Below are 57,671 nucleotides of genomic sequence, written 5' to 3' on the forward strand. Positions count from 1 at the left end.
TTCATCGTTCTAATTTGCCACAAATTCGTGCCAACCTTGAAGATGAAGAAACTAAGCGTCTCGCGGAAGCATTTGCAGTACCAGTATTGTTGAATGCAAACATCCGTGATGGCTCTTTACGTGAAGCTGCTGTAAATCATGGTGCTCGAGTGCTGCTTTATGAAGCTGGTGAAGCGTTACGTTTTGACGAACTTTCGATTCAGACCGGCGTTAAAGGCGTTTTGAGAGTGCTCAAAGCACTTGGCATGATTCGTAAGCGTGTTTCTAAAGCGAAAACTGAACCGTTTATAGCTAACCGCAGTGATTGGACTCGTGCAGACGCGAGTGGATTTGTTAAAGAGTACGTACAACTTGGTTCTATGGTTGAGAAAGGCGAAACATTGGCAGATATCAATGGCCCGCTAGGAAATAATATCAGCCAAGTAAAATCAAACCGTACGGGTATCATCATTGGTAAGCAGAACATTCCTTTAGTACAGGAAGGTGAGGCTATGTATCACATTGCGTATTTTGGAGACAGCGCAGAAGAGGTATTTGAACATATCGAAATCATGCAAGAGTCGATTGTTCCTGTAGAACCGAGCATGTAACACTATGCCAAACACATATAATGACAGAATGATAATTGGTAACTTGGAAGTGTGCAGTCTTCCTGAGTTGGGAATCTTCGATCTCGAAGTTCGTATTGATACTGGGGCTAAAACCTCATCTCTTCATGTGGACAACCTTGAACGCTTCAAACGTGACGGGCGCATGTACGTTCAATACGATCTTCATCCAGATATCTATCATTTGGAAGAAATCGTACACTGTGAGTCACTTATCCACGACTCAAGGCGCATCAAATCATCCAACGGTGACTCAGAGCAACGTTGTGTGATTCAAACGCTATTCCGATTGGGGGATAGAGAGTGGCCAATTGAAATTACATTAAGTAATCGTCAGGATATGTCGTATATGATGTTATTAGGACGTGAAGCGATGGCCGACAAAGTCTATGTAGACCCAAGCAGAGCGTTTCTGATTGACTAATTAAACCGCCTTCGGGCGGTTTTTTGTGATTCGGTTAGGAAGAATATACGAGCTTTTTCTGGGCAAAAAAAAGTAGAGCACTTGGCTCTACTTTGCGTTTAGGAGGAAAGATCACAATACTTATGCTGGCTCTAGAACGTCATCGTTATCCATATCATAATCATAGTCTTTCGAAGCTTCGTGATACTTCGATTTACTATTTAAAGTGTGGAACGCTCGTCTTCCGCGTGCTAAGCGAACGTATTTAAGCCAAGTATGTTCCAGTTTAGATTTCGCCTTACTCGGGTTAACGATCACTTTAGTGAAGTGTTTCTCTTCAGCGTTCTCTGGTGAAATATCACCGCGCTCAAGCGCAAGCATAGTTTCACCATAAGTTACTAAGATGTCCTCTTCCAAAAGTGTAAAATCTCCCGATTTAGCGAATCCGCGTGGAAACTTTACTGCATCATAAAAACGTTTCTTGCCGTGGCGAAATTGAGTTTCAGTCATAGAGACCTCAAAGCAAATAGGTAGTAAAGCAAGGTAATTCAGGTGGCTCCGCAACAATCCAAAGAAAAGTCGACTAAACCGTTGAATCCCGTGTTGGTTCGATGCTGAAAATAGTGTGAAAACGGAAAGAAAGGAAACGAATTGTTTTTGTCGAAATCACAAAATTTCTTTATGCTTAATACAGCATAACTGTGTAAGAATACTGAGCTAACTTTTTCGTTAGCTCAACTACTTAGAATCTGTTTAAGAGTCATTTTTATGGACGTAAAAGTATTTCAAACTTTCCTCGAAGTCGCGAAGGAAAAGCACTTTGGCCGCGCATCAGAAAATCTCTATATAACTCAGGCCGCTGTGAGTGCTCGCATTAAACAACTAGAGGAATACTTTGATACTCGACTGTTTACAAGACACAGAAACAACATCCAACTAACGTCGGCTGGCCAAAGGCTAATAGGGTACGCAGAAGTAATGGTATCGACGCTCAAGCAAGCGACGTTTGACTTATCACTAGAGAGCAACAAAGCGTTGCAATTGACGATTGGTGGTACACCTAACATTTGGGATGCCTATCTGCAAAACTGTTTAAGTGTCGTCACTGACTCATTAACCGGCTATGGCTTTGTTGCTGAGTCTTTGGGTCGTGAGCAGCTAAATAGGAAACTACTTGAGCGCACATTAGATCTTGCATTCTCTTTCGACCCATTTAAAGTCGAGGAATTTAAAAGCCATCAGATTGCTGAATTGACACTAGTACTGGTTTCAACAGAGCAACGTGTGCTTGATGATGCTTTTAAAGATAAATATGTATACGTGGATTGGGGTACACAATTTGCTTTTGAGCATGCGGACAGACACCCAAATATTCCAGCACCATATCTACGTACTTCAACAGGTCGAATTGCGTTGGACTTTATTCTTGAGAAGGGTGGTTGCGCGTATTTGCCATCTTCACTTGTTGAGCCTTTCTTAGACTCTGGACAGCTCTATCAAGTCGACGGGTCTGAGGTTTGGTCTCGTCCTTTATTTATCAGTTACCGCAAAAACAGCACGTCTATAGAGGCAATACTCCAAGTAGAAAAACTGATTAATACTATTGAACCAACGACAAGTTATTTGATGCAGCAGGCTGGGGAAAATACGGATTAAGTAACAACTTTACGTACTCTAGTAACATATAGCAAAAGGCTTCACCTAAATAAGTGAAGCCTTTTTGATTTTACAGATTACTAAGCACTAACCACAGTTAAATTATTCATCCAATAGCGTTTTAAATAACGATGGAAACACAAAGCAAACTTAACTACTTCTTCAAAAAGCATACAGGCATAGACAACCTGAAATTCAAGTCCGAATACAAACGCTGCGGTTGCGGTTAGCGGAAGTCCCACAGTCCACATTGCGATGAAGTCCATTCTTAAACAAAACTCATTATCTCCTCCGGCTCGTAGAATACCGTTGATGATAATAAGGTTCAGCATGCGTAACCATATCGCACAACACAGAATGAACATCGCGGGTGCAGCAAGCGGATAAAGTTCTTCGGTGGTTAAGTTCAGCCACTCAAGAATGACTTCACGACCAAGTAGTAGAATCGCTCCTGTGACGATTCCAAACAAGAATACCGCTTTAATAAAGAATTTAGACATGCTGAATGCCTGTTCAAATTCGTCTCTGCCTAAGGATTGACCAAGTAGAACAGAGCAGGCTACCGAAATACCAAAAAACAGCGAATAACACAGCGACTCAAATGGTCCCATCATGCTGAAAACAGCGAGCTCGGTAGTGCCCATATGACCAAATATCACTTGGTACATAAGTGTACCCATTGCCCATAAAATAGCGTTAAGCGTGGTCGGCACCGCGAGTTTTTTATAAGAACCCCAGAGTCGTTCGGTATTCTCAAGTTTCGCTTCTGTAAGAAGCCAATGGTTACGATAGTTGAGATATACCCAGATAAAAACCACTTGAAGTAATCTTGATATGGTTGTCGCTAATGCAGCGCCGGCTACGCCCATTGGAGGGACACCCATACCGCCTTTAATTAACCAGAAGTTGAGGGCAATGTTGATAAAGATTGTCATAGCCCCGAGAATTAAAGGTGTGACAGCGTCACCGGATGAGCGCATTGCTGATTCCGCTACAATCACTACGTGAGTCAATATAAGTACCGGAAACGCATACCATAAATAGGTAGCACCAAGCTCAATAACGGTAGCGTCGTTGGTTTGCAACATCATAATAAAACTGGAGAAGAGCGTGATACCTAATGTCACGGGTACTAACAGCTTTGCACCGAACTCCATTGAAAGCTGGGTGATAGTTTTGGCGCTACGTTTGTCGTTACGTCCCCAATACTGAGCAACGAGTACACCGTTGGCTGAAGCCATTCCGGCCATGATCATAATAGCGACAAAGTGCCATTTAGAGGCAATGCCCACTGCAGCAGTTGCTTCCTTACCAAAATCACTAACCATCAGTACGTCCGCCAGTGCCAAAATTGCAACAAGTGCACTTTGAATTGCGACGGGGAAACCAAGCTTTACCACAGAAGAGAGAAGATGGTTTTGAGAAGCCTTGTTAGATGACTTAAGATAGGTTTTAGTTGTCATAGCTGCCCTCCTGAAAGTGTGATTTGAATCATATAAACGGTGGTAATATAAGAAAATTGGGACATCAAAACCATGTTCAAAAATAGACAAAACCTGTGCAAATCCGTCATTGATGAATTTGACATCAAGTCTGAGTGGATAGATGAAGTCTTTTTATCGGAGGCATGTGAAGAACGCTTTCTTTCGTCTAATGATATCCCCGAGTTCATTCCTGAAGATATCTTCATGGCTGGAATGGCAAACTTGATTGAAGGCTACCATGTGGAGCGTAAGGGCATTGATGTACACACAGTCTTATTTACAATCGAAGGTGGTGGCGTGTTGATGACGGAGGATTTTGTTGCTCCTATCGAGCCGTACTCGATAGTCGTATTACCTGCACACACACCATATCGATTTGAGATCAACCCTCAATATAAACATTGGCGCATGATCTGGTTTCTACCTAAAGACCGACCACGTTGGCAAGCGTTATCTGATTTAGGACAGAAAGTACTGCCATTTCATGGTTGTGAACGGATTTGGGCCTTAATGACACTCCTGTATTTGGAAATTGGTGGCAGAGCAAGTTATCGAAAACTGCTAGTAGGGGAAGTGTGCCGTATTATTACTGGATTTGAGTCGCAACCTACTGACTCGACCGTTCGAGTACAAGCTTTGTTCAGTCAAATTGAAGGTCAGCTTCATCTACCATGGACTGTTAAGACGATGGCGAATAGAACATTTTTAAGCGAAGAGCAGCTCGCACGAATATGTAAGCGGCTTTACAACGTGTCACCACGAGCAAGACTCATTAATCTACGTATGGAAAAAGCGTGTGATTTGCTAAGAAATAACGATTGGTCAATTGCCATGATTGCGGAGCGATTAGGATATCGTGATCCGTTCAATTTTACCCATAGGTTCACAAAACATATGGGTAGTTCGCCAAGTGCATATCGTAAACAAGTAATGCAATCGAATGAAGAAAGATAGAGCGCTCCTGCGCTCTATGGTGGTTATTTTGCAATAGCTTGCTCTAACCATTGGTCGAATTGACCTTTTGGCAGGGCACCATTGATTACGTCTACGCGCTGACCATTTTTAAACACCATAATGGTCGGAATACTTCTGATTTGAAATTGAGCTGCCAGTTGTTGCTGTTGCTCAGTATCAATTTTCACGAATCGTACTTGTCCTTTGCGCTCTTCGGCTGTTTGTTGGAACACGGGCGCAAAACCAACACAAGGATTGCACCACGTGGCCCAAAAATCGACAACAACAGGTTGGCTACTATTCAAAAGCGCGGAGAAGTTGTCTACCGTCCCTTCAACTGGTTGGCCATCAAGAAGCGGTGCTTTACAACGACCACAATTAGGTGACTCGGTGATTCTTTCTGCGGGTAAACGATTAAGTCCATTGCATGATGGGCAACGGGTATTGATAGTTGACATGGTCTCTCCCAACCGTGAATTGAATTTATGAAATTAGGCTTCTGTGAGCCTTAGATTATGAGTATACTCGAAGCTCTTAGAGTCGGGATAGACAAGTCATTATTGAGGCTTATCATAGTGAGCTGATTGATATTATTTGTCTATCTCGATTGACGAAAACTATAAAAAAATAGGTACAGAATGACAACATTTTACGCCGAAATCACTGGTTGGGGTAAGTGCCTTCCACCAGCGATCTTATCTAACCACGATCTTAGCACTGTAATGGAAACATCCGATGAGTGGATTAGAACCCGTACTGGTATAGAAAATCGTCGCATTAGCCATGTGAACACCTCTGAAATGGCAACCGTTGCTGCTAAACATGCAATGGCATGTGCTGGAATCACAGCAGATGAAGTTGATTTGATTATCGTTGCCACGTGTTCTCCAGATTCTTTGATCCCCAATACAGCATCACGAGTTCAGCAAAACTTAGGTGTTCCAGCAGCCGCTGCGTTTGACTTAAATGCGGCTTGTACAGGTTTTGTGTATGGCCTTGAAACGGCCACAAAACTGATTCAGTCAGGTAACTATCGTAACGCCATCGTTATTGGTGCTGAGCGACTTTCGTTCTTTATTGACTGGAGTGAGCGTGATACCGCCGTACTATTTGGTGACGGGGCAGGTGCTGCAGTGCTCTCTCGTACTGAAAGTAAAGTCGGTCTTCAAGATGCACAAATTGGTTGTGATGCAAAAGGTCGCGATATTCTCGCTGTGCCAAAATTTGGCACTTCTATGGAGAGATTCGCAGCAGATAACGGTTACTTTGAGTTCAACTTCATTGGTAAAGAGATCTTCAAACGAGCGGTAAAAGGAATGGGGGCGGCAGCGAATACTGTTTTGACTCGTTCTAACCTTACTAAAGAAGATATTGATGTTGTGATTCCGCATCAGGCTAATATCCGTATCATTCAAACCTTGTGTGATTTGTCTGGAATCGACCAAGATAAAGCATTCGTCAATATTCAAAAATATGGCAACACTTCCGCTGCGACTGTGCCAATCGCACTTTGTGAAGCAATGGAGCAAGGAAGAATTAAGCCAGGAGATAACATGTTGCTAGCCGCATTTGGTGCGGGTCTGACGTGGGGCGCTAGCTACATCAAATGGGGCGAAAGAGTCGAGCCAATTGGTAGTAGCGATGCTGCATTACCACCATGTGACAAGTCTGCGCTAGAGTTGATGAAAACGGCGATTGAGCATTGTCACAATAAACCCGCTAAATAAGGTTTTTGTGAACTAAAAGAGCCAGAGTTTCTCTGGCTCTTTTGTTTTATTCACTCTTAAACAATCGTGTGTATATAGAATAAGTGTTTAGTCCTCTGGTGTATTAACTTCTTTAAGGTTGAGTTTGTTTGCCAACACTTCAATCGCCCCACCTTGTACGAACACAGAAATGACAACAATAAAGAACACCATATGAACCATAGTAACCGCGTTTTCAACTCCTGCAGCCGCAGGAATTAGTGCAAATACAATAGGTGTTGCTCCTTTCAATCCGATAGAAGATATGAATAAACGCTTTTGCCAACTGGCTTTTCTGAAAGGTAGGTAACATAACTGTACTGCTATCGGTCTTGCTACAAGAATCAACAAGAAAGCAGGCAGCAAGGATTGCCAGAACACCTTGAAGAGTTCTTGAGGGAAGATCTGTAACCCTAAAGCAACAAACAGTATGGCTTGAGCTAACCACGAAAGACTATTAAAAAAGTGGCGACTGACTTCCATACCACGTTTTACGCCGTTGCCAATGACCACTCCAACGACATAGGAAGCGAGTAGAATATTGCCACCGAGCAAATCACTTCCATACATTGCTAGTACTGCGGAAGCTAAAATGAAAACCGGGATTAGCCCATATTCTTCAAGTTTGATGCTGTTTAACAGGTGAGTACATAGCTTACCGATAGAAATGGCTATAGCTAGCGCGACAAAGATCTGCAGTAATAACTCGATTCCGATACTTGTAACTGAAGGAACCGTATCGGGAGTAAGGGCAAGACTGGTCAGCAATACGACTAGTATCAAAGCGACAGGGTCATTAGTTGCTGATTCGAATTCTAAGATAGTGTCAGTGTCTTCTTTGAGTTTTAGTTTCTTGGATTCAAGGATAGAGAAGACCGCAGCTGCATCTGTTGAGGAAACTATTGCCCCAAATAGTAAACAATGCACCGGCGGTAGGCCAAAGAGAACATAGATAATACCCGCGAAGACAACAGTGGAAAATACAACTCCAAGAGAGGAAAGTACGCCACCTTCTTTGTAAGCAACTTTGATGCTTTGTGTCGAAGTACTCAAACCTCCGACAAAGACAATAATATTTAATGCAATCGCCCCGATTGCAGAAGTAAGTGTAAAGTTGTCATAGACGAAACCAAATTCACCGTTACCTATGACCAGACCTACCGCCATAAAGATCAAAAGAGAAGGTAAGCCAAGAGTACGAGAAGGGTGATGTAACAGAATGCCTACGCAAATTAACGCCGCAAAACCTACGAGTCCAAACTCAAAGTTCATGTATGTCCTATTATCGTTGTTGTTTCAAATGACATAAATCAGAAACCAAAATGGAAAATGATTCGTAAACTCTATGTTTCTATTTGTTTAGATTATAGTATCTTATTAACGATAGAGCTTTAACTTACAAGCAAAAATTTTGTAAGTATTTTAGTTGGTTACATAACTAGAGTGAAATAGATAAATGGGATTGAATAGAGGAAATATCTTTGGTGAAATTCCAAAAGATTTAACCAATGAAGTATTTGAAGACATCATTGCTTCTGAGGGAGTGAGAATTGAACGTATCGTTTCAGATGGCCACTTTACACCAATTGGTGATTGGTATGATCAAACCGAAAATGAATGGGTGACTGTTTTGAAAGGAGAAGGTGTTATTGAGTACTATGACGGTACTTTTGTGACCTTAGGTGTTGGTGATTACATTGATATACCAGCACACGTCAAGCATCGAGTGAAGTCCACCTCAGAGTCCTCATTGACAATTTGGTTGGCTGTGTTCTATCCGAAAGATGAGAGTGAGTAGAAATTCCGAACTTAAACCCTAGAGAAGTGTTTGACCTTGAGGTCTGCGATTCGCTGCTTAGTTTTTAACTATTGTCTTCTTCCTCTTTGTTTATATTGCTATTTGGTTGAACATCTTTAAGATTACTCACCATAAAAGAACCTGATTAGTCCCAAGAATAAAATGTTAGATAAAGAAAATTTAGTAAAGCTCGCTAGGGTTCAAATGCCGTTCGGTAAGTATGCGGGCAGGGTATTGATCGATTTACCTGAAGAGTACTTATTGTGGTTTGACAAAAAAGGTTGGCCTAATGGTGAGTTGGGGGAGTTACTTAAGCTGTGCTTGGCACTGAAAATTGAAGGGCTAGATAGTGTTGTAAAACCATTAAAGCGAATGTAGTAAAAAGCGACGTTTTTTTGCGTCGCTTATTTGTATTCGTTAACCCGATAAAGACTCCCATTGAGTTGGGTTAAGAGCCTGAGGTTTTATCTGTACCCGACCATCTCTAGCCCTGCAAATACCCTGATTTACATCCCATGCTCCTTCGCGAATGTACTTGTGTATGCCTTGCGTACCCTGTTTATAGTACGAATCTAGTTTTCCTCTATAACCGTAGTAAGTACATTTGTCATAACCCCAGCCATACATGTAATCCGCCAGTGCTTGTGCGAAACTGCGTTTTCCGTTGAGCCACGAGCCACTATTGCAGTTATAGCACTTTATCTTTCCTCTAAAAGATTTGGGCAAACCGTTTTCTCTAAGTCTATCAACAACAAATCGGTGGCCTAGTTCCTTACCACCTTTCGAGGTTTTAATATACTCGCTACCAGGTTCGCCGTGTCCTCTAATATAGATTTGGTCATCGTTAGAAATGGTTTTTAATTCGTTTATAACGGTTTTTGGTTCATACCAAATCTGGATAGCCTCTTTATTCTTGGTGTTTAGCAGGTATTCAATCCATTGATGGTTTTTTCGGTGACCAGCGAATGTAGATAAACCGCCGCTATCGGTGGGCTGATCACCATATTCTATGTATGACAATAAGTCTGTTGTTGGTGTTGGCATATACAATATTATTTTCGCCATGAAAATTCCTTTTTATCCATTTAAAACATGTGGTTAAAAGGTGATTTGACCACAAACATATCCTAGTAAATGACAGCAAATGTTCTGATCTTAGATTAAGAAATGCGACCTTGTACCCAAATCCTGATGTCAATATTGCAACGAATAAGCACTAATGCTGTTTAAAAACTGAGAACTGAATGCATTTTTAGCAACATTTCAAGCAGCGGTCTCAAGAAATACTAATCTTAATGAATAAGTTAGTGTGGTTTGGGGTTTGAGTATGGTACCAGTTCTTTACATGCAGCTAGGCGATGTTGTGTGGAAAGTATTTGCCGATGGATCGTGGGAACGCGTATCGAATGACGAAGTATTGTTAAAAGGGGTCCAGTTTGTAAAGCAAGAAGTTCAAGAACTCGGCGAAGATGTTCAATTGTCTGAGACACAAATTGCTGATACGGAGCGCGTGTTATCTCAGACGATAAATAACCTATCTAATAACATTACAAATGCAAATGGGACTGTTGATGAGACCAATTCAGGCTCTAGCGACAGTGCAGGGTTTGTCATTGCCTTAAAAGCAACTTTGGATGAAACGATCGCCCAAGCAGGATTTGATACCAGGCCAGGAATATTTGACTCTCAAGAAACTCGACCAGAGTTATTAGCACTCGATATCCTCTCAGAGCAAGCTCAAATCACGGTAGATATTTTAGATGGTGGGGATGGTTACGAGAACCAGTTCGAGGTACCAAATGTCACAATTGTCGGAACAACAACCGACGTTCGTGACGGCCGAATAGTTCAGATAACGATTTCCGATCAACAAGGTAATATTGTAGAAGCTCAAGCAATCACTCAGGACAATGCATACTCTGTCACTGGAGTTGTTCTAACAGAACTAATGGAAGGACCGTTGAGTGTTAATGCCGCTGTTTCTGACGACTTTGGTAATAGCATTTCTGCTAATGACGAAACGATAAAAGATACACTGGCGAACATTACCGTTGAAGCAGATGGTTTTGGTGACGACTACCTTAATGCCATAGAGGTTAGTACAAGTGCTTATTTGGGTAGCGTCGCAAATGTTGAATCTGGACAGCCTATCAATTGGGTAATTACCGATGAACAAGGTAACTCGATTACAGGCTCATCTACGGTTGATGAAGTCGGAGTGTGGAATGTCAATACTCTGGATGTAACGACTCTAGAAGATGGAGTCTTGACCATTGAAGCTTCCACCATCGATATTGCAGGTAATCCTGCAAACTCCACCGATACCATTATTAAAGATACTCAAGCCCTTATTACGGTATCGATCGATGACATGGATGGGGTCATCAATGAAAACGAGATAACTAACTCAACGATCTCAGGAACTGTGACTGATGTTGAAGACGGTCAGATCGTTGAGATTGTTATTACAGGCCAAAACGGATCGCCGCTTAATCTAAGTGCAACGGTAACGAATAGTGCTTGGAGCGTATCTGGTGTTGATCTATCTTCGTTTAGTAATGGACCACTAAATGTGGTTGCTTCCACCGTTGACGTAGCCGGAAACCCAGCGTCAGCGGCTGATACGTCTACGATTGATGTCGTAAAGCCAACTATTGATATTGATACTCTGCAAGGGTTCAATATCCTTTCGTTTCGTGCTGGCAACCTGACTACTCTGCAAGGAACGACAGGACTCGTAGAAGAAGGGTTACCTGTTACAGTCATTGTGAGTGATGGCGTAACGACATTGGAGTTTCAGGGTAATGTCGATAACTCTGGCAACTGGATGGTCAATGGTATAGACATTGGTTTACTCGATAAGGGTGTTGAGTGGACACTAGACGCAAAAGTTTCAAACGCGGTCGGGAACACTGCTATCGACGACATGCCGACCATTATATTACCGGAATCGCTGGCATTTTCTGACACCGTAGTGGGGATCTTTGGTTCCCAAGATAAAGAATCGGATATACGCATTCAAAATGCAGACTTTAAATTTTATGAAGAACAAGACTTAATTGATCAGCTCACGTCCAATGGTTTGAGCATAACGGTAACGGTGACAAACCGAGTCATAACTGGCGTTCGTAGTGACGGTGAAACGGTATTTATTGCTACATTAGCCGGTGATTCGGTGAACATCGCTTTTAAAGAAGTGATCGATCAAGATGCGCCATTAAACTCCATTCAAACGGCTCTTTTAGTACAAGGAACTCAAACTGACGCAGACGGCACCACGGAAGTGGTTATTGGGCATTTACCGATAAACATCGTTGATATCGCTCCGGTATTGTTTAATGATTTCTCTTTTGTTACCGAGGGAGAGGTTCGATCAGGTAACGTTCTGAATAATGATATCGATCTCGATGGCGCATTAACCATAAACAAAATAATCGTTGATAATGTGGAGTACGCGGTCAGCGGCAGTACTCCAACGGTGGTAACTTTATCTGAAGGGCAGCTCAGTGTGTTTGCCAACGGACACTACAACTTCGCTGCGAACCGAAATCAAGACGCTTCGACTAATCCTAAAATTCAATTCGATTATTTTGCTAGTGACCAAGAAAATGATTTTGGTCAGGCTACTGCGACCATCTTTATTCGTGACGGTGATGCCGGTGAGGTGTTAGAAGGTTCTACGTCTTTTATTGAAGCTGATGCCGATTTGCGTCCCCAAACCATCAATGCCCAGTTCTCAGTTGCTCCAGGTTCAGATAATCCAGATCCGAACAGTCTGTTTTTTGAAGCTTCGACTATCAACTTGCTAGATAACCTTGCCCTGACCAGTGGTGCCAATCTAATGGCCCTGAGTTATAGCCTAAATAACGATTCGACAGTCATTACTGCCACGTCGGGCAGTCAAACAGTCTTTACCATTACCTTATCAGGCGCAGTATCTTCCGGTGACTCTACGTATGTAACGGGTAATGTGAAGATAATCCTTGAGCGCCCTTTAAACCATCCGAATAAAAACGATCTGCTGAAACTACCTTTGCTTATAGGAGGGAAAGACACAGATGGCACCGATTTAGAATCTGGTGAGTTTACTTTGTTAATTGAGGATGGTTCGGATCCCGTATTAACGTCAATTAGTGATGCTTCCGTATCAGAAAGCGATGTCAGTACTGATTCTGCGTCGGGGGCTGGTCAATTTGATGTTGCACTCGGTGCTGATGATCTTGATACAAACATCTCCAATAATGCCTCAGTATACTTTGAGATTGGCGAACAGCCCTTAGTGTATAGCAATGGAGAAGAAGTGCTTTACACCTTAAGCCCCACAGGTTCAATTTTGACAGGGTACATTGGTGATATTTCGAATGTGGTTTTTATTATTTCCTTTACTTCACCGGATGCAAGTACAGGAGGTTTGGTTGATTACACGTTCGAACTAAAGCAGCAAATAGATAATACCTCTGATCCGATGCAGCTTCCCTTTATTGTTACCGCAAGAGATTCTGACAAAGATGTCACCAAATTAACGTTGAATGTTACCGTTAATGATTCGGGCGAAGCATCTTTAGGTACAACTGCGCTTGAAGTCACTGAATTACCAAAAGGCACAGCGCCTGATGAAATAACAACGAGCGATAGCAGCGCAATATTTATTACCGCGTCGGAAGACAATATCGTCGAAGTGGATCTGGGTATTACAAGCGGTAATGCGGTTGTTGATTCGTTAGGAAACCCAATTACCACTAATGGGCTAAACATTGTTTGGCGCGACAACGGTGACAAAACGTTTGATGGTGTTGATGAAAACGGCGTAGTTGTGTTTCGAGTGGGCTTGCCAAATGATTACGAGGTCGAATCTGGACTCACATCGAGTTTCCAATTGTCGTTTCGAGTATTTAAAGAGGTAGACCATGGCAATGATGGTAGTTTAAATGAGTTGTCTATTAACTTACCCGTAGTGGCAAGAGATGTTGACGGGACTGAAACAACGGCAGTATCGACAGTAAAAATCTATGATGGTGGTGACCCCTCTTTAGTTACTCATGACCTTGCGATTGATGAAGCGCTTCTCGCTGATTCTCCTGAAGTGGATATTGTTCTATCAAATGCGCTTGAATTTGTGCGAGGTTCCGATGCGATAGTGGCAATAGATATCGACTTATCGACCTTTAACGCTGCTGGTTATTCCAGTGGCGGCGACAATATCATGCTCACAGCGAGTAACATTGATGATTGGTATATTGCTAGTCAGGCGATATCTGGTGAAGAGGTTTTTCGAATTCGATTGAACCTTGATGGATCTGCAGAGTTTGTTCTTACAAAGCCGCTCGATCACCCTCTAGGTAATGGAACCAATACATTGGATATCGATTTCCCTGTTTATGCGACGGATGCTGATGGGGACATATCGGTAGTAACAAACCTGACGGTAGTCGTAACAGACGATGTGCCCTCAGTGACTAGTGAAACTTTAGAATTGACAGAAGGTGAAACCTTTTCAGGCAACTTACTCAGTACATCTGCTATGGGCGTAGATGGCGCCACGATTACATCGTTTAAATACGAGTCAACAGAATATGATTTCTTAACGAATGACCCTGAAGTCATTACGCTTACTAACCAAAATAATGCTAACTCGAGTTATGGCACACTTACATTGCATTCTGATGGTAGATATACCATTGCAACTGATACAAATGTAGATGCAAGCCCAGCGTTGGTTGACGATATTGAATTCACCGTCACTGACTTTGATGGCGATACGGTGACAAGTACCGCTTCATTGATTCTAGATGACTCAACAGGAGTCATACGAGTTACCAACACTGAGATTCGAGAGGATGAAACGGCCACATTAGATATCAAAGTCTATGTGGGTGATTTCGACCAAAATGAAAATGTCAGCGCAATAACGTTGAGTGACCTTCAAGGCGGGACGCTCTATCTTGATAGTGTGGCTTTAGTTCCCGATGGAAGCGGTGTGGTTACCTTGACAGACGCACAGATCTCTAGAGGTGCAGGAGACTATTTTGTTCCTGATGGTGTGTTGACTTATGTCCCTAAGCAGAATGAATCGAATACCACCCTCACTGGGAATGTCGTTGCTTTAGTTATTGGGGCAACGATAACTAGGACTGGTGTGGCGGACGAAGATGTTAATAGTGAAAATCTAGATATTTCTGTGTTGCCAGTGGCAGACGCTCCTGACTGGGCAAGCTCGCAGTTTGAATATGCCTTGACGGAAGATATCGACAGAACATTCCCACTAAATATTGATGCCCAGTTAGCCGACACTGATACCTCAGAAAAACTCTCCTATCAGATCTCTAATATTCCTAACGGTATAACGATTAAGCTTGATGGCAGTAAGATCGTCGAAGGTAAAAGCTATACTCAGAGTCAGTTGGACCAGATGACGATCACGGTACATAAAGATCTAGCAGGTGAGTTTAGTTTCGATATCAAAGCTATCGCGACAGAAAAAGGCAACAGTTTTTCGAGCCCTGACGATAAGACTGAAGAAATAGCCAATGTCGTGGTGATTAAAGTCTCTCCCGATGCAGATCAGCCTGAGCTTACGGTTAAAGATATCAGAGGGCTAGAAGATCAAACGATAGACCTAAAAGCAGCCATTTTCGGTAATTTAACGGACACTGACGGTTCAGAGACTCTTAAATATGACATTGTAGTTCAAGATGGTTGGTCATTTACAGGTAGTGGTTATCAATTAATTTCAGCAAATACGTATCGTGTGGACTCTGAGGCGATATTGAACTCACAAGCGTTACTAGTCCCAAAACAGGATATCAGCTCGGTAACTGAATCCCTATCGATTCAAGTGACTGCGGTAGCAATCGAGTCGACCATCGACGGTTTAGCACCGGTGAATGATGAAGCCTACAGTGATTCAAAGACTATCAATATTCATCTTAAAGGTGTTGTAGATCCGCCCATCGCACAAGATGGAGGTAATGGTAATTGGGACTTCGATAGCAATACCAATACAATTCAATCGATAGGGAGCTTTCTTGAAGATGGCCTCGTGCCATTAGACTTTGAGTTCATCACAAGTGATGATGATGTGTCTGAAACGCTGAATATTTTGATCACTAATATACCGGATGATATTTCTCTGGTAGATAGCGCTGGTAATCCAGTAGCACTTACCATCGCAGAAATTGACCCTATTACAGGTAATATCTACCAGGTCAGTAATAGTGAACTTGCTGCTCTTTATATAAAACCGCTCGAAGATTTCAGTGGACGAATGACCTTTGATGCAACGGTCGTGTCGACAGAGCCAGACGGCGATTCAGGTTCCTTTGACTATACAGTACAGATCGATTTGTTACCGGTCGTTGACCAGAGCGATGGGTTGTCTGTAGTGACCACAGGTGTAGAAGATGCACAGATATCATTGAACCTAGAGCCAAGAATTAGTGGTGACAACGATAAAAGTGAAACTTTGACAGGTTACATTATCGATTCAGTGCCTTCGGATCTTACGCTCTACTTTGATGGTACAGTTATCAGCGTTCCGTCTTCAGGTTTGGATCTGGAAACACTACTCGACGCTACAACACCGACATTAGATAGCTTGCTAAATAGTGGGCGTCTTAGTGTCGTACCTAAGGAAGATCTCAGTGATACGTTTAGCATACCAATCCGTTATGAAGTAACTGATACGTCTGGATTAGGAGATACGAGTGAAAAAACGATAATTGGTGAACTGACTATTGCTGTCGCTGCTAAAGTTGAAATAGATACTCGTTTAGAAACATCCATTGATTTGTTTGTTAGCGATGACGGCTCGCCTGTTGATGTCTCTTCAGCGGTTAAGTTTATCGATGAGGACATAGATGGCTCAGAGTATCTTGATTATATCATTTTAGAGATTCCCACTGGCTATGAACTTTTTGTGACTAGCTCAGGCAATGAGCCTCAGCAAACACCAGATGGTAATTGGTTGATATCAGCGCAAGGATTAACGAGTGACTCGATCCAAGAGTTGGGTAAATTGATTCTCGATGGCATTTCAATTGAGAGTAAAACAGACACGCCTATTTTAGATATTGTTGTAAAAGCGCGAGTCGTTGACGGAGATGACGCTCGTTATATTGATGGTGTCTTTCAAATTCAAGTAACGGGACACAGTGGTGGAGGTCAACCCTGTGATCCGATCGGACCGCCAGAGCCTATCGAAACTGGCGATGATATAGAATTCGATGAAGGGACAGAGGTCCTAGACTTATCAGGGTTGCTTGATCCTGATATTGCCAGTGATCCAGACAATGAGATTTCGTTTTATGTTCCTACCTCGTCTCTACCGGACGGTGTAGAGCTTCAAGGGAATGGCGTGATTCCTGTTTACGATAATGATGGCGAACTCATTGGGTATTCGATCAGTCAAACAGGACTGAGTAATTTGCAGATTACAGGGTTAGATGAAGACTTCGCTGGCTGCTTATCTTTTTCAATAGAAACGACGGAAACTTCAAGCTGTGATGGCTCTTCACTGACGACAACCCAAACCATTAACATTGACATTAAACCCGTGGTGGATGAGATCATTTTATCGACAGCGTTTACCGATATCGATGAAGACGTCACTACTGATCTAGACCTAACGTTAGTGTTGGGTGATTCAATTGAATTAGGACAAACCGTCATCGGCGAAGGTGACTCTGCAACCGGAAAGGAAACGGTCAATTCCTTCACTATCGCAGTTTCTGGTGGTGCTCAGCTCTCTGCAGATGGGGATCCTAGCTGGTTGGTTGATAATGGTGACGGTTCTTGGACATTAACTGATGTGACTAAACTACCGGAAGTAAAACTCGTCCCTCCAGAGAATTTCAGTGGTGATTTATCGTTAACAGCAACCGTTTCAATTACCGATAAGACAGATTGTCTTGCTGAGACAGATACTCAAATTAAAACCGTCACCAAAATCGTCACTATTAATCCTATTGTTGACCCTGCAGATCTAGTAACAACTGATATTTTGGGCGATGAGGATAGCTACATTTCACTTGCGACGCTAAGTGCGGACCTGATCGATAAAGATGGCTCTGAAAATATGTCTCTCAGTCTGTCAGGGGTTCCCGAAGGTGCGGTCGTTGTGATTAAGTCGGGGTCTAGTTATCAATTAGTACCTAATAATGGCCCAGATGGCGGGACGTTTAATGGTTCACCTACCTATGAATGGCAGTTGGATGTCGCCACGCTGAATGACACCTTTATTCTGCCACCTCTGGACTTCAGTGGTGATATTCCACTTGAGTTAAGAGCCATTACCCAAGAACTTGCCACAGGTGATACTCGAATTACTGAATCCAACTTTACTCTTGGGGTAAAACCTATCGGTGATGACATCGAGTTTTTTGGATTGCCAGATTCGGTATCGGGGGATGAAGATGCAGTGATTGATATCCCCGTTGAGATTACCAGTTTAGAAACGAATAGCGATGAGTCTCTAACGATAGTCGTCACGGTTAAAGGGACTGACGACCCTAATGCTATTGATGGTATAGAAAGTATCAGGATCGACGGCAAAACAGCGAAATTTGTTCAAGTGGGTAATATTGCAACCGCCATTATTATTGTGAGCGCTAGTTCCATTAATAGTATTGAACTTTTTGCAGGTAATGCGTTTGGTGAAATAGATATGACTATCACTGCCGATACTCTGGATCAGAATACAGTGCTTGGCAATCGAGTTTATGATGCAGGTCCATTCAAACAAAGTACGGTTCACCTTTCTATAACGCCGGAGCCAGACGAGCCAATTCTTACCCTTGAATATGATGCCATATACTCGATTGCAGAAGGAAATATACCGTTAGGGCTCGAACTGTCATTAGTGAATCCTGCGGATAGCGAGACGGGAAAGCTGACCATTATTGGATTGCCATCAGATATCACGTTATCCAAAGGACAAGCAAGTGGGAGCGATTGGGTTGTGGACTTAGCTGATGTTGCCGATCTGGCTATAACAGGATATCCAGTCATCCCTGATGATAGTCCATTGGAATTTACTTTAACCTTAGAACCAAGTGCTGAAATCAATGGCAATAGCGCCGATGGGCTCAGCACTGAGCTTCAAATAACGCTCTACGATACGGATACCGCGATTGATGACAGTGCAACTTCGGCATTCGAAGACGACCGCTTTTTGGGTACCAGTAAATCCGATACATTTGACGGTAGAGGTGGTGATGATTTTATCGATGGTGGTAACGGCAGTGACACTTTAACTGGAGGGGCTGGGGCTGACACGTTTTATTTTGGTGCTGATGAGCTAGGGCTTATCACTCATACCGACACCATCAGTGATTACGATACGGGTGCTAACACTGACTCTATTGATTTGAGTGACATCCTAGCGGGCGTGTCGACGGCTGCTGAGGCAGATCAACAAATGGATCTGGTCCAAGAAGGATCGAACGTCAGGATTGACCTTAAACCTGATGGAACAACGGTTAAGCATCACATAGTTTTAGAAAACACAACACTGGAACAGTTATACGGAGGGAACAGCACCAGTGGAGTGGCTGAAGTTGACATTATTCAAAAAATGATCGACGACCAAAACCTAATTTTGTCTTAAACCAATCTAAGTAGTAGGGAAACGCAGTGGATAAAACAGACAAGGATTATTGGTTACAGGCTATACAGTGGTTATGTAGGCACTTTGAAGTGCGTTGTCATCCAGTCAAAATAAAATCTGGACTTCCTTTAGATGAAGGAAAACTGTCCGAGGGGATATTTTCTAGAGCTTTGGAACGGCTTGGTATCGATATTATGGAGTTGTCGATTGCAGATATCACGAAAGCAGCATTACCATTGGTCGTTGTTGAGTCGGTGACACGTAATCCATTGATTGTGATAGGAGTGGATGGACAACAGATTACATACCTTAATGTTGAACAAGAGTTTAAACAAAGTACGGTCGATATTTCTGAATTTAGAGCACAAATAGACACCGCGTTATGGCAAATCAATGCCAACAGCATAATAGATGAGAGAGTCGATGACCTAAAACAGCATACTCCAGCGCATTGGCTATTAATGGCAATCAAGGAAGTACGCCCTTGGTACCGTGACTTGCTGGTGGCCTCGTTTGTAATAAACGTGCTCGCACTCGTTGTCCCTTTATTTACTATGAATGTTTATGACCGAGTGGTGCCCAATCAAGCCTTTAACACACTGTGGGTTCTGTCGATTGGTGTGGCTATAGTGATTGTATTTGACTGGATACTCAAAGAGTCACGAAGTTCGGTTACGGATATGGCCAGCCGCTACGTTGACAGCAAACTCTCATCACAGCTGTTTAGTAAAACAATGGGGATGAGGTTAGAAAACCGACCTCAATCTGTTGGTGCATTTTCAAGACAGCTGCAAGACTTCGATTCGGTCAAAGAGTTTTTGACCTCTGTAACGTTAGTCACACTTGTGGATCTGCCTTTTACGTTTCTATTTTTGGTGTTAATAGGCTGGTTAGGTGGGGCGATGATGCTAATTCCTATGGGCGTCATGCTACTTTTAGTAGTCATCAGTGTTGCTATGAAAAGGAAAGTAGAAGGGACGTTAGAGGAAACCTCCCGTCTTTCTACTCAACGCCAGGCGCAGCTCATTGAAAGCCTCAACGCACTGTCTGAAATCAAACAGAACAATGCTCAAGGTTTACTACAAAAACGTTGGGAACAGGTCGTCTCATCTCTTTCTACGTGGCAAAGCCGTTCACGAACCTACACAAATATTGTTTCGCATTGCATTCAATCTAGCCAACAGATAGTGACAGTGTCACTCATTGTCTTCGGCGTTTATCAGATCGCAGAAGGTCTGCTCACTATGGGAGGCTTAATAGCGATAGTGATGCTAAGTGGACGTGCTGGAAGCTCGATTAATCAGCTGTCGATGCTAATGCTGAGATACCAACAATCAAAAACAGCAATGGAAGGGCTAAATCAAATCATGAGCTTGCCTCAAGAAGATACCAACCATCAGGTGTTGGAACGAGGTAGCTTTAATGGTCATATCAAACTCGATAATGTAGGTTTTGTCTATCCCGAGATGCACGCTGAAGTGTTATCAGGAATCGATATCGAGATTAAAGCAGGCGAAAGGATTGGCATTGTAGGGGCCGCTGGGGCCGGTAAGTCTACGTTAATGTCTTTGCTGTTGAAGCAATATGAGCCAAGTAGTGGTCAAGTCTATTTTGAAGGTTTGGATTCAAAATTATGGCCTCACAGTGTGTTGCGTGAAAACACGGGTTGGGTTGCTCAGCATAGTGTGCTGTTTTTCGGTTCTGTTTTCGAAAATATTACCTTTGGTGATACTCAGTTTGATGAACAAAGATTGGCGTACGCAATTCAATACTCTGGGTTGAACGATTATATGCCTCGCCTAGTCAATGGGTTAGAAACTCAAGTTGGAGAAGGTGGGCGAAATTTATCTGGAGGGCAACGACAAGCTGTGGCGTTAGCGCGAGCGTTGTATCGTCAACCAAAGCTACTTGCATTAGATGAGCCAACCAGTGCTTTAGATAGTCAAGCTGAACAGCGTTTCTATCATGCTCTATTAAGAATGCCTAAAAATATCACCATGGTCATTAGTTCTCATAGGCAGTCATTCCTGGCTTTATGCGACCGTGTAATAGTCCTTGAACGGGGGAAAATTGCGCTAGAAGGATCACCCAAGGATATTTTCGAACGTCGATCTAGTAAACACAAAGTCAAAAATATCTCCGTCATAAAAGGAGGTAGCCATGAGCACTAGTCACATCGAATGGAACAATCGTCAATTGGCTTATCGCTCCAGAAAGCTAATTTGGATTGTTGCAGCTTTAGTCACGGTTATTATTGGTTGGGCATCATGGGCTACTCTTGATGAAGTTGTCGTCGGAGAGGGGTCAGTCGTTCCAAGTCAGTCTGTGCAAACCATTCAGTCTCTAGAGGGCGGGTTGATAGAGAACATACTAGTGAGACAAGGTGACTCGGTCATAAAAGGCCAGCCATTAGCGATTTTGGATGACACACGATTTAGAGCGTCATTCCAAGAGTCGGGTAAGCAGTTTGATAGCCTTGCCGCCCAAAGAGTCCGCTTAGAGGCGGAGCTGGCATCAGTTAAAGTCGACAACCAACAAAGTGATTGGCAAAAACAGGTGACAGTGACGCCTTTCGATATTGTTACCAACGATACCTCTAGCGCGGCGCTATTTAATGCAAAGGCTAACTATTATGAACGGCTAGAGCAAGTCATCTCAGAGCTAGAAGAATCAAAACTTAGAATCGAGCAACAAGCACAAGCGGTTAGTGATACTCAATCTAGCATTCGAACTCTGCAAAGTAGTTTAGCGATAGTTAAGAAAGAACGTGATTTACTCAAATCTGTCGTTGAAAGTGGTGCGGTGGCTGAAGTGGAGTTACTTAAACTGAATCGCGATGTCATCAGACTGGAAGGCGATTTATCGAGTGCAAAGGTTTCGGCTCAAAAACAGCGAGCCGCTTACGCTGAAGCAATAGCTGATCACAGAGGCATTGCGCTCAATTATCGAACTAAGGCTCAAGGTCAACTCAATGAAATCTCCGCGACGATAGCGCAATTGAAAGAGAGCCGACAAGCCATTGCCGACCAACTACGCCGAACTCAGATTGAGTCACCAGTAGACGCCACCGTTAAAGAAGTGTTCGTTCGAACCATTGGCGGTGTCGTTCGACCTGGTGAACCGATTATGGAGTTGGTACCCAAAAATTCGGGTTTGATCGTAGAAGCGAAGATTGCTCCTAAAGATATTGCTTTTATTTCAGTGGGTTTGGAGGCAACAGTTAAATTTTCGGCCTATGATTTTGTTATATATGGTGGACAAAAAGGCAAGGTGACGTATGTCAGTGCCGATGCGTTGCAAACTGAGGATGGTGCGGCTTACTATCGAGCTCACATTGAACTGGATCAGCAAGCACTCGAAGAAAAATCCTTTACAGTCATTCCTGGAATGCAGGCAGCAGTGGACATTTTAACTGGGGAAAAAACAGTTTTGAGTTATTGGTTAAAACCAATACTGAGAGCGAAACAGAACTCTTTACGAGAACGATAATAACGACAAGGAAAAAGTATGCGTTGTTCAAAGCTCATGCTGTCTATGTGTGTGGCGTTTGCATCTCAAGCTCACGCGATCTCACTAGAAGAGTCAGTAGCATTTGCAATCGATTATAGTCCAGAAGTTCTTGCGCAGTATTCTAGATATCAATCGGTAGTTAGAGATGGTGATGCCGCGGGTGGTTATCGCTTACCGCAAGTAAATTTGTATGCTGCGGCAGGCGTAGAAGAAACTCGCTATAACAACGGCAATTATATTGACCCTGATGATAGACGATTAAACCGAACCGAATTAGGCGTTCGTGTATCACAGCTCTTATTTGATGGATTCGGTACTAGTGCGAATGTAAAACGCCTAGGCTATGAAGCAGAAGCTGAGCGTCTAACCCTGATTTCAAGGGCAGAAAATGTATCGCTTGATGTTGTCAGAATATATTTAGAGCTATTAGAAGCAGAAACGTTACTGCAATTGGCCAATAGGAATGTACTCGAGCACCAAGAAATCTATCAAGACGTTTTAGACAAAAAACAGAAAGGGTTGGCAAGTAACTCAGATCTAGCACAGATCTCAGCACGTGTTGCGACCGCTCAGTCATCTCAAATATCGGCCCAAAACAACCTCTATGATTTGAAAACACAGTTTTTGCGCTTAGTGGGCAAGCCTGGCAGCGAATTGGTCTTTCCAAAATTCGACAGCGGATTGCTCCCGAGTACCCTTGATACGGCAGTTCAACAAGCGGTTGATAACCATCCTGAGATTCAAGCTGCAATGATTGATATGGACGCCGCAAGGCAAGAGATTAGACGTGAAAAAGGCGATTATTATCCGGAAGTTAAATTGGAGTTGCACGCAAACAAAAATCGTAACGTAGGTAACGTAGTGGGCCCAGACGAAGATATGCGCGCCATGGTGACGCTGGATTACGATATTTTCAGTGGCTTTTCAACCAATGCACGAGTGGAGTCTTCGGCGTGGCGTTTGGAGGAGGCACGTGCCATAAGAGTACGAACTGAACGTGAAGTAAGGGAGGGTACTGAACTTGCGTGGAATGCGTACTCAATGTTGGAACAACAAATTCGATTGCTCCAACAAAATGTCGATGCCGCAAAAATTGCTGAACTCGGTTACATCCAGCAATTCAATGTAGGACGACGCAGTCTGCTTGATGTCTTGGATGCTAAGGTCGAGGTCTTTCTTGCTAGACAAAACTATATCCGAAGTAAATACGACCGTACCTTCGCTGCATATCGACTGCTAAACGCGATGGGCGTGCTGACGTATGCATTACGTGTTGAACATCCAGACGAGTGGCAAAAAGAAGGAGAGTCGTCATGAAGCGATTATTTATCATGGGGCTCCTTCCTTTTGTACTTCTTGGCTGCGCTGAATCTCCTAACGTTAAAACCAATAGACATCAAATTGATGATTTACGTGATCAAGACCAAGATGGAGTTATTAATCAAAGAGATCGATGCCTTGATACCCCCAAGCATGTTGCGGTCGACAATACTGGCTGCGCAGATTGGCAAATTTCTGACAAACCAGTGGTTGTAAGTGTTGATTTTGATTTCGATAAATCCAAATTACGTTTCGACCAAACGTCTAAAGTAAAGCGACTTGTCGATATGTTGGAGCAATACCCCAACTCAAATGTGGTTCTAATAGGGGATACTAGCTCAGAAGGAACCGACACTTACAACAAAGCGCTGGCTAAGCGCCGTACTGGTGCAATCCGTAATGAGCTTGAGCGAATGGGTATTGAATCAGAACGCATTTCGGAGCAGGAGTTCACGCAAACAACGTATTACACAGAACAGCTTCATAAACGTAAGCGTCGAACGATAGCGGTTTTTTATCGGCCTGAAATGAAAGTAACCGAGGAGTGGGATATCTTTACTTCGGAAAAAAACTTAAGCAGTGCGACTAAGGTGGAGGCTCCCAGTGAATAAACTGAGTACGGTAATTATCGGTAGCATGGCAGTTTCTCCGCTCGCCCTAGCAGACCAGCAAATGACACCGCCTTCTATTGTTGCGGTTGAGCACAACTTAGTCCCGTTAATGCAGGCATTGGTTGATGCAAAGCAATTAGATATCACTGTTAAAAGCAGTACTGATGTTCCTTATAGCATCACTAACAACAAACTTGCCATGGGAATTAGCTCTCGTAAATGGAAAGACAGGGAAGTGGCAAAATTTGTTCAAGTACATGGTTATAAGCCAACGGAGTTGTTCTTTACGGCTGATGTGATAGCAATTGTCGCCAATAAAAGTAATCAAACCCAATCTATTTCTGTGGCGGAGCTAAAACGAGTCTTTGGCTGCCATTCACAACCAGATGTGGTGAGGTGGGCGGACGGTAATGGACAGAGCACTATTCCTATGGTTCCTTTTGCTATCGACAATCAATTAGTAATGCACAAGGAGTTTTCAAGTTGGGTTACATGTAAAGATGACGAATACGCTGCGACGCACTTTGTGTCTGACAAACCAACATTTTTAAATGAAATTTCCGGTGAGGAAGGGGCGCTCGGTTATACCGTGTATAGTGATGAGCTGAAAGATACCAATATTTTAAAAGTCACCAACCGTTTTGGTGAGTCTTATGATGTGAATAAAGAAACGATATTGTCTGGACGTTATCCTCTGGCTAGCGTTTACTACATGTATCTAAATCTACCTCCGAATCGAGAGTATTTTAATGAGCAAGAAGAGTTCTTTATTGGCTTAACGTTGTCAGAAGAGCAGAAACCAGTGCTCAATCGATATGGATTCATCAGTTTGCCGCCAGAGGCTATTCAACGTAATCGAATTAGACTAAGGCTAGATGAACCCATGATAGAAGGGGGATATAAATGAGTTCTTAAGCATTCTAGCCTAAGAACTCTTGATTGATTGGCTCTAGCTGTTAGTTTCCAAAATAGGCGATGACGACTTTGTCGTCGCCTAATTCTCTTGAAAATACGTAAGCGTTATCATTCGGCAATACCGTATGTTTTCCTGCACCGATGGCTGGGTGTCGATCTCTAAATTGTCCAACTGTTTCCCAGTGCTTCAACAGCTTTTGCTTATCATTTGAAAGCTCCCAAATCATGTCCGAGCGAGTACCTTGATGGAAGTCATCTGCATAAGGACCGATGTTTCTTCCCACCTCATCGCCGTAGTAGACTTGAATCGCACCAGGGCTTAGTAGCAGGGCGTTGGCCGCATTTCGTTGCATGTCATAGTCTTTAAAGCGGCTAAAAAACAGTTCTGTGTCATGAGAAGACATGTAGCTTACGGGATTAAAATCAGGTGAACTTTGAATGGTGTCAGCGTAATGCTGATAAGTGTCTGCCATTTGGCTAAAGCATGCAGCGCCTTTGTCGAGCTTCTTTTGCATATCAAAGTTAATTAAAGCATCAAACCCATCATCAAAGTAGGGGCTTCTGTAGGCGCTGTGCCCCCAAACTTCACCCATCATCCAGAAAGGCTGTCCTTCAACGTTATTTTCTGAACGCCACAACTCAAGACTAGACGTCGCTTCAGCTTTGAGTCTTTTCCAGACCTCGCCTTCAACGTGCTTGACGGTATCAACTCGATATCCATCTATACCAAAGCGTTTAACCCAATCAGTTTGCCATTCGATTAAGTAGTCGGCGACGGTATAATTGTGTCTTGCGACTACTCGTGTGCCTGGGTTATTTAGTAGAAACTCTGGTGGTTGAACGGTTTTATTTGATTCTGTTTTGAAATCTGGCAGACCTGCAAGGGACAAAGTTGTATCACTAGAGCCTGGCTTATCATAGCCAGGTAGCCCAGTTCTTACCCAATCAGGTCCCCACCAATCAGCCCAATTGTGTGAGTTGTAATTTATATTGATGTGATAACTGTGCCAATTTTCACCTTTCTTAGGTGCCCAGTGTGCCCAGGTCTTTGGAAGTATATTGGTAGTTTTGGCAACATCAATGTGGTCGAATTGTAGGTCGGCAAGTGTTGAATAGCCGGGATGATTAATGACTGCGTCCAACAAGACCTTTATCCCTCGCTTATGGGCTTCAGAAACAAGCTGCATCAAATCATTGTCATTACCAAAGCTCTGGTCAATTTTGGTGAAGTCACGAGCCCAGTAACCATGATAGGCATAAAATGGAAACGATCCACTATCGCCACCCCCAACAAAACCATGTACCTGCTCTACGATAGGAGAAAGCCAGATCACGTTGGTACCAAGCGCTTTAATATAATCTAGCTTCTCTGTGACGCCTTTTAAGTCGCCACCATGAAATGTCCCGACCTCATCTTTACCATCTTTTTGACGTCCGTAAGGTTGTATTGCCTCCGGGTTAGAATCTTTAAAACGATCGACCATGACGAAATAGATGTTGGCGTTTCTATAGTCGAACTTGGTGTTCGATTGGACTGATTTAACTGGCTCTAACAAGGTTAGACCGCCACTCGATGCGTTTGGTTGTAGTGAGACTTGACCATTATGAACAGTGACTACTGAACCTGAAAACACATCTTTCAATTGTGTCCCATCGGGGTAAGAGCTTCCTAGATCAATAGTCTGGAGCTGGTTAGGGAGCCTTTCGCACTTAACATCTGGTATTGGACGTTTAAACTCAGTTTTAGCCACTTTTTTAGGCTGTCGTTTAAAGGTTAATGTGTGAAGTTTTTCATCGTAGCTAAAGGCGTAGTCTCCGGTGAACCTAATATTCAAAGGCAAAGTAGATGTTTTACCGCACAGGAGAGGAACTGGAGTGTTGAACTTGACCTTATTGGGCAACTCATTATTGCAGAGCGTATCTGTAGCGCTGATCTCGAGCTGATACTTATCTTTATTAAGAGTGACGACTAATGGCGTTGTAGGGTCGAGTGGATAGTCTCTGCTCGTTGTAGAGGTAGAGATGGTTAAGTAGGGTGATGCAAATAGCGATGGCGAAGCCAACAGCATATAAGCAAGTAGGGTCTTATGTTTCATGCTCATTCCGTTGTTCTAATAATCCGAGGTTACTATAAGTTGCCACAAACGGTCTCACATCATTCTCATGCTCTACGCCTCAAAGTCAGAGTAAGCTCACATAACAGATTCTTAAGGATGAGTTAGAGGGGGATGAGTTCGTAGAAAGAAATAAAAGGTACTATAGAGAGATGAAATTAAGAATACTGTTGCTATCACTTCTGATTCCCTCTATCTCCTTTGCTATGACTACATGGCCATCTCGTTATGTGATGGGAGAGTTGCCGTTAAGTACCTTAAATCAGGTTAGGTCTCTGTCTGATGTATATGACTGTGGTGCAATAGAACATCAGCGTTTTTGTGGTTTTGATACAACATACCGTGGCATTCCAATGGTGGCTGAGATCGATGTTGTGAATCAGTCAGTAGCGCGAGTGTCTTTTTTCATACCAATGACGGTTACAAATTACACAAGGCTTCAGACGTTACTGCGTTCTGACGGCTATCAATTAAAAAGCGTTAAAATAGCGGGTAAGGAATTGATTGTTGAAGATTTAATCAATCAGGATTTACCTCATATAGCCGATAAGAAACTCATAGAATTTTTGAACTTATATCCCATTTCTGAGTCCAAACTATTTACCTGGATCCGTAAAAATGAGATTCAGAATACGTTAGCAACAGAAACGCTTTTAATGACAAGTGACAAAGAGCAAATCATGCTCACTTGGGACTTTCCCCAGCTTTCTAACACTGTCACACAATAGTCTTACGACTGTCATTTCAATGTTACATTCAAAAAGTAACTTGAATTGCGTAAAGTATAGAAGGAGTTAACCATGAAAAAGATGAGACGTGCACAGCTTCATCGTTGTCGTATTCAATACTGGAAAGAAACAAACCAGAAAACAACGGATAAAGTAAAAGCGTAATCAAGATTTACAAACCAAGACGTGAAACCAGCATAAAAAGAAAGTGCTGGTTTTTTCGTTTTTAGCTCACAAAAAAGATAGACAACCTCAAATTTGAGGCATACAATCCGCTCGTTTTGGGGAGTAGTCACCCGTTTATTTGTCGTCATCTCGTTAAGTCTAGAGCTTATCCGGCAAATAAGAGCGCAGACAGCGCTTTGACGAGACCAACGCAATCAAATGCTCAGTATTTTGTTACTGAGTGAAGTATTTGTTTGTGGAAGGTCGACACCCATACTCTTCGTCCTTCCGCCTGGAGGACTTATGAGCCCATCTATTTATGTTTCTTTCTTTGTACTAACGCTAGCTCTGGTTGCGTTGGACATATATCAAACTCGCGGTGGTCAAATCTCTATTCGCAAAGCAGCGATATGGAGTGTATTTTGGTTTCTACTAGCGTTTGCTTTTTCTGCAACGATTTACTTATTCTGGGACTTTTACGCTCCAGCAAGTGATTACACTGCGGAAAAGGCGACGGTGTCTTTCTTAACAGGCTACCTATTAGAGAAATCGCTGAGCGTGGATAACTTGTTTGTGTTTGCAATTATCTTCCACCAGTACGCAGTACCTGAACATTTGCGACCAAGAGCTCTGCTTTGGGGTGTTATAGGTGCATTGGTTTTAAGAGCAATCATGATCAGTGTTGGAGCTCAGTTACTTGCTGAGTTCCATTGGGTAATGTACTTGTTCGCGGCGTTCTTGATCTGGACAGGTATTAAGCTTGCTAAAGACTCAGGTGAGGATGAAGTAAACCCATTACCTGAACGTGTAATTAGAAAGCTAGTGCCCGTTACAGATGATTTTCATGGTAACAAGTTATCTATTATCGAAAACGGCAAACGTGTATTTACGCCAATGTTAGTCGTAATCGGTGTGATTGCGTTTATGGATATTATGTTTGCTCTAGACTCAATTCCTGCGATTTTTGCAGTTACTAGAGAACCGTTCTTAGTACTAGCGGCTAACGTATTTGCTCTGCTTGGGTTACGTTCTTTGTACTTTGTACTAGAGGGGATGATGAATCGTTTTGTTTACTTAAAACCAGCGTTGTCATTCATTATGATTTTCATCGGTGTGAAAATGGCATTAGTAGGTTCAGCTTGGGAAATTCCAACCTGGGTGTCGTTAAGTGTGATTCTTGTGACTATGACCGTAGCAACGGTTGCATCGCTCTATCGAGAAAAGCGCGAACCGCACATGGTGGATAAGAATAGCTAACGACAAATAGCAAAAAACCTCTTAATTATAAGAGGTTTTTTGTTTAACAATAATATAACAACCATATTGTTGTTACGTATATGGTTTGCTATTTATGCATTTATTTACGCATATTGTGACTATGTAGTCACCATTTTGGGATAACATTAACTGGCTGTTGTTAATGTCTTGTTTTATTAGAATAACTAATGCGAATGCCCAAATTTTGTCATTTTTTAAACAGCGTTTTTTTGCCTAATATTGTCACCAACAACAACGAGTTACCCAGTTTTTAAGAGAGGCAATCATGGCACAAGCAATGAACATCGAAACTATCGCTGTACCCTCTATGGAAAAGAAAACCTACGCGGTTAACTTCAAAGGATTGATTGCACATTTACTAGACATTATGTTCGGTAAAGGCGAAGTAGAGAACACTTACTACGCAAACGAATTATCTGGTCATATGCAGCGTGATATCGGTATAAACCGATAAACACAAAGAATTTGAAAAAGAGCACCTAGTTATCTAGGTGCTCTTTTTTTTTTGCTCGTTTTAATAATCTTAACCCTATCAGTGTTCTTCAAAACCACCTTTTTTCTGTAACGTTTTTACTAACTCAACTCTTTCTGATTCTCGAGATGTGTTTTCTGTAACTACTTCAGTAGCCTCACTAAGATCCTCTGGAGAAAACACGTAATGTTTATTGACCGTCATAAGATAAGCCCACACTTAGATTGGTAAACGTAATTTATAAACTCATTATTTATCTAATGTCTCTAATCGTCATCAGCCCAAACTATCAAATTTAGGGCGTAGGGTAATAGGCGTATATTAATTGGCGTTTTTCTCACTCAATCTATATAAAACTGATTCATCGCAATTTACTGACAATGAGTTTACGTATGATGAGTACCAATATTCATAAGAACGTAAGGTGAAAAAATGACAAGTCTTATCGACCGGTTTCTCAATTATGTCACGTTTGACACGCAATCAGACCCGTCACAAGGTTGTTGTCCAAGTTCAAAAGGTCAAACGACATTCGCTGCGTTTCTCAGAGACGAACTTCTATCACTAGGTCTGCATGAAGTTGTTCTAGATGACAACGGATATGTAATGGCAACACTTCGTTCCAATGTTGACTACAACGTTCCAGCCATCGGTTTTGTTGCACATATGGACACAGCCCCTGATGCTTCAGGAGCTAACGTAAAACCTCAACTAGTAGAAAATTATCAAGGTGGTGATATTGCTTTGGGTAAGGGCGAGGAAGTCTTGTCTCCGATACAGTATCCAGATCTTCATGAGTTACATGGGCATGACATCATAACCACCGATGGCACGACGCTATTAGGTGCAGATAATAAAGCAGGTATTGCAGAGATCATTTCTGCAGTAGAGCATCTGATCGAAAATGCAGATATCCCTCACGGCGACATCAAAATTGCCTTCACCCCAGATGAAGAGATAGGACGTGGCGCAGACCTGTTTAATGTTGAGAGGTTCGGGGCACAGTGGGCCTACACGATAGATGGTGGACCTGTCGGAGAGCTTGAATACGAGAACTTTAATGCAGCCGCCGCAATGGTGACGTTTCATGGTAACAATGTTCACCCTGGCACTGCGAAAGGCAAGATGGTGAACTCCATGACTTTCGCATCGCGATTCCAAGCAGAAATGCCTTCAGAAGAGACGCCTGAAATGACAGAAGGCTATGAAGGCTTCTTCCACCTGACAACTGCAGAAATGTCAGTACCGAAATCTACGCTACATTATATTTTGCGAGACTTTGAGCAAGAAGGTCTGGAGAGACGAAAAGCTTACCTGGAGGATAAGGTCGCGACATTTAACCAAGGTAGCAAACAGAAACTCGTCACTTTAACGATCACTGATAACTACTCTAATATGAAGGAAATGGTTGAACCACATCCACATATTATCGATATTGCTAAACAAGCGATGATAGCTTGCGATGTTAAGCCAAACATCAAACCGATTCGTGGTGGTACGGATGGAGCACGATTATCGTTTATGGGCCTACCATGTCCAAACATCTTCACTGGTGGTTATAATTTCCACGGTATTCATGAATTTATTACCGTTCAAGGAATGGAATTAGCAGTAAACGTGATTGTGCAAATTGCGAAAGACACTGCAATTCGTTATCGTTAGGGAAAACAAAGTTATGCAGTAGGCGACCATGGAAGATTTTCAAAAAGTAATAGCGTTCTTATTAGAAAACAAACTGTTATTAAGCTTTCTGGTCGTCCTTGTTATCTTAGTCATTCGCCGAGTGACCCTTTCTGGTATCCGAGGGGATGTCGCTTTCTTATCTGAAGATCAGCGTAAATGGATGTCGAGAACTAAAAATGGTTCTTTTGCTATTATCGTTATCACGTTGTTTTTGGTTTGGAAGTCTGAAATCAGTGAGTTTGCACTGTCGGTTACGGCTATTGCCGTCGCTATTGTCGTTGCCTCCAAAGAAATTATCCTGTGCTTTACTGGTTCTATCCAAAGAGCGAGCTCTCGTTCATTTAGAATCGGAGATTGGATTGAGGTTGGCAAAACGAGTGGTGAGGTAATAGAGCACAACTTAATGGCGACTGTTATTCAAGAGATAGACTTGTATCACGGCCAATATCACTTCACTGGCAAAACGATCACTTTGCCAAACAGCATGTTCTTCACTTACGCGGTAAAAAACCTAAACTTCATGAAAAGGTATGTCTACCATAGCTTTTCTATTATTGTTCCTGGGTTTGACAACTTATTCCCGTTATTACCTGAACTTACGAGTAAAATTGAACACCATAGTGAGAGCTTTATCGATGTTGCGCGGCGCTATAACAGTGTTATAGAGAAACATGCCGGCGTCGATCTTCCTGGTTCAGAGCCACATATCCACATTTCTAGTGGCGCTACGGGGGAACAAATTCTACATGTAATGATATTTTGCCCAACAGAATTAGCGACACATCTAGAGCAAGAAATTCGCGCTGATTTTATGAATATCTACCACCATGCATTTCCAAGAGATATAGAAAAAACTACGTAAAAACAGTTCGTTATATTTTGAAACACTTTCAATATAACTATTAATACTTCTCGGACATTCAGCTGACTTGTAATTTGCTAGTCTGCCAAAGCTTGTTCCAATTAGAAGATAAAATGGTGTTTCAATGCCTAAAAAACTACTCGTTGCTAGCCTAGTCTCTGCTGTTCTTTTAGCAGGGTGCGGTGAAACAACTAATACCCAACAAAACGCGCCAGCGCCTCTAGTACAAACCCAAGCGGTGGAGGTGGTTCCTCATCAACAAAGTAAAATTTACATCGGACGCATGGATGCGGTAGAAGACACGGCTATTACAGCTCAAGTCTCAGGCTACTTACTGGAACGTCATTTCCAAGAAGGGCAAATTGTAGAAAAAGGACAGTTGCTCTATACCATCGAGCCATCAACGTTTGAAGCTCAAGTAGCGAGCGCAAAAGCTATGGTTTCAGAAGCTCGCTCCTCGTTAAAGAAAGCAGAACTGGACTTCGAGCGTGGTAAGAACCTAGTTAAATCAAACAATATTTCTCAGGCCGAATTTGATGCGTTAACTGCTTCACTAATGAGCGCTCGCGCGCAATTAGAAGCTGGAATTGCACAAGAGAAAGTTGCTGAAGTAAACCTATCGCATACTACGATCAGAGCACCATTCACGGGTCGAATCTCTGACAGTAAAGTGAGTACGGGTGACTTGTTATCTCCGTCTTCAGGTGTGCTTACTACTCTAGTGAGTATGGACCCTATCTATGCCTCATTCAGCATATCAGAGCGAGAACGACTTGCCTTAGGCATGGACCAAATCGAAGGTGATGGTTCTGATGAGTCCAATGGCGTAGCAGTCAACGTTATCCTAGAAGATGGTCGTGTCTATGAGCAACAAGGGAAAATCGACTTTTTAGGCAACCGAATTAATCTTAATACTGGCACATTAGCGATGCGTGCCGTGGTTGAAAACCCAAGTCAAAGGCTGTTACCAGGTCAACATGTTCGCGTTGAGCTTATGGAAAAAGAGGCGAGCGACGTAGTTACTGTGCCAAGACGAGCAGTACAAACTGACCTAGAAGGTGACTTTGTCATGATCGTTTCTGAAGGAAATGTGGCGGAGCGCCGCAATGTTGCGCTAGGACCTCAGGTGGAAACGGGTGTTGTGATTCGCTCTGGTCTTAAAACTACTGATGTTGTTATCACTCAAGGTCTACAACGTGTAAGAAATGGAATCCCTGTACGTATTCAAGAGCCTAAGTCACAAGAACAGGGTGCCTAATACATGTTAAGTCGTTTCTTTATTCAAAGACCAAAGTTCGCTTTGGTTATTTCGATAATACTCACACTCGCCGGTGCTATTTCTTTGATGGTTCTACCGGTTGCTGAGTATCCTAAAATCAGTCCGCCATCGGTAAGTGTTACCGCTTATTATACAGGTGCAAGTGCGGAAGTCGTTGAAGAAGCTGTCGCCGACCCAATAGAGACGTCGGTGAATGGTGTAGAGAACATGATTTACATGTCCTCAAAGAGTGCTAACGATGGTTCATATAACCTAAACGTAACCTTCGACATCGGTACTGATCCGGACATGGCTCAGGTTAACGTTCAAAACCGCGTATCGCAGATAGAATCAAAACTTCCGCAAGAAGTTCGTATGGTCGGGGTAACAGTTAAAAAACGCTCGCCTGATCTGTTGATGGTTCTAAACTTCTATTCTCCAGATGGTCGTTACGATGACCAGTTCTTGATTAACTACATTAATCTCAACGTTAAAGATCAGCTGGCTCGTGTTAAAGGCATTAGTGAAGTTAACGTTATTGGTGGCGGTGAATACGCGATGCGCGTATGGTTAGACCCCGATAAGCTAGCGAATCTAAAAATGACTACCAGCGATGTCTATGCGGCGTTAGCAGAACAGAATGTTCAAGTTGCTGCGGGTAGGGTCGGTGCTGCGCCTTATGCTGATCCACAAGAGGTACAATTTAACCTAGTAACTAAAGGTCGTCTTGAGTCAGTCAGCGAGTTTGAAAACGTCGTTCTTCGAGCAAACTCTGATGGTTCAACGGTCTACTTAAAAGATGTTGCTCGTGTTGAATTGGGTAAGAAGTTCTATGACGGTAGTGGTCAATTCCGTGGTGAGGACGCATCAATCGTTGCGCTAAACCTACAATCTGATGCTAATGCATTAGAAAGTGGACAGGCAGTGATGGATTTACTTGAGCGTCTAAGTGTCAATTTCCCTGAGGGAATGGCATATGAAACCAGTTATGACACGACGGTGTTCGTTGCAGAATCGATCAAGGGCGTAGTTAAAACACTGGTGGAAGCTATTTTACTAGTAATCGCAGTAACGTATCTGTTTTTAGGTAGTGCGCGAGCAACATTAATTCCAGTTGTTGCTATCCCGGTATCTCTAATTGGTACGTTTGCCGTGATGAACATGACCGGCTTTACGATCAATACAGTAACCTTATTCGGGATCATTCTTGCAATTGGTATCGTAGTGGATGACGCCATCTTGGTTATCGAGAATGTGGATACCATCATGAAACGCAATCCTCATATCTCGCCAAGAAAAGCAACCTTGATGGCGATGAAAGAGGTAACAGGGCCGATTATTACCTCGACGCTGGTTCTATTGGCTGTATTCATTCCTGTGACGTTGCTCCCAGGGATCACAGGAATCATGTACCGCCAGTTTGCGCTGACTATTTGTATCTCGGTAATCATCTCGTCGATAAACGCGTTAACACTATCACCAGCACTTTGTTCATTAGTATTGAAACAGGGCGGAGGAAACACAGCTCGTTGGTTCCAAACGTTTAACGGACTGTTAGAACGTATCACGATGCGATATGGCCAAGTTGCAGGATTTTTGGTTAAAAAATCCTTGCTGCTAATGACATTCTTTATTATTGCGGTAGGCGCAGTAACTTTCCTTTCGAAAAATACGTCAACAGCGTTTGTTCCTCAAGAAGATAAAGGCATTCTACTGGTAAACGTCCAACTTCCTGATTCAGCCTCGTTATCTCGTACTACTGAAACCACTGAAAAATTGGTGAATCTAGTGCAGCAGGAACCGGGAATCGATGGAATCACGGTTGCTAACGGATATGCGTTTATGACCGGAGCCGCGGCTTCCAATGGTGCTTCACTGTTTATCAAACTGAAAGACTGGAGTGAGCGAAACGGATTTGAAGGTGATCATTCTGCAAACGCGATTGCAGCACGAGTTAATGGAATGGCGGCTCAGCAGATTCCAGGAGCAGTTGTGTTTGCAATGGGGCCGCCAGCGGTTCCGGGTATGGGAGCAGCTTCGGGTTTCGAGTTTGTTCTAGAAGATACCTTAGGACGAAGCCGAACTGACCTTGCTCTAGTAATGCAAGATGTGATTCAGACGGCTAATCAACAACCGGAAATAGCCTATACGTTCAGTACTTTCCGAGCAAATGTTCCACATTACTATGTCGATATCGACCGTGAGAAAGCTCAACAGTTAGGGATCCCTCTCTCATCGATATTTCAAACGCTACAGGGTAACTTAGGTTCATTGTACGTGAATGACTTCACGATGTTTGGTAAGAACTTCCGTGTGACGGTACAAGCTGATGCCCAGTATCGAAGTGGAATGGAAGATTTACAATTGTTCCACGTGCGCTCTTCAAACGGTGAGATGATTCCATTAAGCACATTGGTTTCTTACGAACAAGTGTTTGAACCAGACGTCGCGTGGCGATACAACATGTACCGAAGTGCTGTTATCCAAGGACTACCAGCTCCTGGTTATTCGAGTGGTGATGCGATTGCTGCGATGGAAAGGGTAGCTGCTGAGGTACTCCCAATGGGTTACCAGTATGAATGGACAGGAATGGCCTACCAAGAAGTACTAGCGGGTAACCAAGCGATTTACGCGTTTGCGTTAGCGTTAATATTTATCTATCTGTTCATGGTGGCTCAATATGAGAGTTGGACGATTCCTTTAGCCATCATACTCGTTGTTCCGGTCGCGACATTGGGGTCGTTTATAGCTCTGAATCTGACTGGTACGCCTCTTAACCTCTATGCGCAAATAGGTCTCGTCTTGCTCATAGCGTTGGCGGCGAAGAATGCGATATTGATAGTAGAATTCGCCAAACTAGAGCGTGAAGATAAAGATGTGGCTATCGATGATGCAGCTGTTAGAGGAGGGATGCTGAGATTCCGAGCGGTGAATATGACGTCTTGGTCGTTTATCTTAGGTATATTCCCTTTGATTTTTGCATCTGGTGCCGGTCACGTAAGTCAAAATTCGTTAGGTATTTCATTAGTTGGTGGATTGTTATGTGTATTGCTAGCCGGTACGTTCTTGATTCCGGGCTTTTACGCCATGATTCAACATCGACGTGAGAAAATACGTGGTGGAAGTACTAAGTTAGTACCTCTAGAAGACGACGAATAATCTAAAAAAAAGCTAAATTCTAATCTAAAGCCCCTCTATATAGAGGGGCTTTTTTATAAAATGTAATGTTCTGTCTCATGGATTCTGACAAATCCATACAGTAGGATCTAAAAAAGAGACTAGGGCTGTATTTTGTACGGCGTTCAATTAACGCGGACTAAGATGGTGGTATAAGTTATTGTATTATAGAGTTAATTTGTATAAATATAGTTATATGCACCAACAGGCGTGCTAGGAATAATCTGACGCACCTGTAAACAGGTCTGATTGTAGTATTATGTAAATTTATGTATTGTTGCGATCAATATAGAGAAGAGTTGGACTCAATCATGGTAAATCAAAAATTGTTAATTGTAGAAGATGACACGAAGCTCAACGTGATGTTAGGCGATTACTTTAAAGCTCAGGGTTTTGAGGTAAAGACAGTTTTCGAAGGCAATGAAGCAGCTGAGCTAATTACCGAGTTCAATCCTGACATTACAATTTTAGACCTTATGCTTCCAGGCCAAGACGGATTATCTATATGTAGAGAGGTTCGCGATAGTTATCAGGGAAAAATATTAATGCTCACGGCCAGTGATGACGATTTTGACCATGTTGCTGCCTTAGAAACAGGGGCTGATGATTTTGTATCTAAACCGATTAAGCCTCGTGTATTACTAGCTCGTGTCCGTAATTTATTGAGACGTCCTACTGACGACCACGTACAAATAGACGGAAATTCCATGTCCTTTGGCAGTTTAGTTATCTGCCAAAAAAGCAGAAGCTGTAAGTATGACAATGTTGATGTCGCACTAACTGATAGTGAGTTTGACCTATTGTGGTTACTTGGAAAATCAGCCGGGGAGGTTCTTTCAAGAGACTACCTTACTCGCCAATTACGCGGTATAGACTATGATGGTATAGATCGTACTATCGACAACCGAATAGTGACATTACGTAAAAAGCTTTCTGATGACGCGACAAATCCTAAAGGTATTATCACTGTGCGTGGAAAAGGCTATCTATTCGTTGCCGATGGTTGGAAACACTAAGGTAGCTTATTGTGTGGCGTATATTTGTAGAGTCTCTAGTAGGTTTGATCTTACTATTCGCAGCCAGTATCTATGGTTATGAATACCTAATTTACGGAAAGACGGACCCTGATTTAGTTGACGCCAACCTTCGTGTGGAAGCGTTTCGCGACATCATGAATCATGTGTCGACCAATGAAAGTGATGAGCAAGCCATTGAACTTATGGAGCTTTTCGCAAATAAAACACACCGTCTGCTAGAGCAGTATCCGCAAGATAAGCTTCCAGAGCCAATTAGTGAGTATTTTAAAGAAAACCAAGATACGCATTTTTTGTTAAATGATGACAGTCATTTATGGTTGAAGTTTGATAATAACCCTAATTACTTCGAGCTCTCTGATGACCCAGACTCTGAACTGATTAAAGCTATTGAGTTTGGGAATCAAGTGGTGTGGCTGTTTTTCTTAGCAAGCTTTGTTGCATTCAGCTTTGTACTCATTTGGTTCTTGAGCCGTCGTCTCCGAGTTTTGGAGAAAACAGCAATGGAATTTGCCAGTGGTAATTTTGCAGCGAGAGCCTCAGAACGTCATTGGGTGAGGTTAGGTAAGTTGAATCGGACCTTTAACAGAATGGCGACCAAGATTGCTGATCTTATGATCAGCAATAAAGCGTTAACTAATGCTGTTGCTCATGAGTTGCGAACGCCAATATTTAGGATTCAATGGCAAAGCGAAATACTGTTAGAGCAAATACAAGACCCAGAAGCGAAAAAGCAGCTAACCAGCATCATCGAAGATACTGAAGACATGGAAAAGTTAGTTGATGAGTTGCTCTATTATGCTCGAGTAGAACGACCAGATGCTGCAATTAACCTAGAGAGTGTAAACCTAGTAGAGTGGCTTAAGGAGAATCATGCTAAGTGGGAACATCACATAGGGCAAAAGTTTCTTCTGCAAACCTATCAGACTGAGCTACCAGCACAGATAGATGGTTTTCTTCTATGCAGAGCACTAGTGAACTTGATTGGTAATGCCAAACGTTATGCAAAAGATGCCATTGTTGTAAAAGTGGTTCCTGATTCTGATCATATCGCGATCGAAGTTCATGATGATGGCATCGGTATAGAGCCAGAACACTGGAGTATGCTGTTTGAGCCGTTTTATCGTGTAGATAAAGCGAGGGACAGGGCGTCTGGCGGTTATGGGCTCGGTCTTGCTATCGTAAAACACATTATGCTTCGTCATGGTGGAAACGTGGAAGTCAGTCACAGTGAGTTGGGCGGAGCATGTTTTAGTTTGATTCTACCAATAAGAAAGGAGCCGTAAGGCTCCTTTCTTATTAATGGTTATTGAAGGTCAGTGCACAAAGGTGCGACTTCGATAAGTAACACGGGAACCCACTTTTTTATATTCTACTTTACCTTGGTCTTGTAACTTTCTCATAATGACGCTAAACACCCAGCTTTTGGGCGTGTCGTTTGAGCATCCAATGGGATTACAATGGTGCTTTAACCCAAGCTGCTTCTGAATTGTCACGGAAGAAACCCAGCCATCGGAAGTTGAACGTCCGCATTCGTGAAGGTAGGCATGCACTTCTTTAGCGACCCCTTGTAGAAGATCTTCAATTCTATCTTTTCGCTGTGGAGCTTTCATTTTCGTCTCCTTTATTATTGTTCTAGACATTGTTTGTCTGACGTATCGTTGAGTGGATTAAAAGTGCGGCCAGCCATCCATGAGCAGACCGCGATAAGAGAAATTCAACCAATTGTAATATCAGCTAAGTTACAAAACGTAGAGCCGATAACGTGATCATGGAATGCTGAAACACACATGACCAACAACGCGAGTAATTACAGTTAAATCAACTGTGGTTGACTCTCATAAACCCTTTTACCCGTTTTTATTTTTGTCGGGGAGTAGTGGTATTTATAACTAAACTGATATCAAAATTCATAAAACCCCCATTTTTTGGCGGTTATTGCTAAGAATATGGCAATTAAGGCTAAGTGATCTGAACGAGAAGTTTTTCGCAGGAATCTGAAGCGCTGATGATATACTTTGCTAAAAGGAAATTATCGATAACAAATTGAACCGCATGAAATTTATCCATACCTCTGATTGGCATTTAGGGAGACAGTTTCACAATGTCTCTTTGCTTGAAGATCAAAAGCAAGTCTTGAACCAAATCACTCGATACGTTACTGAAAATCATATTGATGCGCTAATCATTGCTGGTGACATCTATGATCGTTCAGTACCACCAACCGCAGCTATTGAAGTTCTCGACGGTTTTTTGAATCATATAGTTCAAGATTTGAACGTGCCGGTAATTATGATTTCTGGTAACCACGACGGGGCAAAGAGGTTGGGGTTCGGGTCAAAGCAATTCGATAAAGCAGGCCTGCACATCATTAGTTCACTTGAACAACTCTGTACTCCGGTCGAGATTGTGTCCGCTCAGGATAGCGTAGTCCATTTTTATGGTATGCCTTATAGCGACCCTGAAACGGTAAGGCACCATTATGATATTCAAATCAATAATCATGATGACGCACATGCTTACCTTGCCTCCCAGATCGGTAATGTCTTAGATAAAGATGTACATAATGTAGTTATTAGCCATTGTTTTATTGATGGTGCTGAGACTTGTGAATCAGAGAGAACATTATCAATAGGGGGAGCCGATCGTGTCAGCTATGAACATTTTAAGTCGTTTGATTACGTCGCGTTAGGGCACCTTCATCAAGCTCAAAAACGAGGACTAGAAACCATTCGCTATTCCGGCTCGATCATGAAGTATTCATTTTCAGAACAGCATCATAGAAAAAGTGTGACGTTAGTGGAAATCTGTGATGAGAGTGGCGAGATAACCACAAGAGCTTTGCCTTTAAACGCTCCGCACGATATGCGAGTGCTTGAAGGAGAGTTAGAGAACTTACTTGAACTAGGTCGAAGCGATGCAAATCTTGATGATTATCTATTGGTAAGACTGACGGATAAGCACGCGATTCTCGATCCAATGGCGAAGTTAAGAGAGGTCTACCCAAACGTACTTCATTTAGAAAAGCCTGGAATGTTGGTCGGTGTGGATAAAGAAATATCACAAGCCCGTTTAGGTCGTTCTGAAGTGGATATGTTCAGGGACTTTTTCCTGGAAGTCCAAGGTGACGAAATGACAGACAATCAAAAGGACATGTTATCAGAAGTTGTGATGTCGTTGAAAAAGCAGTCTGAGGAGTAATCAATAGTGAAACCTTTAAAACTGACTCTGCAGGCGTTTGGTCCATTCTCTGGTAAAGAGAGTATTGATTTTTCTCAGCTAGGTGATTGTCCACTTTTTCTTATCAATGGCCCCACGGGCTCTGGAAAAAGCTCAATTCTGGATGCGATTTGCTACGCGCTTTATGGCGAGACCACTGGAAGCGAGCGTACTGGCGATCAAATGCGTTGTGATTATGCTGATAGTAAAACGCTGACCACCTTGGTATTTGAGTTTGAACTGTCGGGTGAGAAGTATGAGGTTACTCGTAGTCCCGATCAGGAAGTTCCAAAACAGCGTGGAGAAGGTACAACAAAACGAAGCCATAGTGCTACATTACTTAAGCTTAGCGACAACACGCTTATTGCTAATAAACCTAAACAAGTAGGTGTCGCGATACAAGAACTGCTAGGACTTGACGTTAAGCAGTTTCGACAAGTGATGGTGATTCCTCAAGGAAAGTTTAGAGAGTTGCTAACCGCAAGTTCTAAAGAGAGGGAATCTATCTTTGGTCAGTTATTTCAAACACAAGTCTATGCGGCGATAGAACGTACTCTTTTTGATAAAGCAGCAGGTATTCGCAAAGCGAAAGAGGAATTTGATAACCAAATTAAAGGCGCATTAGATGTAGCTTCTCTTGAATCTTTACAGCAGCTCAATGACTCTTTAGATGTGTTATCTCCCAATGTTGAGCGCGCAAAGCAAGAATTACAGGTCGTTGAAAAGAGAAAAAACCAAGCTCAGCAAATATATGATCAAGCGCAGTCACTAGAAAAGAGATTCCAAGCTAAGAGCAACGTAGAGGCTGAGGCGAAAACGCTAAACGACAAACGCGGAGAAATTGCACTAAACAAGCAAATTATGACGAGTCACAAGCAGGCAATAAAAATTAGACCTACTTTTGATGAAACCATAAAGCTTGAACAAAACATGTCAACTTTATCGGAACGTATTGATATTGGACGTGGAAAAATACAACAAGCGGAGAAGGAACGAGATGCTTCTATTACTGCTTTGGAACAACAAAAACTGGTTCATAAAAGGAGTGAAGCGCTCAATGAAGAAAGCTACTCCTTAAAGCAGTTAGAAAAAACTCTGAACCAACTTGATGATAAAAGGCGAGAAGCTAAACATGCTGACAGTCAATTCAACACATATGTAGAGCAGCATAAACAAGTATCCGATGAAGTCGAACGACTTCAGGCGCAGACTCTAACGTTTGAAAAATCGTTGAGTGACGCAAGGAAAGAGAAGCAGAAACTTGGTGAAGTGACAATGTCACTCAGTGAGCGGCGGAAACAATGGCAAGGTATTGAAACACTTAAAACAATAGCCGCGAATATTGTAGCGTTGCAGAAACAGCTAAATGACACTCAATCTACGGTTAAAAACTTGTCGGCTTCGGCTCAAGCCGCTACTCGCAAGCGTACAGAATGTGAAATAGCCTGGCATTCTAGTCAAGCCTCGATACTGGCCGCGACTCTTGAAGAAGGTACCGCTTGTCCAGTTTGTGGTAGTGTTGAACACCCTAAACTAGCGGCACCATCACAGGAAACCGTTAGCTTACAACAATTGAATGACTTTAGAGCCAATGAAACGAACGTAAATGCAGAGCTAAACCAGCAGCAACAAGAGCTAGTAAGGCTAAATAGTGTTCTAGACAGTGCCGTATTACAGCGAAGCGACCTTATAAATTCATTAGAGTTGGATGAGGCGAAGTTAGATCAATCTGCTATTGAAACGCAAAATCAAATAACGATGCTTGAAAACAAAATCACTGAGCTCAACAAGATTGATTTAAGCGCCATGGAATCGCGCCTTAACAAACACGTTAGCGAAACATCAGCCAAGCAAGAGTTATTAAACACGTTAACGAATTCAGTTAATAAAGCGGCAATTTCAAAAGAGCAACTGCGAGCAGTGGTTGTACAGTTGGAATCGAACAACAAGACTGGATACGCTAATGCCCAATTAGTCCTTCAGCGTCAAGCCTCAATCTCTGATGAACTAATGCAGCTTTCTCAGGCGCTTGAAGCAGCACGGCGCTATGCTAATCAGACAGCAGAAACCTTGGTTAAATATCAGTCTCATTTGGACACATTAACTAAGCAATTGAAGGACTTATCAAACGAACATGCGTCTTCAGTAGAGAGGTGGAAGACACTACTGTTGAGTAGTCATTTTTCTGACGAGGAAGCTTTCTTGTCCTCGATAGTAGACGAGCCACGTATCGCTGCACTTGAGCTTGAGCTTGAGACGTTTGTTCGAGATGAGGTTAGAGTAAGCGAGCAGCTGAAGCTGTTGACTGAAGAGTTGAAAGGTGTAGAGCACCCGAACGTCCAGGAACTGCTTGTTGCCAAAAATGAAACTGATGCATCGTATCAACATATGTTAGGTCAGTTCCAACAACAGCAATCTAAACTGGATAGCCTAAATAACGTATTAACTCGAGTGAACTCGTTGGTGTCGCAAAATGCAGAGCTTGATAAGCAATATCAAGTGGTTGGGACATTAAGTGACGTGGCTAATGGTAAAACGGGTAATAAAATTAGTCTTCATCGTTTTGTATTAGGCGTATTGCTTGACGACGTACTCATCCAAGCATCACAAAGATTGAGATTGATGAGTAAAGGTCGATATGACCTAAAACGAAAAGAAACACGAAGTAAAGGTAATGCAGGGTCTGGCTTGGATTTGATAGTAGAGGATGCATATACAGGAAAATGGCGTGATGTGGCGACGCTCTCGGGTGGTGAGTCATTTATGGCAGCGCTTTCCTTAGCACTAGGGTTGTCAGATGTTGTTCAATCCTATAGTGGCGGCATTCGATTGGATACGCTGTTTATCGATGAAGGATTCGGTAGTTTAGATCCAGAGTCACTCGACCTTGCAGTTCAGACTCTAGTTGAGCTTCAACAAAGCGGACGAACAATTGGGATTATTTCCCATGTCTCCGAATTAAAAGAACAAATGCCACTTCGTCTAGATGTCCATGCATTGCGAATTGGTAGTACAGTAAGTTTGGTTAATTAAGGGTATTGTATGCTAGACCAAATCACGTTTTTCGAAAGGTTTGAAGCTGATATTTTGTCAGGTAAGAAAACAATTACGATTCGCGACAAAACAGAAATTGATTTTGAATTAGGACGAGTTATTCCTGTTGCAACGTTTGAAACTGGTAGAAAGTTTGGAAATTTAAACATTGTTTCTATTGAGGCGATCCAATACGACGACATTAATGAGGCTCACGCTCATCAAGAGAACATGACTTTGCCTCAGCTAAAAGAGGTCATCCGTGACATCTATCCTAGTGAGAACGAATTGTATGTAATTACGTTTGAGCTAGCATAATCGCTTGTAAGGTCTGTTCCCAAAACACCAGTTGTTAGCAAAAAGGGCACTCTTCTTGTTGATAGACATGTTCACCTCTAAGGTGGTGAACATGCTTTCTTCCTTCGTCTCGTCCCATATCGTAACCTACATCCAGCAACTCTTTTTTCATTGTTAAACGTCGCACCGGGAAATGCTCTGGTGGAGAGATGACACGAATGACGCAGTCAAGTGGCGGGTTCTTGATAAAATCCAAAGACTCATTGTAGTTTTGAGCGCGTTTAGTGAGTGCTCGGCCTACATTTGGGTGTTTGACAAACATCTTTTTCATCAGCCAACCTGATTTAGGTTTGGGCATTTCGTAGCTTAACGGATGAGACAGGATAACCGTTATGTCTCTGGCTCCTCGACGATAAGCCTCACGTACGGGAATAGAATCTGCTACGCCACCATCGGTATAACACCCACCATCAAAGCAAGGTGTTTCTTTATAGGCGAGAGGTAATGAAGCGGTTGCCTCTAATGCTTTAGCGATATTGGAACGAGTGACTTCATAGTAATCCGGTAGACCTGTTGAAACATTTGTAGCTGCGGCAATAAAAGGTACGGAATTGAATACCGTGTCTTGATCGAGTGGAAACTGTCTATTGGATTCTTCATATAGCCATTTAACATCTACGAGATGTCCACCAGCTACAAACCGTCGAGGGTTGTAAAACTGCTTGCTAGTCGCGAGCTCTTTAATAACTTGGTAGCTTCGACCAGGAGCATTCCCTAAATATCCCAGTAGGTTTGATGCTCCGGCAGAAACGCCGATAACGAAGTGGTATGGCTTGTACGACTGTTCTAAAAATGCGTCCAACACACCTGCTGCAAATATGCCTCGCATTGCGCCACCTTCGACGATCAGTGCTTTATCGGTCATATGGATTTCTCTTCTCTTGGGTTATGTCGCAACAATACTAGGATTGTTGAAGCACGTATAACTGGCTCTACTTATTTCATTAATTGGTAAAACCGATAAAACATCAGGTTAAAAAGCAAAAACTCATGTTGGTTTTTTGGTCTGATTCAAAGAATTCTCGATTTAGTAATGAAATACTGGAAGGCTGACGCTTAAAAACGTCCAGAAAGATAGGACTTTGTAAAAGGAAGGACAATGAAAGACGAAACACTATCGATTCATCACGGATATGAAACGGACCCTACGACAAAATCAGTCGCGACACCCATTTACCAAACGGTAGCATACGAATTTGATAGCGCACAGCACGGAGCGGATCTATTCAATTTGGAAGTACCAGGCAATATTTATACTCGCATTATGAACCCAACGAATGATGTACTCGAACAGCGCATGGCCGCTTTAGAAGGAGGAATTGCTGGGTTGGTGGTAAGTGCAGGTAGTGCCGCGATTAACTATGCAATTCTGACTCTAGCGGAAGCCGGAGATAACATTGTCTCGACGCCTCAACTTTATGGCGGAACATACACCTTATTTGCTCACATGTTGCCGAAGCAAGGGATTCAAGTAAAGTTTGCTAAAGATGACAAGCCAGAATCGATTGCCGAGCTAATTGACGAACATACCAAAGCAGTTTACTGCGAATCGATTGGTAACCCGGCAGGAAATATCGTCGATCTAGAAGGTATTTCTTCGTTGGCACATCAGCAAGGTGTTCCTGTCATTGTCGACAATACTGTTGCGACTCCGATACTTTGTAAACCCATCGAGCATGGTGCGGACATAGTGGTGCATTCTTTGACAAAGTATGTTGGCGGACATGGGACATCGCTCGGCGGTGTGATTATCGATTCTGGGAAGTTTCCATGGGACCAGCATAAAGAGCGATTCCCAGTTTTCAATCAACCAGAGCCATCTTATCATGGTGTGGTTTATACCGAGGCATTTGGTCCAGCAGCATTCATAGGTCGAGCTAGAACCGTACCTTTGCGCAATACAGGGTCCGCACTGTCTCCAATGAACGCTTTTATGTTGCTACAAGGTCTAGAAACTCTTCCTTTACGTATGGAGCGTCATACTGAAAATGCCCTCAAAGTGGCGCAATATTTACAACAACACGAGAAAGTGAGTTGGGTGTCTTATGCCGGTTTAGAAGATTCGGCTCACTATGAATTGGCGTGTAAATATATGGATGGGAAACCATCCGCCATTCTGTCTTTTGGCTTGAAAGACGGTTATGAAGCTGGTGTGCGTTTTTATGACGCGTTACAGATATTTAAGAGGTTAGTGAACATTGGCGATGCGAAATCATTAGCGTGTCATCCTGCTTCTACAACTCATAGACAAATGAGTGAGTCTGAACAGTTAGAAGCGGGAGTGCGTCCTGAGATGATTAGGCTTTCAGTTGGTATTGAGCATATAGATGACATTCTGGCTGACTTGGAACAAGCACTTAAAGCATAGAAAAAGAAACCGAGCCAAGCTCGGTTTCTTTTTGTTCTTAATCATTACTATTGGGCTTTTTCTACCATTTCTTCTGTGGTGTATTCGAACTCAGGAACAGTAATTTCAACACGACGGTTTTGTGCACGACCTTCTTTCGTTGAGTTGTCGGCTATTGGGTTAGCTTCGCCCATGCCACTAACCGTCATTCTAGAGCGGTCTATGCCTTGAGATTCTAAGTAAGCGGCGATGGATTCAGCACGCTCTTCAGAAATTCGTTGATTGACCTCTTCAGGACCAGATGAATCAGTATAACCAGTGATAGTTACGGTTGAATCTGGATGATCTTGCATTAGAGCGATAAGTGGATCGTAATCAGACTTAGTATTCTCGTTCAACTTAGTGCTATTAAACTCGAAGTTTTCTTGACCAGAAACTTGTTCAAATGTTTTGGTCATAACTACCGCTTCTGCAACAGGTGGTTCTTCGGCTGAGGCCTCCTGAGTTGAACTAGCTGCAGCAGCGGTTGCAGCAGCCTCAGATGCACTACCAAATGAGTATGAAATACCGAGCCAGAAAGTATCGACATCAGTGTTGAACCAATCATCTTTAGCGTCGTTGATTCGCTGATATTCGAGTCGACCTGACCAAGCTGTTGCAAAGTCATACTCTAAACCGACTCCTCCCATCAGAGCTGTTGATTTACGGTCATCATACATTGTATATGCGGCGCCAACTTTGCCGAATATTGCCCATTCATCGTTAAATGGGTAAGAGAACTTAGGAGCAAGTGTAAGAGCGCTCAAATTTGCATCTCTTCTATACTTAGCTCCATCAACAAACGAAGTTTCATAGCTGCCTAGCCAATCGTAAGCAAATTCGAGTGCAATGTAGTCATTCCAATCGTAACCAGTATAAACGCCGGCACTGAAACCACTGTCTGTACAAGGTGCTGCTGAGACATTACACGCATCGGATAGTTGAGAACCACCCAATCGACCACCCAGATAAAAACCATCGTCGGCGACAACTGGCAATGCCATCATCGTTCCAATAATTGATGCTGCTACCACTGTTTTTCTCATAATGACATCCTTTCTATCGTTAACTGTACGATGTATTACATCACTGCTAAAAATAGGTGAGGAGCTCTTTTTTATCAAAGGAATAAAACGGGTTTCATATCAAAAGAACAGCCTATTGCTCATTTATAAGAAATAACGGACGCAGATTTCCTATATATGTGAACTATGTCTTTGTATCAGTTGGGTGTGTTGCTGTACGAAAGAGGGGTATAACGTCGCAGAATTGGTTCAACGATTTCTATGAGCCATTTTACCTTTTCTTCATTTTTACGCGACGCCTTGGTTAAGATAGCCATGTCTAAATGTAAGGGAGCTTTTTCTGGTGTTTCGGACGTGATATACCGCAATGTGTAACATTGTTCCATTAACTGTGTCATCAATGCATGGTTATCCACGAAAATGGTTGCTTGTGCGTCACTATCAAGTAGCTTGTACCAATCAATATGCTCATTTAGATCGGCAACCATATACTTAACGTATTCTCCGTCCGTGTTGCCATATAACACACCAGTACCCGTGTGAATATATTTCTGGTAAATAGATTGAGGCTTGTCAGTCAGAGCATGGACTGCAAGATCGACTTCTTCCGTCAGAAGCAACGACTCTGAGCCTTTATTCCATTGCCTAATTTCAATAGGTGCTGATGTATGCGTGCGAATGGCATTAATAATTTCTTTGCCACAGCCGATTAAGTAGGGCTCGATGATGTGTAAAGTGATTTTATCGACAGATTTCGGATTGAAGGTATCTGGCTTTAAAGCATCGGTAATATCTGCAAGGGCACTTTTTAGTTTAGGCTCAATGTTTTGAGCATAACTAGTCGGAGATAAGCCTTCTGCACTGCGTACAAACAGCGGGTCCGCTAAGTCGATCCTTAATTGAGCCAGCGTTTTAGAGACGTAGGACTGAGAACGACCTAATGCTTTGGCTGTTTTTAACGTAGATTGCGTTTGCATCAAGGTTAAGAATACGCGTAGCGCATTGAGATCGTTCATCGGCAAGTCGATACCATTTAGCTAATGTAAGGCAACTATAATTGTTGGGTAGGAACTTAGCAATTATTAGTTCAGTACCACGTAACCACGGTTAGTCATACAGTTTTTAACTACTGTCTGCTTGTCTTGTTTATATTGTTCTGAGTTTTCACGATTAGCGCGGTTACGGCCAAGAACACCAGCCGCCATTCCCACTGCAGCACCTTTTTTCGCACCTTCAGTACCCGATCCACCAGCGATTGCTACGCCAGCTGAACCTAAAGCAGCCCCTTTAGCAGCGCCGCTTATTGCTCCACCTGATGATTTTTGTTTCTGTACTTGTCCAGACATCTCTTCGCACTTGTGCAGATCGTAGATGTAGTCTTTTTCATCCACACCTTGCATATCAACGATGATGTTTGCGTAGCTAGGCAAAGCAAATGTAGAGGCTAACAGTAAAGAAAATAAAGGTTTTTTCATAGGGGATACTCCGGTTGATTTGGAAGCATGTTAACGAAATCGGTGTGTCAATTTGGAATATCGGTTATTACGTATAGCGTTAGGTGAAATGCATATGGCGGACTTTTGGGAATTCACTAGAGAAATGCGATGAAGAAACAAATAGAGCTAGTGTATCGTTTCTTTTCTAACGATAAATTTCCTGGTTGATTTAAATCAATAAAGTGTGTAAACAAAATGTAGAGTTAATGTAATGACTAATTTCTCATTATTTTTCAAATCCCCATAAATAAAGGCAGATGGCAGCTTGTTAAACTTTACATTCCTTTTTTTCATAATCTTAATCTAAATTTTGCATTGTAAAAGCGATTAATATTTCCTTACTGTTTTATTGCGACGAACAAATAAGCCATAAGTTCGTTGAATTTAATAATAATTATAACCTAACGAGACGATATATATCGTCGGTATTCGCTTGTATTTAATATTTACATATTTGCGCAAAGGAATAAGCAATGAGAAATGTAATAGTAACAGCAATAGCAGTAGGTATCGCATTTAACGTTAATGCGAAAAGGCAAGATCAAGAGCCGATCAAGGTGATTGAACCCGTTGTTGGCTTGGACCAACAAAAGGTCGACTTGGGTAAAGCCCTTTGGTTTGAACCAAGGTTATCTGCATCCAATACGATCTCGTGTAATTCTTGCCACAATGTGGCGAAAGGTGGCGTTGATAACCTTCCGAGCTCTATTGGTCATAAGTGGGCAATTGGACCTATCAATTCACCGACGGTTCTTAACTCAGATTTAAACTTCGTACAGTTCTGGAACGGACGTGCGAAAGACCTTCAAGAGCAAGCCGCAGGGCCTATTGAAAACCCGATAGAAATGGCGTTTTCACATGAACTCGCTATTGGGACTTTGCAATCCATCCCTCAATACCAACAGTGGTTTGAAAGTGCGTATGGTTCAAAGAGCTTTACCATTAATGAAGTAACAGATGCCATTGCAACGTTTGAAAAAACACTTCGCACCCCCAACGCGGCGTTCGATAAGTGGCTAAAGGGGGATGATTCAGCGTTGACTGCTGAACAGGTTGAAGGTTACGCACTGTTTAAGCAAAAAGGCTGTACCGCTTGTCATAGTGGACCACTAGCGGGAGGCCAGATGTACCAAAAAATGGGCTTGGTTAAAGCATTTAAAACAGATAATCCAGACATCGGTAGAGCCGCCGTAACAGGAAAGGATTTCGATAAATATGTATTTAAAGTGCCAACACTCCGTAATATCGAACTTACCTACCCATACTTCCATGACGGGTCTGTATGGGATCTGCAAGAAGCAGTGGAAGTAATGGCAGATATTCAGTTAGGACAAAGCTTAACTAAAGATGAATCGAAGAAAATCACTGCATTCTTAAGATCGCTTACAGGCGAGCAGCCTGAGATCACTTTACCTCACCTTCCACCGTCAACACACTCAACGGCAAGACCACAAATTTAAACAAGTTAAAAAGCGCTCAAAGTTGGGCGCTTTAGTCATTTTCAATCTAATCTTATCTTAAACTTCGTATAAGTCCGGATGAACGTACATTAAGGAAGAAGTATTTAAATGAAAAAGGTTGGTTGGGTTAAGAGTTTTGGTTTATTTGTCAGCTTGTTAATTGTAACAGGGTGTACAACCAAGTTTTTATATAGCAATTTGGATTGGTTCATTGTTGATTATATTGATGACTATGTAACGCTTGAAGACGGCCAGGAGGAAATATTAACTGAGCGTATTCTTGTTCTTGGTGATTGGCATAAGTCCAATGAATTGCCTCGTTACCTACAACAGTTGACGGACATACGAAATAAGGACCCAAAAACCGTAGATGCAGAATATGTTTCTTTGCAGATGGAACAGGTGAGGCTACATACTAAACGATTAGTCGCTCAGATTACCCCTGAACTGTATGCATTGACACAACAGATGACAGATAAACAAGTGAAAGAGTTACTTGATAATTTAGAGCAGAAAGACGAGAAGTTCATTAAAAAGTATCAAGGCCTCCAAGACGAAGATGTTCGACTTATTTACCAACAGCGAATTGAAGAGAATTTGGAGCGTTGGTTCGGACCTCTGACGGAGCAGCAAAAAACACTTGCGAGTCGTTGGGCAAATGAAATGGATGTTACTGTATTTGATTGGCAAGCCCATCGTCAGCAGATGCAACACTTTATGCGTCAGTTGCTTAACCGGCGCTCGGACCTAGGCTACTTTCAACCAGAATTTCAGCGTTTGTTAAATGACAGTGAGAGTTTTTATAGCGAGAAACTAAAACTTAAAATCGCTAACAATCGACTAGTAGCAGAAAAATACATAGCTCTTGCGCTCAACAGTGTGACAGAAAAACAACATCAACATCTAATAGAAGAAATTGACGGTTGGCGAGACATCGCTTCAGACCTAATGACAAGTGCGCTATTAGACTATAGTTCTACAGAAAAGTACGCCTTTCCATCATAAACTAGTTACGAACCAGTTTAAGGAGTGAGTTGGGTTATGATAGAGCAAGGTGTTTTTTGGACAGAGAAACTTCTGTTACTTGCCGGTGTATTGTTCATTATCACAGGTATCGTGCAATATGGTCGTCGTAGTCAAGATTGGAAGGGCGTCGTCACGATGTTCTATAAACGCGTTCCCATGAGCGTTGATGAATACAAACGTTATCGATTAGGTGTAGCTTTGATCATTTTCGCCATTGTCTTGAGGTTTGCGCTGCATATTTTCTGGCCTCAGTTTTAACTTGTAATCTCATTCACACCTTTGTAGTGCCCCGTTTGCTAACATTTGGATAAATACCAATAAAGCGAATAGCTAAAGCTTTGTCGCCCCTCACTTGTTGCCCAACAAGCTGACACTAGGGTTAAACGGGAGCACACAATGATCTCTTCGAACCAAAATATAACATCCTTGCCTGAATCGCTCTTCACTTCGCAACAAGTTCGCGAAGGAGAGAAGATCGTAGCCCAACAATTGGGTATAGAAATGTATACCTTAATGCAGCAGGCTGGTGCGTCAGTATTTGAACTTATACAAACTTACTATTCAGAGACTCGAAAACTGCTAGTTTGCTGCGGTAAGGGTAACAATGGCGGCGATGGGTATATCGTCGCTAAACTAAGTCTTTGTGCAGGTTATGACGTTACGGTTTGGCAAATCGGCGATTCAAGCGCACTTAAAGGTGACGCATTGCGAGCTAGAGATGAATTTCTAGCCGCTGGTGGCGTTATTGATTCGCCGGAAAATGTGGTTGCGGATGACATTGACGTTATTATTGATGCTTTATTAGGGACAGGTATTTCAGGTGAAGTACGTCCTTTCTATTCTCATGTGTTTGATCGTTTAAACCAGTCTTCTAAGCCAATCATCTCGATAGATACTCCTTCTGGACTTGATACTGATACCGGTGTTGTTTTGGGAAACGCGATCAAAGCTGATAGAACCGTGACTTTTATCGGCGTCAAACAAGGGTTAGTTACGGGTCGAGCTAGAGCATTTACAGGACACCTGCATTTTGCTGGATTAGGGGTAGATAGGGAGTTTGCTCAACAGAATAAAGCAAACGTCGTATTAACCAACAATCATTGGATGAGTTATCTTCCTCAAAGAGCAAAAGATTCTCACAAAGGAACGCATGGAAAGTTGCTAGTGGTTGGTGCAAACAATGGAATGAGTGGGGCGGCTTATCTGGCTTCTGCGGCTTGTTTGAGAGCAGGAGGTGGGCTTTGCGCCGTCTTAACCCACGAAGCGAGTGTCACACCAATAAGAACGTTGCTACCAGAGGCGATGATTGATGCGTGCACCACCCAATCATTGACTGAGCGCGTAAATTGGAGCTCCGCCATCGCAATTGGAGTGGGGTTAGGACGAACAGCTTGGTCCGCTAGAGTTTTTGACCAAACACTGAAGTTGGCGATGTCGTTGGATCTTCCAGTCGTCATTGATGCAGATGGCCTATATTGGCTTAACCAGATACAAAGTGACACAGCTGTCTTGAAGAACCATATCATCACACCTCATCCAGGTGAGGCCGCACAATTATTAAACTGTCGTATAAGTGATATAGAGAAGGACCGTTTTCAGGCAATTAGAGCATTACAAAAAACTTACGGTGGAGTAGTGGTACTGAAAGGTGCAGGAACACTGATTTATGATGGTCAGTCAATGGTTGTCTGTCATGCAGGAAACCCAGGGATGTCCAGTGGTGGAATGGGTGATTTATTGACTGGAACAATCTTAGCTCTATTAGGACAGGGAAAAAACAACATGCAGTCTGCAACTCTTGGCACTTTGATTCACAGCCTTGCAGCTGACCAGGAGTCAAAGGAACATGGAGAAGTAGGCATGCTAGCTTCTGATTTACTCCCACAAATTCGATTAGTTCGAAATCATGACAATTATGTTTCATCTTAAGCGTTTGAAGTATTCGTGATGGCGATAAGAACAATGACTTTTGATTTGAACAGTTCAGAGGTTATATAAAATAGCGGTTTTTTTCCGAATCAATCGGTAAAAATGAGCTAATAGATAACAAGAATAACCACAAAAATCGGTTAATAAATGCACATTCAGGTGTTGAGAGCTCGATATTTGCACAGTGCAAAAACGTTTGCGTCGAGTGCTAAAGTAAGCTTGTTTATGTAAATAACGTGGGTTTTTTCTGTTATATCAGAGGGTTGGAGAGATTTTATTTCGTTAAGATAGGATTGATAATCAGCGGATTTGCAACTTGTCGGAATGGTAACACAAAAAAAAATAAAATATCAGTCTTGCGAGATTATTTTCGCGACCTATAATGCTGAAAACCGGAGCGTCTGCCAACGCTCCGGTTTTTTTGTGTCCGAAGAAAGGTAAACCGTCTGCCAACGGAGAGCCAACGCACTATGCTTAGTCATATGCCCACTGGAACATGTACTATATAAATCAAGGAATTTACACAATGCGTATCGAACAAGAACTTAAGTTAGGCTTTAAAGATGTACTGTTTCGCCCTAAGCGTTCAACACTGAAAAGTCGTTCTCAAGTAAATTTAACCCGCGATTTTACATTCAAGCACAGTGGTCGTCAATGGTCTGGTACACCAGTAATTGCAGCTAACATGGATTCTGTTGGTAGTTTTGAAATGGCTACAGCGCTAGCACAACATGGTGTAATGACTGCGATGCATAAGCATTACACAGTAGAGCAGTGGGCTGAGTTTGTTGCTGGTGCAACAAAAGAAACATTGAACAAAGTATTCGTATCAACGGGCACGTCTGAGCGTGATTTCGAGAAAACAAAAGAAATCTTAGCATTAAGCGAAGATCTAGAATTCATTTGTATCGATATTGCAAACGGTTACTCAGAGCACCTAGTTGAGTTTGTACAAAAAGTACGAGCTGAATTCCCAACGAAAACGATTTCAGCAGGTAACGTAGTAACTGGCGATATGTGTGAAGAGCTGATTCTAGCTGGCGCGGATATCGTTAAAGTAGGTATCGGTCCTGGTTCAGTATGTACTACACGTGTTAAGACAGGTGTTGGTTACCCACAGCTTTCTGCAATCATCGAGTGTGCTGACGCTGCACACGGCCTAGGTGGCATGATCATTGGTGATGGTGGTTGTGCGTGTGCGGGTGATGTTGCTAAAGCTTTCGGTGGCGGCGCAGACTTCGTAATGCTAGGTGGTATGTTAGCTGGTCATGAGCAATCTGGTGGCGAAATCATCGAGCAAGATGGTAAGCAATTTATGAAGTTCTACGGTATGTCTTCTCAGTCTGCTATGGACAAACACTCTGGTGGTGTTGCTAACTACCGTGCAGCTGAAGGTAAGACGGTTCTTCTGCCTTACCGTGGTGACGTAAACAACACAATCCAAGACATTCTTGGTGGCGTTCGTTCAACTTGTACATACGTAGGCGCAGCGAAACTGAAAGAGCTAACTAAGCGTACCACGTTCATCCGTGTACAAGAGCAAGAGAACAACGTATTTGGTAAAGAAGGTTAATTAACTTTTAATCCAAGTCCTGATAAAAGAGTCGCCTAGGCGGCTCTTTTTTGATCTTATCTTTCTGCATTGTTTTGCCTCAATTCCAATACGCGGCTCAAACAAAGTACTTTGCTTACATGGTATTACGTATCTCCTCACAGGGGTTTGGTACTATTGCGCCGATAATTCGTGCTGCAACCCGCAAAGGAAGGACTGCTTGCGTAATATGGACATTAGCAATATATATTCCAATAAATATGACACGGTGCAAAAGCTGTTAAAAATACAACCAGATGGCTTTGCCACCGGTGTGTATCAAGGCATTCAGTTTACTAGTGTGTTCCAACCAATTTTCAATCAACAATTAGAGCTTCTCGCACTTGAGGGGTTGGCTCGGATAAAGCACACCTCTGGTCGGAAACTTGATCCGGCGCGTTACTTTGCTGATTTAGAGCGACAAGTCGAGATAAATGTCGTCTGTACTATTCTATGTTGTAAGCTACACCTGCATAACTTTTCTTGTTCTCGTTTTAGAAGACGAAAGTTATTCCTAAACGTCTCTCCGTGTGTGTTCGAGTTACTTGCAAATGAACCTCTTGCCATTGAACGTTTTATGACACGGATAGGTGAATTTGGTGCAATGCCATCACAAATAGTGTTTGAAATTACCGAGTTTAAAGAATCTGACATTCGCGCTATTGTCGTGGGAAAGGGCAAACTCGCGAAATTTGGTGTGCAGACAGCACTTGATGACTATGGGACAGACTATTCCACTAAAGACCGCGCACTAGAAATTAAAGCTGACTACTTAAAACTTGATAGAAGTGTCTTATTGTGTGATGAAAAAATTTCAGAAGCGGTAACTACTGCTAATAAAATAGGAGCAACTACTGTAGCAGAGGGCATTGAAAATCAAGACACATTAACGCGCTGTCAATTGCATGGAGTGTCATTGTTTCAAGGGTTCGGCTTAGCAAAACCCAATGCTATGAAAATACTGGAAAGTAACTTAGATTGATAGGAAGCAAACCAATAGGGTTGCTTCCTAGAGCAGGAATTTATTGCACGAGGGAGTATGTGCGATCTTTAAACTGAATAGCCTCGAAATTCGCTAGGGTATCTGTTCCCGTGTTTGAGCATTGCACTGCAACTGCGTATTTCTGCTCTGTGATAACGCAGTTAGCAAAGTCCTCATCAATGATATAGACGTCATCGCCACCCTTACCATCAACCACATTGTCTTTTTTATTACCTTCAATATGATTGTTCTGGTCGTTGGCACTAAGGTTAATCGTTGCATCACCTATGATTTTTACGTTAACTAGCCAGCGAGACTTAAAGGTATAGGGCTCAAGAGGTGGATGCGTACTTTTCGACATATTGAACGTCGGAGTTAAGCCCCCTTGTGGAAATCGGTGGTTGTAATACGTCTTGACACCGTTGGAATCGATATTTGCGGTGTATTGCAAGTAGTCGTGGAACATGTTTTCTATCCAAAAGGCTGACTCGGTATCAATAGAACGCATTTGAGAGCGAGTCACTGCTTGATAGTTATCTAAACCTTTGCTCTTGTGCTCCCACATCCCCATGTAAGCTTCGAATGCAGCCGCAAAGTACTCATGAGAATAGCTTGGTCCGATAGCTGGATCTATGTCGTCATTTTTCCAATCTTGCCAACTACTGTTGGCTGGTTGCCATGGTGAATAGTGGCCGTTTTCGTGATCGGTATAGAGTGAGAGCGCTCGTTGTTGAACCTGTTGTTGAAACGTATAAAACGTCGGATTAGGAGCGATACCTTGTGCTTGAA

43 protein-coding genes and 2 pseudogenes (2 of these 45 cut by a window edge) are annotated in these 57,671 nt (G+C 42.6%); 33 read left to right on the plus strand and 12 right to left on the minus strand.

Annotated features, from left to right (window positions below; translation table 11 throughout):
- Both OH456_RS04775 and OH456_RS04780 read left to right on the plus strand, forming a co-directional pair.
- Positions 1-590, plus strand: the 3' portion of a protein-coding gene (locus OH456_RS04775) for a succinylglutamate desuccinylase/aspartoacylase family protein (protein ID WP_038226967.1). The gene continues 430 nt to the left of window position 1, outside the view; only the last 590 of its 1,020 coding nucleotides appear in the window; its start codon lies beyond the left edge, outside the window; it ends in the stop codon at positions 588-590.
- A 4-nt stretch (positions 591-594) separates the two neighbouring features.
- Positions 595-1,032: an ATP-dependent zinc protease family protein gene (locus OH456_RS04780; protein WP_031495458.1), complete on the plus strand. Its 438-nt coding sequence runs from the start codon at positions 595-597 to the stop codon at positions 1,030-1,032.
- Positions 1,033-1,152: 120 nt separating this feature from the next.
- On the opposite strand, the gene OH456_RS04785 is transcribed toward OH456_RS04780, so the two are convergent.
- Entirely contained in the window at positions 1,153-1,521 is a 369-nt protein-coding gene (locus OH456_RS04785; protein ID WP_031495460.1) for a DUF413 domain-containing protein, read from the minus strand.
- 258 nt (positions 1,522-1,779) lie between these two features.
- On the opposite strand from OH456_RS04785, the gene OH456_RS04790 reads away from it, so the two are divergent.
- Positions 1,780-2,667, plus strand: coding sequence for a LysR family transcriptional regulator (locus OH456_RS04790; protein WP_124942137.1), 888 nt, complete (start codon positions 1,780-1,782; stop codon positions 2,665-2,667).
- A gap of 80 nt (positions 2,668-2,747) precedes the next feature.
- On the opposite strand, the gene OH456_RS04795 is transcribed toward OH456_RS04790, so the two are convergent.
- Entirely contained in the window at positions 2,748-4,130 is a 1,383-nt protein-coding gene (locus OH456_RS04795; protein ID WP_270032914.1) for an MATE family efflux transporter, read from the minus strand.
- Between the two features lie 72 nt (positions 4,131-4,202).
- Between OH456_RS04795 and OH456_RS04800 the strand changes: the two genes are divergently transcribed.
- A complete protein-coding gene (locus OH456_RS04800; protein ID WP_270032915.1) occupies positions 4,203-5,105 on the plus strand; it encodes a helix-turn-helix transcriptional regulator in 903 nt (300 codons plus the stop codon).
- Positions 5,106-5,128: 23 nt separating this feature from the next.
- Here OH456_RS04800 and trxC read toward each other — a convergent pair whose 3' ends face one another.
- Positions 5,129-5,563 (minus strand): thioredoxin TrxC, encoded by a 435-nt coding sequence (gene trxC, locus OH456_RS04805; RefSeq protein ID WP_124942134.1) that lies wholly within the window; start codon positions 5,561-5,563, stop codon positions 5,129-5,131.
- A gap of 180 nt (positions 5,564-5,743) precedes the next feature.
- Between trxC and OH456_RS04810 the strand changes: the two genes are divergently transcribed.
- Positions 5,744-6,832, plus strand: coding sequence for a ketoacyl-ACP synthase III (locus tag OH456_RS04810; protein WP_270032916.1), 1,089 nt, complete (start codon positions 5,744-5,746; stop codon positions 6,830-6,832).
- 87 nt (positions 6,833-6,919) lie between these two features.
- Here the strand turns inward: OH456_RS04810 and OH456_RS04815 are convergent, their stop codons facing one another.
- Positions 6,920-8,122: a potassium/proton antiporter gene (locus OH456_RS04815; protein WP_006073575.1), complete on the minus strand. Its 1,203-nt coding sequence runs from the start codon at positions 8,120-8,122 to the stop codon at positions 6,920-6,922.
- 184 nt (positions 8,123-8,306) lie between these two features.
- On the opposite strand from OH456_RS04815, the gene OH456_RS04820 reads away from it, so the two are divergent.
- Positions 8,307-8,648 (plus strand): cupin domain-containing protein, encoded by a 342-nt coding sequence (locus tag OH456_RS04820; RefSeq protein ID WP_124942133.1) that lies wholly within the window; start codon positions 8,307-8,309, stop codon positions 8,646-8,648.
- 162 nt (positions 8,649-8,810) lie between these two features.
- A complete protein-coding gene (locus OH456_RS04825; RefSeq protein WP_063603643.1) occupies positions 8,811-9,026 on the plus strand; it encodes a DUF3820 family protein in 216 nt (71 codons plus the stop codon).
- 39 nt (positions 9,027-9,065) lie between these two features.
- Here the strand turns inward: OH456_RS04825 and OH456_RS04830 are convergent, their stop codons facing one another.
- The gene (locus OH456_RS04830; RefSeq protein ID WP_006073580.1) at positions 9,066-9,713 is read right to left on the minus strand and encodes a hypothetical protein; all 648 of its coding nucleotides are present in this window, start codon (positions 9,711-9,713) and stop codon (positions 9,066-9,068) included.
- 262 nt (positions 9,714-9,975) lie between these two features.
- Between OH456_RS04830 and OH456_RS04835 the strand changes: the two genes are divergently transcribed.
- The 6 genes from OH456_RS04835 to OH456_RS04860 are packed head-to-tail and all read left to right on the plus strand — an operon-like array spanning position 9,976 to position 25,599.
- Complete coding sequence (locus OH456_RS04835; RefSeq protein WP_270032918.1) at positions 9,976-19,251, plus strand: T1SS-143 repeat domain-containing protein; 9,276 nt, start codon at positions 9,976-9,978, stop codon at positions 19,249-19,251.
- Between the two features lie 26 nt (positions 19,252-19,277).
- A complete protein-coding gene (locus tag OH456_RS04840) occupies positions 19,278-21,422 on the plus strand; it encodes a type I secretion system permease/ATPase (protein ID WP_270032919.1) in 2,145 nt (714 codons plus the stop codon).
- On the plus strand, positions 21,412-22,740 hold the full coding sequence (locus OH456_RS04845; protein WP_006073588.1) for an HlyD family type I secretion periplasmic adaptor subunit: 1,329 nt from the start codon (positions 21,412-21,414) through the stop codon (positions 22,738-22,740). Before OH456_RS04840 ends, OH456_RS04845 begins: the two co-directional genes overlap by 11 nt.
- A gap of 18 nt (positions 22,741-22,758) precedes the next feature.
- Positions 22,759-24,078: a TolC family outer membrane protein gene (locus tag OH456_RS04850; protein WP_006073589.1), complete on the plus strand. Its 1,320-nt coding sequence runs from the start codon at positions 22,759-22,761 to the stop codon at positions 24,076-24,078.
- Positions 24,075-24,692, plus strand: a complete 618-nt coding sequence (locus OH456_RS04855; RefSeq protein ID WP_270032920.1) for an OmpA family protein — start codon at positions 24,075-24,077, stop codon at positions 24,690-24,692. The genes OH456_RS04850 and OH456_RS04855 overlap by 4 nt, the downstream gene beginning before the upstream one ends.
- Positions 24,685-25,599 (plus strand): PstS family phosphate ABC transporter substrate-binding protein, encoded by a 915-nt coding sequence (locus tag OH456_RS04860; protein ID WP_270032921.1) that lies wholly within the window; start codon positions 24,685-24,687, stop codon positions 25,597-25,599. The genes OH456_RS04855 and OH456_RS04860 overlap by 8 nt, the downstream gene beginning before the upstream one ends.
- A 49-nt stretch (positions 25,600-25,648) precedes the next feature.
- On the opposite strand, the gene OH456_RS04865 is transcribed toward OH456_RS04860, so the two are convergent.
- A complete protein-coding gene (locus tag OH456_RS04865) occupies positions 25,649-27,703 on the minus strand; it encodes an alpha-amylase (protein ID WP_270032922.1) in 2,055 nt (684 codons plus the stop codon).
- Positions 27,704-27,873: 170 nt separating this feature from the next.
- Between OH456_RS04865 and OH456_RS04870 the strand changes: the two genes are divergently transcribed.
- The 9 genes from OH456_RS04870 (at position 27,874) to OH456_RS04910 (ending at position 39,664) form a co-directional block, all read left to right on the plus strand.
- Entirely contained in the window at positions 27,874-28,449 is a 576-nt protein-coding gene (locus OH456_RS04870) for a hypothetical protein (protein ID WP_270032923.1), read from the plus strand.
- A 468-nt stretch (positions 28,450-28,917) separates the two neighbouring features.
- Positions 28,918-29,871, plus strand: a complete 954-nt coding sequence (locus OH456_RS04875; protein ID WP_006073600.1) for a TerC/Alx family metal homeostasis membrane protein — start codon at positions 28,918-28,920, stop codon at positions 29,869-29,871.
- Between the two features lie 286 nt (positions 29,872-30,157).
- Entirely contained in the window at positions 30,158-30,346 is a 189-nt protein-coding gene (locus OH456_RS04880; RefSeq protein WP_006073603.1) for a hypothetical protein, read from the plus strand.
- A 450-nt stretch (positions 30,347-30,796) separates the two neighbouring features.
- Complete coding sequence (gene pepT, locus OH456_RS04885; RefSeq protein ID WP_236111616.1) at positions 30,797-32,026, plus strand: peptidase T; 1,230 nt, start codon at positions 30,797-30,799, stop codon at positions 32,024-32,026.
- Between the two features lie 28 nt (positions 32,027-32,054).
- A complete protein-coding gene (locus tag OH456_RS04890) occupies positions 32,055-32,909 on the plus strand; it encodes a mechanosensitive ion channel family protein (protein ID WP_006073609.1) in 855 nt (284 codons plus the stop codon).
- Between the two features lie 124 nt (positions 32,910-33,033).
- Positions 33,034-34,167, plus strand: coding sequence for an efflux RND transporter periplasmic adaptor subunit (locus OH456_RS04895; RefSeq protein WP_006073611.1), 1,134 nt, complete (start codon positions 33,034-33,036; stop codon positions 34,165-34,167).
- A 3-nt stretch (positions 34,168-34,170) separates the two neighbouring features.
- Entirely contained in the window at positions 34,171-37,326 is a 3,156-nt protein-coding gene (locus OH456_RS04900; protein WP_270032924.1) for an efflux RND transporter permease subunit, read from the plus strand.
- A 326-nt stretch (positions 37,327-37,652) separates the two neighbouring features.
- Complete coding sequence (locus OH456_RS04905; RefSeq protein ID WP_038222812.1) at positions 37,653-38,360, plus strand: response regulator transcription factor; 708 nt, start codon at positions 37,653-37,655, stop codon at positions 38,358-38,360.
- A gap of 11 nt (positions 38,361-38,371) precedes the next feature.
- Entirely contained in the window at positions 38,372-39,664 is a 1,293-nt protein-coding gene (locus OH456_RS04910; protein ID WP_006073615.1) for an ATP-binding protein, read from the plus strand.
- A 30-nt stretch (positions 39,665-39,694) separates the two neighbouring features.
- On the opposite strand, the gene OH456_RS04915 is transcribed toward OH456_RS04910, so the two are convergent.
- The gene (locus OH456_RS04915) at positions 39,695-39,991 is read right to left on the minus strand and encodes a hypothetical protein (RefSeq protein ID WP_006073617.1); all 297 of its coding nucleotides are present in this window, start codon (positions 39,989-39,991) and stop codon (positions 39,695-39,697) included.
- Positions 39,992-40,433: 442 nt separating this feature from the next.
- On the opposite strand from OH456_RS04915, the gene OH456_RS04920 reads away from it, so the two are divergent.
- The 4 genes and pseudogenes from OH456_RS04920 to yqfB all read left to right on the plus strand — a co-directional run bounded on the left by OH456_RS04920 (position 40,434) and on the right by yqfB (position 44,948).
- Complete coding sequence (locus tag OH456_RS04920) at positions 40,434-41,579, plus strand: exonuclease SbcCD subunit D (RefSeq protein ID WP_270032925.1); 1,146 nt, start codon at positions 40,434-40,436, stop codon at positions 41,577-41,579.
- Positions 41,580-41,585: 6 nt separating this feature from the next.
- A pseudogene (locus OH456_RS25965) lies at positions 41,586-42,320 on the plus strand (AAA family ATPase); the annotation flags it as partial.
- 714 nt (positions 42,321-43,034) lie between these two features.
- A pseudogene (locus OH456_RS25970) lies at positions 43,035-44,630 on the plus strand (SbcC/MukB-like Walker B domain-containing protein); the annotation flags it as partial.
- Between the two features lie 9 nt (positions 44,631-44,639).
- Positions 44,640-44,948, plus strand: a complete 309-nt coding sequence (yqfB, locus tag OH456_RS04930; protein WP_088878544.1) for a N(4)-acetylcytidine aminohydrolase — start codon at positions 44,640-44,642, stop codon at positions 44,946-44,948.
- 34 nt (positions 44,949-44,982) lie between these two features.
- Here yqfB and OH456_RS04935 read toward each other — a convergent pair whose 3' ends face one another.
- Entirely contained in the window at positions 44,983-45,852 is an 870-nt protein-coding gene (locus tag OH456_RS04935; RefSeq protein ID WP_006073625.1) for a patatin-like phospholipase family protein, read from the minus strand.
- Between the two features lie 234 nt (positions 45,853-46,086).
- On the opposite strand from OH456_RS04935, the gene OH456_RS04940 reads away from it, so the two are divergent.
- Positions 46,087-47,355 carry an O-acetylhomoserine aminocarboxypropyltransferase/cysteine synthase family protein gene (locus tag OH456_RS04940; RefSeq protein ID WP_270032927.1) on the plus strand — a complete coding sequence of 423 codons (1,269 nt, stop codon included), beginning with the start codon at positions 46,087-46,089 and terminating at the stop codon, positions 47,353-47,355.
- 47 nt (positions 47,356-47,402) lie between these two features.
- On the opposite strand, the gene OH456_RS04945 is transcribed toward OH456_RS04940, so the two are convergent.
- The 3 genes from OH456_RS04945 to OH456_RS04955 all read right to left on the minus strand — a co-directional run bounded on the left by OH456_RS04945 (position 47,403) and on the right by OH456_RS04955 (position 49,873).
- On the minus strand, positions 47,403-48,419 hold the full coding sequence (locus OH456_RS04945; RefSeq protein ID WP_270032928.1) for an OmpA family protein: 1,017 nt from the start codon (positions 48,417-48,419) through the stop codon (positions 47,403-47,405).
- A 176-nt stretch (positions 48,420-48,595) separates the two neighbouring features.
- Positions 48,596-49,414 carry a LysR family transcriptional regulator gene (locus tag OH456_RS04950; RefSeq protein WP_006073630.1) on the minus strand — a complete coding sequence of 273 codons (819 nt, stop codon included), beginning with the start codon at positions 49,412-49,414 and terminating at the stop codon, positions 48,596-48,598.
- 66 nt (positions 49,415-49,480) lie between these two features.
- Entirely contained in the window at positions 49,481-49,873 is a 393-nt protein-coding gene (locus OH456_RS04955) for a glycine zipper family protein (protein ID WP_006073632.1), read from the minus strand.
- 494 nt (positions 49,874-50,367) lie between these two features.
- Between OH456_RS04955 and OH456_RS04960 the strand changes: the two genes are divergently transcribed.
- From OH456_RS04960 to OH456_RS04985, 6 genes are all read left to right on the plus strand, one after another.
- A complete protein-coding gene (locus OH456_RS04960; RefSeq protein ID WP_270032929.1) occupies positions 50,368-51,354 on the plus strand; it encodes a cytochrome-c peroxidase in 987 nt (328 codons plus the stop codon).
- 108 nt (positions 51,355-51,462) lie between these two features.
- The gene (locus tag OH456_RS04965) at positions 51,463-52,359 is read left to right on the plus strand and encodes a DUF6279 family lipoprotein (protein WP_270032930.1); all 897 of its coding nucleotides are present in this window, start codon (positions 51,463-51,465) and stop codon (positions 52,357-52,359) included.
- Positions 52,360-52,395: 36 nt separating this feature from the next.
- A complete protein-coding gene (locus OH456_RS04970) occupies positions 52,396-52,638 on the plus strand; it encodes a hypothetical protein (RefSeq protein ID WP_006073638.1) in 243 nt (80 codons plus the stop codon).
- A gap of 138 nt (positions 52,639-52,776) precedes the next feature.
- Entirely contained in the window at positions 52,777-54,309 is a 1,533-nt protein-coding gene (locus OH456_RS04975) for a bifunctional ADP-dependent NAD(P)H-hydrate dehydratase/NAD(P)H-hydrate epimerase (RefSeq protein ID WP_062461470.1), read from the plus strand.
- A 526-nt stretch (positions 54,310-54,835) separates the two neighbouring features.
- The gene (locus tag OH456_RS04980) at positions 54,836-55,882 is read left to right on the plus strand and encodes a GMP reductase (RefSeq protein WP_006073644.1); all 1,047 of its coding nucleotides are present in this window, start codon (positions 54,836-54,838) and stop codon (positions 55,880-55,882) included.
- A 208-nt stretch (positions 55,883-56,090) separates the two neighbouring features.
- The gene (locus tag OH456_RS04985; protein ID WP_270032931.1) at positions 56,091-56,882 is read left to right on the plus strand and encodes an EAL domain-containing protein; all 792 of its coding nucleotides are present in this window, start codon (positions 56,091-56,093) and stop codon (positions 56,880-56,882) included.
- Between the two features lie 40 nt (positions 56,883-56,922).
- On the opposite strand, the gene OH456_RS04990 is transcribed toward OH456_RS04985, so the two are convergent.
- Positions 56,923-57,671, minus strand: partial view of a hypothetical protein gene (locus OH456_RS04990; protein WP_270032932.1) — the end only. The gene runs 865 nt beyond the window's last position; 749 of the gene's 1,614 nt are visible here — the last part of the coding sequence; its start codon lies off the right edge, out of view — the gene reads right to left on this strand; the stop codon is at positions 56,923-56,925.

It is taken from the genome of Vibrio sp. La 4.2.2, from assembly GCF_027586995.1.
GTDB classification, from domain to species: domain Bacteria; phylum Pseudomonadota; class Gammaproteobacteria; order Enterobacterales; family Vibrionaceae; genus Vibrio; species Vibrio mediterranei.

Bases quoted from the DNA above. Each gene is read 5' to 3' on its own strand.
- OH456_RS04780 (WP_031495458.1), top strand. From the start codon at position 595: ATGCCAAACACATATAATGACAGAATGATAATTGGTAACTTGGAAGTG.
- OH456_RS04785 (WP_031495460.1), bottom strand. From the start codon at position 1,521: ATGACTGAAACTCAATTTCGCCACGGCAAGAAACGTTTTTATGATGCA.
- OH456_RS04790 (WP_124942137.1), top strand. From the start codon at position 1,780: ATGGACGTAAAAGTATTTCAAACTTTCCTCGAAGTCGCGAAGGAAAAG.
- OH456_RS04795 (WP_270032914.1), bottom strand. From the start codon at position 4,130: ATGACAACTAAAACCTATCTTAAGTCATCTAACAAGGCTTCTCAAAAC.
- OH456_RS04800 (WP_270032915.1), top strand. From the start codon at position 4,203: ATGTTCAAAAATAGACAAAACCTGTGCAAATCCGTCATTGATGAATTT.
- trxC (WP_124942134.1), bottom strand. From the start codon at position 5,563: ATGTCAACTATCAATACCCGTTGCCCATCATGCAATGGACTTAATCGT.
- OH456_RS04810 (WP_270032916.1), top strand. From the start codon at position 5,744: ATGACAACATTTTACGCCGAAATCACTGGTTGGGGTAAGTGCCTTCCA.
- OH456_RS04815 (WP_006073575.1), bottom strand. From the start codon at position 8,122: ATGAACTTTGAGTTTGGACTCGTAGGTTTTGCGGCGTTAATTTGCGTA.
- OH456_RS04820 (WP_124942133.1), top strand. From the start codon at position 8,307: ATGGGATTGAATAGAGGAAATATCTTTGGTGAAATTCCAAAAGATTTA.
- OH456_RS04825 (WP_063603643.1), top strand. From the start codon at position 8,811: ATGTTAGATAAAGAAAATTTAGTAAAGCTCGCTAGGGTTCAAATGCCG.
- OH456_RS04830 (WP_006073580.1), bottom strand. From the start codon at position 9,713: ATGGCGAAAATAATATTGTATATGCCAACACCAACAACAGACTTATTG.
- OH456_RS04835 (WP_270032918.1), top strand. From the start codon at position 9,976: ATGGTACCAGTTCTTTACATGCAGCTAGGCGATGTTGTGTGGAAAGTA.
- OH456_RS04845 (WP_006073588.1), top strand. From the start codon at position 21,412: ATGAGCACTAGTCACATCGAATGGAACAATCGTCAATTGGCTTATCGC.
- OH456_RS04850 (WP_006073589.1), top strand. From the start codon at position 22,759: ATGCGTTGTTCAAAGCTCATGCTGTCTATGTGTGTGGCGTTTGCATCT.
- OH456_RS04855 (WP_270032920.1), top strand. From the start codon at position 24,075: ATGAAGCGATTATTTATCATGGGGCTCCTTCCTTTTGTACTTCTTGGC.
- OH456_RS04865 (WP_270032922.1), bottom strand. From the start codon at position 27,703: ATGAAACATAAGACCCTACTTGCTTATATGCTGTTGGCTTCGCCATCG.
- OH456_RS04870 (WP_270032923.1), top strand. From the start codon at position 27,874: ATGAAATTAAGAATACTGTTGCTATCACTTCTGATTCCCTCTATCTCC.
- OH456_RS04875 (WP_006073600.1), top strand. From the start codon at position 28,918: ATGAGCCCATCTATTTATGTTTCTTTCTTTGTACTAACGCTAGCTCTG.
- OH456_RS04880 (WP_006073603.1), top strand. From the start codon at position 30,158: ATGGCACAAGCAATGAACATCGAAACTATCGCTGTACCCTCTATGGAA.
- pepT (WP_236111616.1), top strand. From the start codon at position 30,797: ATGACAAGTCTTATCGACCGGTTTCTCAATTATGTCACGTTTGACACG.
- OH456_RS04890 (WP_006073609.1), top strand. From the start codon at position 32,055: ATGGAAGATTTTCAAAAAGTAATAGCGTTCTTATTAGAAAACAAACTG.
- OH456_RS04895 (WP_006073611.1), top strand. From the start codon at position 33,034: ATGCCTAAAAAACTACTCGTTGCTAGCCTAGTCTCTGCTGTTCTTTTA.
- OH456_RS04900 (WP_270032924.1), top strand. From the start codon at position 34,171: ATGTTAAGTCGTTTCTTTATTCAAAGACCAAAGTTCGCTTTGGTTATT.
- OH456_RS04915 (WP_006073617.1), bottom strand. From the start codon at position 39,991: ATGAAAGCTCCACAGCGAAAAGATAGAATTGAAGATCTTCTACAAGGG.
- OH456_RS04920 (WP_270032925.1), top strand. From the start codon at position 40,434: ATGAAATTTATCCATACCTCTGATTGGCATTTAGGGAGACAGTTTCAC.
- yqfB (WP_088878544.1), top strand. From the start codon at position 44,640: ATGCTAGACCAAATCACGTTTTTCGAAAGGTTTGAAGCTGATATTTTG.
- OH456_RS04935 (WP_006073625.1), bottom strand. From the start codon at position 45,852: ATGACCGATAAAGCACTGATCGTCGAAGGTGGCGCAATGCGAGGCATA.
- OH456_RS04940 (WP_270032927.1), top strand. From the start codon at position 46,087: ATGAAAGACGAAACACTATCGATTCATCACGGATATGAAACGGACCCT.
- OH456_RS04945 (WP_270032928.1), bottom strand. From the start codon at position 48,419: ATGAGAAAAACAGTGGTAGCAGCATCAATTATTGGAACGATGATGGCA.
- OH456_RS04950 (WP_006073630.1), bottom strand. From the start codon at position 49,414: ATGAACGATCTCAATGCGCTACGCGTATTCTTAACCTTGATGCAAACG.
- OH456_RS04955 (WP_006073632.1), bottom strand. From the start codon at position 49,873: ATGAAAAAACCTTTATTTTCTTTACTGTTAGCCTCTACATTTGCTTTG.
- OH456_RS04960 (WP_270032929.1), top strand. From the start codon at position 50,368: ATGAGAAATGTAATAGTAACAGCAATAGCAGTAGGTATCGCATTTAAC.
- OH456_RS04965 (WP_270032930.1), top strand. From the start codon at position 51,463: ATGAAAAAGGTTGGTTGGGTTAAGAGTTTTGGTTTATTTGTCAGCTTG.
- OH456_RS04970 (WP_006073638.1), top strand. From the start codon at position 52,396: ATGATAGAGCAAGGTGTTTTTTGGACAGAGAAACTTCTGTTACTTGCC.
- OH456_RS04975 (WP_062461470.1), top strand. From the start codon at position 52,777: ATGATCTCTTCGAACCAAAATATAACATCCTTGCCTGAATCGCTCTTC.
- OH456_RS04980 (WP_006073644.1), top strand. From the start codon at position 54,836: ATGCGTATCGAACAAGAACTTAAGTTAGGCTTTAAAGATGTACTGTTT.
- OH456_RS04985 (WP_270032931.1), top strand. From the start codon at position 56,091: ATGGACATTAGCAATATATATTCCAATAAATATGACACGGTGCAAAAG.